The sequence below is a fragment of the Streptomyces sp. NPDC047853 genome (assembly GCF_043204535.1).
GTDB lineage: Bacteria > Actinomycetota > Actinomycetes > Streptomycetales > Streptomycetaceae > Streptomyces.
Genome location: NZ_JBIDCI010000007.1, coordinates 1 through 56,309, shown reverse-complemented (window position 1 = coordinate 56,309; position 56,309 = coordinate 1). Strand labels below are relative to the sequence as shown.

The 56,309-nt window shown below is 72.9% G+C and carries 52 protein-coding genes, 1 rRNA gene and 1 pseudogene (1 of these 54 running past the window's edge); 13 read left to right on the top strand and 41 right to left on the bottom strand.

What is annotated here, in order from left to right:
• The 4 genes from ACGF5T_RS15430 to ACGF5T_RS15415 all read right to left on the bottom strand — a co-directional run.
• Positions 1-686, bottom strand: partial view of a S1 family peptidase gene (locus tag ACGF5T_RS15430; protein WP_366768043.1) — the 5' portion only. It extends 397 nt beyond the left edge of the window; only the first 686 of its 1,083 coding nucleotides appear in the window; its start codon is at positions 684-686; its stop codon lies beyond the left edge, outside the window.
• A gap of 404 nt (positions 687-1,090) precedes the next feature.
• The gene (locus tag ACGF5T_RS15425) at positions 1,091-1,996 is read right to left on the bottom strand and encodes a S1 family peptidase (protein WP_356606108.1); all 906 of its coding nucleotides are present in this window, start codon (positions 1,994-1,996) and stop codon (positions 1,091-1,093) included.
• 213 nt (positions 1,997-2,209) lie between these two features.
• Complete coding sequence (locus ACGF5T_RS15420; protein ID WP_356606110.1) at positions 2,210-2,992, bottom strand: DUF1684 domain-containing protein; 783 nt, start codon at positions 2,990-2,992, stop codon at positions 2,210-2,212.
• A gap of 27 nt (positions 2,993-3,019) precedes the next feature.
• Positions 3,020-4,192, bottom strand: a complete 1,173-nt coding sequence (locus ACGF5T_RS15415) for a DUF5685 family protein (protein WP_366768045.1) — start codon at positions 4,190-4,192, stop codon at positions 3,020-3,022.
• A 289-nt stretch (positions 4,193-4,481) separates the two neighbouring features.
• Here ACGF5T_RS15415 and ACGF5T_RS15410 point away from each other — a divergent pair, with 289 nt between their 5' ends.
• Complete coding sequence (locus ACGF5T_RS15410; protein WP_356606114.1) at positions 4,482-4,919, top strand: cell division protein SepF; 438 nt, start codon at positions 4,482-4,484, stop codon at positions 4,917-4,919.
• 44 nt (positions 4,920-4,963) lie between these two features.
• Here the strand turns inward: ACGF5T_RS15410 and ACGF5T_RS15405 are convergent, their stop codons facing one another.
• Together ACGF5T_RS15405 and ACGF5T_RS15400 are read right to left on the bottom strand one after the other, a co-directional pair.
• Positions 4,964-6,154 carry an acyl-CoA dehydrogenase family protein gene (locus ACGF5T_RS15405; protein ID WP_366768046.1) on the bottom strand — a complete coding sequence of 397 codons (1,191 nt, stop codon included), beginning with the start codon at positions 6,152-6,154 and terminating at the stop codon, positions 4,964-4,966.
• 101 nt (positions 6,155-6,255) lie between these two features.
• Positions 6,256-7,860 (bottom strand): MFS transporter, encoded by a 1,605-nt coding sequence (locus tag ACGF5T_RS15400; RefSeq protein WP_356606118.1) that lies wholly within the window; start codon positions 7,858-7,860, stop codon positions 6,256-6,258.
• Between the two features lie 270 nt (positions 7,861-8,130).
• On the opposite strand from ACGF5T_RS15400, the gene ACGF5T_RS15395 reads away from it, so the two are divergent.
• Positions 8,131-9,297 (top strand): mannosyltransferase family protein, encoded by a 1,167-nt coding sequence (locus ACGF5T_RS15395; RefSeq protein WP_366768047.1) that lies wholly within the window; start codon positions 8,131-8,133, stop codon positions 9,295-9,297.
• A gap of 238 nt (positions 9,298-9,535) precedes the next feature.
• Positions 9,536-10,546: a phosphatase PAP2 family protein gene (locus ACGF5T_RS15390; RefSeq protein ID WP_356606122.1), complete on the top strand. Its 1,011-nt coding sequence runs from the start codon at positions 9,536-9,538 to the stop codon at positions 10,544-10,546.
• A gap of 13 nt (positions 10,547-10,559) precedes the next feature.
• Here ACGF5T_RS15390 and ACGF5T_RS15385 read toward each other — a convergent pair whose 3' ends face one another.
• From ACGF5T_RS15385 to ACGF5T_RS15375, 3 genes are all read right to left on the bottom strand, one after another.
• The gene (locus ACGF5T_RS15385) at positions 10,560-10,775 is read right to left on the bottom strand and encodes an I78 family peptidase inhibitor (RefSeq protein WP_356606124.1); all 216 of its coding nucleotides are present in this window, start codon (positions 10,773-10,775) and stop codon (positions 10,560-10,562) included.
• A 366-nt stretch (positions 10,776-11,141) separates the two neighbouring features.
• Positions 11,142-12,137, bottom strand: a complete 996-nt coding sequence (locus ACGF5T_RS15380; RefSeq protein WP_366768048.1) for a YafY family protein — start codon at positions 12,135-12,137, stop codon at positions 11,142-11,144.
• A gap of 46 nt (positions 12,138-12,183) precedes the next feature.
• Positions 12,184-13,011 carry a hypothetical protein gene (locus ACGF5T_RS15375; RefSeq protein ID WP_366768051.1) on the bottom strand — a complete coding sequence of 276 codons (828 nt, stop codon included), beginning with the start codon at positions 13,009-13,011 and terminating at the stop codon, positions 12,184-12,186.
• A gap of 389 nt (positions 13,012-13,400) precedes the next feature.
• Here ACGF5T_RS15375 and ACGF5T_RS15370 point away from each other — a divergent pair, with 389 nt between their 5' ends.
• Together ACGF5T_RS15370 and ACGF5T_RS15365 are read left to right on the top strand one after the other, a co-directional pair.
• Positions 13,401-14,198 (top strand): hypothetical protein, encoded by a 798-nt coding sequence (locus ACGF5T_RS15370; protein WP_356606128.1) that lies wholly within the window; start codon positions 13,401-13,403, stop codon positions 14,196-14,198.
• A gap of 73 nt (positions 14,199-14,271) precedes the next feature.
• Positions 14,272-14,562 (top strand): hypothetical protein, encoded by a 291-nt coding sequence (locus ACGF5T_RS15365; protein WP_053128507.1) that lies wholly within the window; start codon positions 14,272-14,274, stop codon positions 14,560-14,562.
• 70 nt (positions 14,563-14,632) lie between these two features.
• On the opposite strand, the gene der is transcribed toward ACGF5T_RS15365, so the two are convergent.
• The 5 genes from der to aroH form a co-directional block, all read right to left on the bottom strand.
• Complete coding sequence (der, locus tag ACGF5T_RS15360; protein ID WP_361019342.1) at positions 14,633-16,111, bottom strand: ribosome biogenesis GTPase Der; 1,479 nt, start codon at positions 16,109-16,111, stop codon at positions 14,633-14,635.
• Positions 16,112-16,171: 60 nt separating this feature from the next.
• On the bottom strand, positions 16,172-16,774 hold the full coding sequence (locus tag ACGF5T_RS15355) for a lysophospholipid acyltransferase family protein (RefSeq protein ID WP_392888222.1): 603 nt from the start codon (positions 16,772-16,774) through the stop codon (positions 16,172-16,174).
• A 62-nt stretch (positions 16,775-16,836) separates the two neighbouring features.
• Positions 16,837-17,532, bottom strand: a complete 696-nt coding sequence (gene cmk / locus ACGF5T_RS15350) for a (d)CMP kinase (RefSeq protein WP_356606135.1) — start codon at positions 17,530-17,532, stop codon at positions 16,837-16,839.
• 112 nt (positions 17,533-17,644) lie between these two features.
• Positions 17,645-18,730 carry a prephenate dehydrogenase gene (locus ACGF5T_RS15345; RefSeq protein ID WP_366768808.1) on the bottom strand — a complete coding sequence of 362 codons (1,086 nt, stop codon included), beginning with the start codon at positions 18,728-18,730 and terminating at the stop codon, positions 17,645-17,647.
• A complete protein-coding gene (gene aroH / locus ACGF5T_RS15340; RefSeq protein WP_356606139.1) occupies positions 18,727-19,089 on the bottom strand; it encodes a chorismate mutase in 363 nt (120 codons plus the stop codon). The genes ACGF5T_RS15345 and aroH overlap by 4 nt, the downstream gene beginning before the upstream one ends.
• 143 nt (positions 19,090-19,232) lie before the next feature.
• Here aroH and ACGF5T_RS15335 point away from each other — a divergent pair, with 143 nt between their 5' ends.
• Positions 19,233-19,631 carry a Rieske (2Fe-2S) protein gene (locus tag ACGF5T_RS15335; protein WP_356606141.1) on the top strand — a complete coding sequence of 133 codons (399 nt, stop codon included), beginning with the start codon at positions 19,233-19,235 and terminating at the stop codon, positions 19,629-19,631.
• A gap of 23 nt (positions 19,632-19,654) precedes the next feature.
• Positions 19,655-20,398 (top strand): DNA polymerase beta superfamily protein, encoded by a 744-nt coding sequence (locus tag ACGF5T_RS15330; RefSeq protein WP_366768809.1) that lies wholly within the window; start codon positions 19,655-19,657, stop codon positions 20,396-20,398.
• On the opposite strand, the pseudogene ACGF5T_RS15325 reads toward ACGF5T_RS15330, so the two are convergent.
• From ACGF5T_RS15325 to ACGF5T_RS15270, 12 genes and pseudogenes are all read right to left on the bottom strand, one after another.
• Positions 20,324-21,108 (bottom strand): annotated as a pseudogene (locus ACGF5T_RS15325) (DNA polymerase beta superfamily protein). The gene ACGF5T_RS15330 and the pseudogene ACGF5T_RS15325 overlap by 75 nt on opposite strands.
• Before the next feature lie 4 nt (positions 21,109-21,112).
• Positions 21,113-22,135 (bottom strand): ADP-ribosylglycohydrolase family protein, encoded by a 1,023-nt coding sequence (locus ACGF5T_RS15320; RefSeq protein WP_366768810.1) that lies wholly within the window; start codon positions 22,133-22,135, stop codon positions 21,113-21,115.
• Positions 22,132-22,851: an NUDIX domain-containing protein gene (locus ACGF5T_RS15315; RefSeq protein ID WP_356606146.1), complete on the bottom strand. Its 720-nt coding sequence runs from the start codon at positions 22,849-22,851 to the stop codon at positions 22,132-22,134. The genes ACGF5T_RS15320 and ACGF5T_RS15315 overlap by 4 nt, the downstream gene beginning before the upstream one ends.
• Positions 22,852-22,912: 61 nt before the next feature.
• Positions 22,913-24,028 carry a pseudouridine synthase gene (locus ACGF5T_RS15310; protein ID WP_356606148.1) on the bottom strand — a complete coding sequence of 372 codons (1,116 nt, stop codon included), beginning with the start codon at positions 24,026-24,028 and terminating at the stop codon, positions 22,913-22,915.
• Positions 24,028-24,681 (bottom strand): SMC-Scp complex subunit ScpB, encoded by a 654-nt coding sequence (gene scpB, locus ACGF5T_RS15305; protein WP_356606150.1) that lies wholly within the window; start codon positions 24,679-24,681, stop codon positions 24,028-24,030. Before scpB ends, ACGF5T_RS15310 begins: the two co-directional genes overlap by 1 nt.
• A complete protein-coding gene (locus ACGF5T_RS15300; RefSeq protein ID WP_366768811.1) occupies positions 24,678-25,946 on the bottom strand; it encodes a segregation/condensation protein A in 1,269 nt (422 codons plus the stop codon). Before ACGF5T_RS15300 ends, scpB begins: the two co-directional genes overlap by 4 nt.
• Before the next feature lie 18 nt (positions 25,947-25,964).
• Positions 25,965-26,516 (bottom strand): hypothetical protein, encoded by a 552-nt coding sequence (locus tag ACGF5T_RS15295; protein ID WP_356606152.1) that lies wholly within the window; start codon positions 26,514-26,516, stop codon positions 25,965-25,967.
• Positions 26,501-27,628 carry a ParA family protein gene (locus tag ACGF5T_RS15290; RefSeq protein ID WP_356606154.1) on the bottom strand — a complete coding sequence of 376 codons (1,128 nt, stop codon included), beginning with the start codon at positions 27,626-27,628 and terminating at the stop codon, positions 26,501-26,503. The genes ACGF5T_RS15295 and ACGF5T_RS15290 overlap by 16 nt, the downstream gene beginning before the upstream one ends.
• Positions 27,629-28,076: 448 nt before the next feature.
• Positions 28,077-29,201, bottom strand: coding sequence for an alanine dehydrogenase (gene ald / locus ACGF5T_RS15285; protein WP_053128540.1), 1,125 nt, complete (start codon positions 29,199-29,201; stop codon positions 28,077-28,079).
• A gap of 132 nt (positions 29,202-29,333) precedes the next feature.
• Entirely contained in the window at positions 29,334-31,361 is a 2,028-nt protein-coding gene (locus ACGF5T_RS15280) for a tetratricopeptide repeat protein (protein WP_356606157.1), read from the bottom strand.
• A 235-nt stretch (positions 31,362-31,596) separates the two neighbouring features.
• Positions 31,597-32,232, bottom strand: a complete 636-nt coding sequence (locus tag ACGF5T_RS15275) for an NUDIX hydrolase (protein WP_366768813.1) — start codon at positions 32,230-32,232, stop codon at positions 31,597-31,599.
• A gap of 86 nt (positions 32,233-32,318) precedes the next feature.
• Positions 32,319-33,968: a CTP synthase gene (locus tag ACGF5T_RS15270; protein ID WP_356606161.1), complete on the bottom strand. Its 1,650-nt coding sequence runs from the start codon at positions 33,966-33,968 to the stop codon at positions 32,319-32,321.
• Positions 33,969-34,514: 546 nt separating this feature from the next.
• On the opposite strand from ACGF5T_RS15270, the gene ACGF5T_RS15265 reads away from it, so the two are divergent.
• Together ACGF5T_RS15265 and ACGF5T_RS15260 are read left to right on the top strand one after the other, a co-directional pair.
• The gene (locus tag ACGF5T_RS15265; protein ID WP_356606227.1) at positions 34,515-36,317 is read left to right on the top strand and encodes a glycoside hydrolase family 15 protein; all 1,803 of its coding nucleotides are present in this window, start codon (positions 34,515-34,517) and stop codon (positions 36,315-36,317) included.
• Positions 36,318-36,504: 187 nt separating this feature from the next.
• Entirely contained in the window at positions 36,505-38,139 is a 1,635-nt protein-coding gene (locus ACGF5T_RS15260; RefSeq protein ID WP_356606163.1) for a PucR family transcriptional regulator, read from the top strand.
• A gap of 34 nt (positions 38,140-38,173) precedes the next feature.
• Here ACGF5T_RS15260 and ACGF5T_RS15255 read toward each other — a convergent pair whose 3' ends face one another.
• The 4 genes from ACGF5T_RS15255 to ACGF5T_RS15240 form a co-directional block, all read right to left on the bottom strand.
• Complete coding sequence (locus tag ACGF5T_RS15255) at positions 38,174-39,319, bottom strand: glycosyltransferase family 4 protein (RefSeq protein ID WP_361019306.1); 1,146 nt, start codon at positions 39,317-39,319, stop codon at positions 38,174-38,176.
• Positions 39,320-39,577: 258 nt separating this feature from the next.
• Positions 39,578-40,003, bottom strand: coding sequence for an STAS domain-containing protein (locus ACGF5T_RS15250; RefSeq protein ID WP_361019303.1), 426 nt, complete (start codon positions 40,001-40,003; stop codon positions 39,578-39,580).
• Positions 40,000-41,250 carry a cobalamin-dependent protein gene (locus tag ACGF5T_RS15245; RefSeq protein ID WP_361019300.1) on the bottom strand — a complete coding sequence of 417 codons (1,251 nt, stop codon included), beginning with the start codon at positions 41,248-41,250 and terminating at the stop codon, positions 40,000-40,002. The genes ACGF5T_RS15250 and ACGF5T_RS15245 overlap by 4 nt, the downstream gene beginning before the upstream one ends.
• Positions 41,247-42,908 carry a SpoIIE family protein phosphatase gene (locus ACGF5T_RS15240; protein WP_392888067.1) on the bottom strand — a complete coding sequence of 554 codons (1,662 nt, stop codon included), beginning with the start codon at positions 42,906-42,908 and terminating at the stop codon, positions 41,247-41,249. The genes ACGF5T_RS15245 and ACGF5T_RS15240 overlap by 4 nt, the downstream gene beginning before the upstream one ends.
• Positions 42,909-43,077: 169 nt before the next feature.
• Here ACGF5T_RS15240 and ACGF5T_RS15235 point away from each other — a divergent pair, with 169 nt between their 5' ends.
• Together ACGF5T_RS15235 and ACGF5T_RS15230 are read left to right on the top strand one after the other, a co-directional pair.
• A complete protein-coding gene (locus ACGF5T_RS15235) occupies positions 43,078-43,452 on the top strand; it encodes an STAS domain-containing protein (RefSeq protein WP_366768815.1) in 375 nt (124 codons plus the stop codon).
• Between the two features lie 55 nt (positions 43,453-43,507).
• Positions 43,508-43,936 (top strand): ATP-binding protein, encoded by a 429-nt coding sequence (locus ACGF5T_RS15230; RefSeq protein ID WP_361019291.1) that lies wholly within the window; start codon positions 43,508-43,510, stop codon positions 43,934-43,936.
• A gap of 135 nt (positions 43,937-44,071) precedes the next feature.
• On the opposite strand, the gene recN is transcribed toward ACGF5T_RS15230, so the two are convergent.
• The 4 genes from recN to ACGF5T_RS15210 all read right to left on the bottom strand — a co-directional run bounded on the left by recN (position 44,072) and on the right by ACGF5T_RS15210 (position 48,029).
• Positions 44,072-45,790, bottom strand: coding sequence for a DNA repair protein RecN (gene recN / locus ACGF5T_RS15225; RefSeq protein ID WP_366768819.1), 1,719 nt, complete (start codon positions 45,788-45,790; stop codon positions 44,072-44,074).
• Positions 45,791-45,953: 163 nt separating this feature from the next.
• Positions 45,954-46,859: an NAD kinase gene (locus ACGF5T_RS15220; protein WP_356606177.1), complete on the bottom strand. Its 906-nt coding sequence runs from the start codon at positions 46,857-46,859 to the stop codon at positions 45,954-45,956.
• Positions 46,856-47,671 (bottom strand): hemolysin, encoded by an 816-nt coding sequence (locus ACGF5T_RS15215; RefSeq protein WP_361019287.1) that lies wholly within the window; start codon positions 47,669-47,671, stop codon positions 46,856-46,858. Before ACGF5T_RS15215 ends, ACGF5T_RS15220 begins: the two co-directional genes overlap by 4 nt.
• Positions 47,672-47,678: 7 nt before the next feature.
• A complete protein-coding gene (locus tag ACGF5T_RS15210) occupies positions 47,679-48,029 on the bottom strand; it encodes a hypothetical protein (protein ID WP_356606181.1) in 351 nt (116 codons plus the stop codon).
• A gap of 42 nt (positions 48,030-48,071) precedes the next feature.
• Between ACGF5T_RS15210 and ACGF5T_RS15205 the strand changes: the two genes are divergently transcribed.
• Positions 48,072-48,419, top strand: a complete 348-nt coding sequence (locus ACGF5T_RS15205; protein ID WP_356606183.1) for a sterol-binding protein — start codon at positions 48,072-48,074, stop codon at positions 48,417-48,419.
• Between the two features lie 62 nt (positions 48,420-48,481).
• Here the strand turns inward: ACGF5T_RS15205 and ACGF5T_RS15200 are convergent, their stop codons facing one another.
• The 4 genes from ACGF5T_RS15200 to ACGF5T_RS15185 form a co-directional block, all read right to left on the bottom strand.
• On the bottom strand, positions 48,482-49,369 hold the full coding sequence (locus ACGF5T_RS15200) for an ABC transporter ATP-binding protein (protein ID WP_356606185.1): 888 nt from the start codon (positions 49,367-49,369) through the stop codon (positions 48,482-48,484).
• Positions 49,366-50,403: an iron chelate uptake ABC transporter family permease subunit gene (locus ACGF5T_RS15195; RefSeq protein ID WP_356606232.1), complete on the bottom strand. Its 1,038-nt coding sequence runs from the start codon at positions 50,401-50,403 to the stop codon at positions 49,366-49,368. Before ACGF5T_RS15195 ends, ACGF5T_RS15200 begins: the two co-directional genes overlap by 4 nt.
• Before the next feature lie 5 nt (positions 50,404-50,408).
• Positions 50,409-51,455, bottom strand: a complete 1,047-nt coding sequence (locus ACGF5T_RS15190; protein ID WP_366768816.1) for an iron chelate uptake ABC transporter family permease subunit — start codon at positions 51,453-51,455, stop codon at positions 50,409-50,411.
• A gap of 102 nt (positions 51,456-51,557) precedes the next feature.
• Entirely contained in the window at positions 51,558-52,595 is a 1,038-nt protein-coding gene (locus ACGF5T_RS15185) for an HAD-IIA family hydrolase (RefSeq protein ID WP_366768817.1), read from the bottom strand.
• 71 nt (positions 52,596-52,666) lie between these two features.
• Between ACGF5T_RS15185 and ACGF5T_RS15180 the strand changes: the two genes are divergently transcribed.
• Positions 52,667-53,959 carry a DUF1015 domain-containing protein gene (locus tag ACGF5T_RS15180; protein ID WP_366768818.1) on the top strand — a complete coding sequence of 431 codons (1,293 nt, stop codon included), beginning with the start codon at positions 52,667-52,669 and terminating at the stop codon, positions 53,957-53,959.
• Between the two features lie 64 nt (positions 53,960-54,023).
• Here ACGF5T_RS15180 and ACGF5T_RS15175 read toward each other — a convergent pair whose 3' ends face one another.
• The 3 genes from ACGF5T_RS15175 to rrf all read right to left on the bottom strand — a co-directional run.
• Positions 54,024-54,803 carry a hypothetical protein gene (locus ACGF5T_RS15175; protein WP_366768821.1) on the bottom strand — a complete coding sequence of 260 codons (780 nt, stop codon included), beginning with the start codon at positions 54,801-54,803 and terminating at the stop codon, positions 54,024-54,026.
• Positions 54,695-55,945: a hypothetical protein gene (locus ACGF5T_RS15170; protein ID WP_392888219.1), complete on the bottom strand. Its 1,251-nt coding sequence runs from the start codon at positions 55,943-55,945 to the stop codon at positions 54,695-54,697. The genes ACGF5T_RS15175 and ACGF5T_RS15170 overlap by 109 nt, the downstream gene beginning before the upstream one ends.
• 272 nt (positions 55,946-56,217) lie before the next feature.
• Positions 56,218-56,309: ribosomal RNA gene (rrf, locus tag ACGF5T_RS15165) — 5S ribosomal RNA — on the bottom strand; the annotation flags it as partial.

Genomic DNA, 56,309 nt, shown 5'->3' with positions numbered 1-56,309 from the left:
CTGGACGTCACGTTGTCGCCGAGCTGGTTGCCGGAGGAGTCCTGCCAGCTGGTGATGCCCTCGGTGCAGTGACCGGCGGTGAGGAAGTGCGGCTCCCCGCCCTTGGTCACGTTGAAGCCGAGCGAGCAGCGACCGCTGCCGTCGGTGATCGCGTCGCCGCCCGCGATGAAGGGCCGGTACTCACCCTTGGTCCGCTGGAGCTCCGCCTTGGCGCCGAGCCCCTCGACCACCTTGGTCAGCTTGGCCCACTCGGCCTCGGAGACCGTGCGGTCGGCGGTGACGACGACCTTGTTGGTGGTCGGGTCGGTCGCCCAGGCGGTACCCGGGACGGCCGCGTCCTCGGCGAGGGTGGTGCGCGCGCTCTTCAGTTCGGCGAGCGAGTTCTCGACGACTCTGGCCTTGGCGCCGGCCTCCTCGACGGTCCGTGCGGCGGTCTCGTCGAGCACGTTGACGACGAGGCTCTTCGCCTCCGCGTCGTAGTACGTGCCCGCCGCGTCGGTACCGAGGTCGCCCAGCAGCGTCGAGGCGAGCTTTCCGGCCGCCGTGACCGACAGGGTCTCGGGGGCGGAGGCCTTCGGGGCCTCGCTGGCGTTCGCACTCTGGAAGGTGACTCCCGCGGCGACCAGTGCGGTGATGCCCGCACCTACGACGGCGGCCCGTCGCCTGGGTATGCGTCGGTGCTTCAACTCATGTCCTCCTGTGGGGGGTCGGCCCGGGAGGTTGTGGGGACCTCGCGAACCGGAAGGCTGGTTGACGAGCGCTCACTCTTCCGAACACACAGGGGGCACACAAGGTCGACTTCAGGACGTGCGCACGACAACACCGGTGCGGTCACAGGACCTTCACCTTTCATGTCCCTTCCAGCAGGATTCGTGCGGCGAACGCACCAGCAAACGCTACGGGCGAGTAACAGAGGTCCGGCCGACCGGATCCCGCCCTGTCCGGAATTCGCCTCTTGCGCACCCGGCCACGCGTGTGCGTCTACACGCGGTGGCGACCCCCGGTGCCGGACACGGACAACGGAGAGCCCCCGCACACCTGTCGGTGTGCGGGGGCTCGGGTTCCGCCGGTCGCGATCCGGTGGAGCGGCCTAGTAGACGCTGACGCCGTAGGCGCTCAGGGCCTCCGTGACCGGCTGGAAGAACGTCGTACCGCCGGAGGAGCAGTTGCCGCTGCCGCCGGAGGTCAGACCGTACGCCGTGCCGTTGCTGCCGTAGAGCGCGCCGCCGGAGTCACCGGGCTCGGCGCAGACCGTGGTCTGGATCAGCCCGCCGACGACGTCGCCGCCGCCGTAGTTGACGGTGGCGTTCAGAGCGGTGACCCGGCCGCTGTGGGTGCCGGTGGTGGAACCGTCGCGGATGACCGTGGTGCCCACGCTCGGGGTGGCCGCACGGGTGATGTCCACGCCGTTCGCGGTGCCGGGCCGGCTGACGGACCCGGAGTACCGGACGAGACCGTAGTCGTTGCCCGGGAAGCTGGAGCCGGCCGTGGAGCCGATGACCGAGGTGCGGCCGGAGTTGGAGTACCAGGTGCCCGCGCCGTCGGTGCAGTGACCGGCGGTCAGGAAGTACTCGGTCCCGTTGCTGGCCCGGACGTTGAAGCCGAGGGAGCAGCGCCAGCTGCTCGCGTAGATGGCGTCACCGCCCTGGATCAGCTTGTTGAACGTGCCGGGGGTGCGCTTGATCGTGAGCGCGCCGGCCTTGTCGCCGGCCTGCTCCTTGATCTTCGCGATCTCGGCCTGGGAGACCGTGCTGTCGACCGTGAGAAGCACCTGGCCGCTCTTGCTGTCGACGGCCCAGGCGGTGCCGGGGACGTCGGCCTTGAGCACCGCGCTGCTGGCGCTGTTGAGCTCGGCGGCGCTGAAGGTGGCCGGGGTCGGTGCCGCGTTCGCGCTGGGGATCGCGATCGCGGCCGCGGCCACGAGGCCGGAGGAGACGGCGATCAGCCGAGTCCGTCTCGTGATGCCGCTGCGGGGGGTGGTGCGCTTGTTCCTCACTTTTCGTTCCTCCACGGGGGAAGTCGGGGGCCCCTCCTGTGGGGTTGGGGGCCCGTGAGGCGCAGCCAGGGGCCCCAGCGTCCGGGTTCCGGACGCGTCGTGCTCCTGACAAGCGCTGAGGTTGGAGTATTCGGCCGAACGACCGGTCGGCGCAAGAGTGCCTTTCGGCCGTCGCCCTTTGAACCACCCGCCTCCGCCCCCCGGGGGCGGCGTTCAGCGCGTTTCGCGCTCCCCCGCCTCGACGCGGACCTCCAGGGTGTTCCCCGGCGGGGGGAAGGGGCAGACGAAGTGGTCGGCGAAGGCACACGGCGGCAGCAGCGCGCGATTGAAGTCGACCGTGGTACGGCCTTCGTCGTCCGGCGCGGCCGGCCGCAGGAACCGGAAGCGGTAACTGGTGCTCCCGCTGGTGGCGTCGGCGAAGACGGCCCACAGCGAGCCGTCCTCCTCGACACTCACCTGGAGCGTGAGGTCCCGCCCCTCCAGTGCGAAGGCCAGCTCCCCGCCGAGGCCGAGCCCGCGCTCCCGTCCGTCCGCGTTCGGCACCCGCACGCTGCGCCGCCCGGTGTCGTACGGCGTGAAGCGCCCCGGTACCGACCAGCGCGGATCGTGGGGCGTGGCCGCGATGCCGCCGAAGGCCCGCCGCGCCCCGGCGGCCGGGTCGAAGTCACGCACACCCCAGGAGCCCTCGCGCACCAGGACGACCAGGTGCCGCTCACCGTGGGTCACGCGGGAGTTCGCCGGACCCGGGTCGGCCGTGAGCCGCACCTCCCCGTCGAAGGGTCTGCCGTCCACGGTGAGCCCGTCCGCCCCGGCGGCCCGCAGCAGCACCGCGTCGCCGTCCGCCGTCCACCTCCCGGGAACGCCCGGCAGTCGGCCCTCCGGATGGTCCTCCAGCCAGTACGTGCCGGTCAGCGCGAGCGGCCCGTAGGGCGCCGACACCGCCGCGACGCGCTGCGCGTGCCACTGCTTCCACTCGTCGGATGCGTCCGTCGTCATGCGGACAACCCTCCCATGCCGGGTACGTCAGCAGTTGCAGCCGCAGTCGCAGCCGTCGCACCCGCACCCGTCGTCGCCGCAGCAGTTGCCGCAGCAGTCGCAGCATTCACAGCAGTTGCCGCAGTCGCCGCTGGAACAGGACGACTGCTTCTCCTCCCCGCTCCACGGGTCGTGGTACGTGCCGCAGCACATCTGGCACGTACACGCCAGCCCCAGCCACACCGCGCACCCCGCGAGCAGCCCTCGGCGGTCCCGGCGCGGCGGCTCCGGAGGCGTCGGCACACCGGGGCCGCCGGGGGCGCCCGGAGGGGCGTACGGATGGCTGCCGTGGGCGCACGACACGGTGCCGAATGCGCGGTCGACCGAGTTGCCCAGCTCGTGCACGAGCAGCCGGTGCACCAGCCGCCCGTCGTCGAACTCCGCCTCGCGCAGCGCGAGCCGCACCCCGTGCACGGCGTCGTCCGCCAGCCGCCGGGCCTCCGTGAGCGGGGTCCCGGTGGCGGTGAGGGGGTTCCAGGCACCCGACGCGGCGTCGGCTTCCCTGTCCTCCACGGCGTCGAGCAGGTGGGCGAGCCGGCCGAAGAGCCGCCCGGCCTCGGCGAGCGGCCCGGCGTTGCGCGGCCGGCCGGCCAGGTGGGCGGTGTGCGCGAACGCGGCGGCGGTCGCGGTCTCGGTCGGCTCGGTGACGGTGAGCAGCGGTGTGCCGGGCCCGGCGAGCGCCTCGATGCCGCCCTGCCGGTCCACGGCGTCGACCAGGACGGCGGTGTCGAAACCGACGGCACCGCCCCCTCGGGCACCGGCGGCGTCCCAGCCCGCGGCGACCCGGCGGGCGGCCCGGGCCAGCGGACGGCGGGCCAGCATCCCGTCCCCGTCGGCGACATGGTCGCGCACCTTGGCCGAGGCCAGCACCAGGGAGACGGCCGCGGCGAGCCGGGCCCCCTCACCGTGGGCGACGGACGCGGTGCGCATCCCGCGCAACGGACAGGGCCCGGCGGTGCGCCGTCCGGCACCCGTTCCCTTTTCCCCGGACTGAGCCTCCGTCAAAACCGATATGAGCAATCCGTCATAGTTCGTCACGATGCGCGCGAGCTGCCCGTGGTCCTTGCGCAGAGCGAGACACAACCCGCACAAATGCGCCATCCACTGGCTCGTGAGGCTCTCCCCGAGCCGATGCCTGCAAGGCCTGACTATTCCGAACACGACGTTCCCCCGTGGTTCGTACGACGTTGAGCTGCGGCATCGTACCGACCGACGGGTTCACCCGTACGCACCCGCCCTCACCCGTCCGCCGGGAAGAATCATATTTCACTCACAGTCAGCATCCGTTTGGGAAACGGCCCTTGGGACACAAGGACTCTCGACGGATTCGCTGTGCACCAGTACCGTCACAAACCCCCCGCGCGGCGTCTATCCACTTGGCGCGACGTCCGCATCATGGATGACCATAGGGATGCGGAAGCACGAAAGACCGCTGTGAGAGGAGGCGTCCATGGGATCGGTACGCAAGGCGAGTGCGTGGCTCGGCCTCGTCGACGACAACGATGACGAGCGCTACTACGACGACGACTACACCGAGGGCACCGAGCCCGGGGACGCCTGGGTCACGGACCCGCGGGTGAAGGTGGCCTCGGACGTGGCCGAGGAGAAGGGCCGCCGCATCGCGACCGTCACCCCGGACAGCTTCCGGGACGCACGGTCCATCGGCGAACTGTTCCGGGACGGGGTCCCGGTCATCATGAACCTGACGGCCATGGAGGCCACCGACGCCAAGCGGGTGGTCGACTTCGCGGCCGGCCTGATCTTCGGCCTGCGCGGCTCCATCGAGCGGGTGTCCACCCGCGTCTTCCTGCTGAGCCCGGCCGACACGCAGGTCATCAGCGGCGAGCCCGCCGCGCACCGTTCCGACGGATTCTTCAACCAGAGCTGAGGCGGGGCCACGCACCACGGCCCCGCCCCCCCCCCGCCGGACGCCTACCGGAAGGCGTCGAGTCCGGTGAGCGCCTTGCCCAGCACCAGCTGGTGCATCTCGACGGTGCCCTCGTAGGTGAGCACCGATTCCAGGTTCGTCGCGTGCCGCATCACGGGGTATTCGAGGGAGATCCCGTTGGCACCGAGGATCGTGCGGGCCGTACGGCAGATGTCGATGGCCTCGCGGACGTTGTTGAGCTTGCCGAAGCTGACCTGCTCGGGACGCAGCCGGCCGGCGTCCATGCGCCGCCCCAGGTGGTGGGCGAGCACAATCCCCTTGTGCAGTTCGACCGCCATGTCGGCGAGTTTGGCCTGGGTCAGCTGGAAGCCGCCGATCGGCCGCCCGAACTGCTCCCGCGACTTCGCGTACTCCACCGCCGCCTCGAAGGAACTGCGGGCCGCGCCCATCGAACCCCAGACGATGCCGTAACGGGCGTGCGTGAGGCAGCTGAGCGGTCCGCGCAGACCGGTGACCTCGGGCAGCACGGCGTCGGCGGGCAGCCGTACGCCGTCCAGGACCAGCTCACTGGTGACGCTGGCCCGCAACGACCACTTGTGCTTGATCTCGGGCGCGGAGAAACCGGGGCTGTCGGTGGGGACCACGAACCCGCGGATGCCGTCCTCCGTCTGCGCCCAGACCACGGCGACGCCGGCCACCGAACCGTTGGTGATCCACATCTTGCGTCCGTCGAGCACCCAGTCGCCGCCGTCCCGCTTGGCGCGGGTGCGCATGTGGGCGGGGTCGGAGCCGTGGTCGGGCTCGGTCAGCCCGAAGCAGCCGATGACCTCGCCGGCGGCCATCCGCGGCAGCCACGTCTGCTTCTGCTCCTCGCTGCCGAAGCGGTGGATGGCGTACATGGCGAGGGAACCCTGCACGGAGACCAGGGAGCGGATGCCGGAGTCGGCTGCCTCCAGCTCCAGACAGGCCAGCCCGTACTGCACGGCGCTCGCGCCGGCGCAGCCGTACCCCTTCAGTGACATGCCCAGGGCGCCGATGCCGCCCAGCTCGCGGGCCAGCTCCCGGATGCCGGGCAGCTCGCCCTTCTCGTACCAGTCCGCGACGTACGGCAGCACCCGGTCCGCGGCCCACTCCCGCACGGTGTCGCGGATCGCCAGGTCCTCCGGCTCCAGGAGGTCGTCGACGCCGAGCGGATCGGCGGGGTCGAACGCGGGCGGCTTGGGGGACGCGGCCATGGAACACCCTCCGGGACAGGAAAACTAGCGCTGCTAGTCGCGGTTCTCCCGCCCGACGTTACGGTGCGGCGTCCCGCACGTCCACCATGCTCACCCGGGGTTCACACGGAGACCCGGGACTCCACCGCGTCCCGGGGTGCCGGCACGGAGACCGCCTCCTCCTCGCAGCTCATCACCCGCGGCAACCGCAACGCCATCGCGGCCCCCAGCAACAGCAGCCCCGCGCTCACCACCAGCGTCACGTGCAGTCCGTGCACGAACGCGTCGGCGGCGGCCCGCCGCAACGCGGCCCCCGCGGGCCCGCCGAGCTGCGCCGCGACCTCGTAGGCCTCCCCCAGCGAATGCCCCGCCGCCGCCGAGGCCGACGCCGGCACCCCGGACACGCCCCCCGTCAGTCCCGGGGCGTACGCCACGTTCATCACGGTGCCCAGCAGCGCGATCCCGATCCCGGCGCCCAGCTGGTACGACGTCTCCCCGATCGCCGCCGCCCCGCCGGCCTGCGCCTGCGGAGCCTCGCTCAGCATCGACTCGTACGCCCCGAACAGCGTCGTCTCCAGGCCGAAGCCGAGCAGCACGAAGCCCGTCAGCATCAGCGCGCAGTTGTCGGTCCGGCCCAGCGCCGTGAGCAGCACCACCGCGAAGGCCGTCAGGCAGAAGCCCGCGCACACCATCCGCCGCGGCCCGAACCGCCGCAGCATCCGGGCGCCCGCCAGCCCCGCCGCCATCGCCGCGAAGGTCAGGGGCACCAGGCGCAGCCCGGTCTGCAGCGGGGAGAGCCCGAGCACGAGCTGGAGGTACTGCGCGGCGATCAGCTCCAGACCCACCAGCGCCAGCATCGCCAGCACGATGCAGCCCACCGACGTGCTGAACGCCGGCCGGCGGAACAGGGTGAGGTCCACCAGCGGATGGGTGCGCCGCCGCTGCCGCCGGACGAACGCGATCAGCAGGGCCGCGCCCACCACCAGCGGCACGACGGTGAGCACGCTCGCCACCGGCTCGCCACCGCCGAGCCGCTTCACGCCCAGGACGGCCCCGAACAGGCCACCCGCCGCCATCAGCGCGCCGACGACGTCCCAGGGCCCGCGGCCGTCGCCCTTCGACTCGGGCAGCAGCAGCCGTCCCACCGGCAGGCTGACCAGCATCAGCGGGATGTTGACGAGGAAGACCGAGCCCCACCAGAAGTGCTCCAGCAGGAACCCGCCGAGCAGTGGCCCGACCGCCGCGCCGACCGCGGCCACGGCGCTCCAGACGCCGATGGCCAGCGCCCGTTCCCGCCGGTCGGGGAAGACCTGCCGCAGGATCGACAGCGTCGCCGGCATGATCATGGCCCCGCCGACGCCGAGCAGCGCCCGGGCGAGGATCAGGACCTGGGCGCTGTCGGCGAGCGCCGCGAGCGCGGAGGCCACGCCGAAGAGCGCGTACCCCAGAAGGAGGATGCGTCTGCGGCCCACCCGGTCGCCCAGCGTGCCGAAGAGGATCAGCAGCGAGGCGCAGACGAGGGGATAGACGTCGACGATCCAGAGCAGTTCGATCGCGCCGGGCCGCAGGTCCTCGGTGACGGCGGGGACCGCCACGTGCAGCACGGTCGCGTCCACCGCGACCAGCAGCAGGCTGACGCAGAGGACGACCAGGACGACCCAGCGGTTGGCACCGGCCCCGGCCGTCCGACGGCGCAGCGCGGTGGCAGCCGTGGTCGTCCCGGACATGCACGTACCTCCAAGATGTTCCCTCGCGTCCGGCGGGCATCGCGGGGGTGGGGACTCCCCTGCGGCTCGACCGGAGAGGAGCGGGGCCTCCGGGCCGTGCAACGGAACGCGAGTGACTGGCCAGAGTACGCGAGACCGTCCACCGCGCACGTGGCGGGCCTCACACCTGCCGCGTCGCACGTGTGGCATCCGCCACTGCGCCCGCCTCCCCGGCCGCCTCCGCCTCCCCGGCGGACGGACCGCCCCCGCCCCCGGCCGATAATCGGGTCCGTGACCGATCTTGAAACGCCTGCGACGGGCCGCGGGGCCCTGCGCCGGGCCGCCCCGGCGCTCCTCGGCTACGCGGCGGTACGCGCCCTGGGCCTGCTCGCCCTCGCCCTGTGGAGCGCCGCGCGCGACAAGAGCGCGTACACACTGCTGACGGCCCGCTGGGACTCCCTCTGGTACACCAGGGTCGCCGAACTGGGCTACGGCTACGAGGTGCGCCTCCCCAACGGCGACGTGCACTCCAACCTGGCCTTCTTCCCGCTGCTGCCCTGGCTGGAGCGGCTGGGGGCGGCGGTCTCGCCGCTGTCCTACGCGGACGCGGGCTTCGCCGTGAGCCTCCTCGCCTCGATCGCCGCGGCCTGGGGGATCTTCGCCGTGGCGGAGTGGGTGTACGGCCGCCGCGCGGGGGTGTGCGCGGTGCTGCTGTGGGCCGTGCTGCCGGTCGGCGTCGTGCAGTCGATGGCGTACAGCGAGTCCCTCTTCACCGCGCTGGCCGCCTGGTCGCTGTACGCGGTGCTGACCGGACGGTGGGTGACGGCGGGACTGCTGGCCTCGCTGGCCGGGCTGACCCGCCCGGTGGGGCTCGCGGTGGCGGCCGCGGTGTGGGTGGCCGCGATCGCGGCACACGTACGCGGCCGGGACGGCGCCGCCCCGGAGCGCGCCCGCGGTGACAGCGCGCGGCGCGTGCTGGGGATGCTGCTGGCACCCCTGGGCGCCGCCGGCTACGTGCTGTGGGTCGGCCACCGCACCGGTGGCGGCCCGCTCGGTTATCTCGACGTCCAGGCCGGCTGGCGCAACGGCTTCGACGGGGGCGCGGCGTTCGCCCGCTTCGTCGCCGGGAAGTTCACGTCGTTCCCGTCGGCCCTGGCGGGCGTCGGCCTCGTCGTCGGGGTCGCTCTGCTCGTCCGGCTGTACATCGCGTGCGTACGGCAGCGTCAGCCGCTCGCCCTGCTGGTGTACGCGGGGATCGTGATCGCCCTCGCCCTGTGCGCGTCGAGCTACTTCGGCTCGAAACCGCGGCTGCTGCTGCCCGCCTTCCCGCTGCTGCTGCCCCTCGCCCTGGCCCTGGCCCGGTGGCGAACCTCCAGGTCGGCACTGGTGCTGGGGGGCGTCGCCGTGGCGTCGGCGGTCTACGGGGCGTTCTGGCTGAACGGCTCCGGCCCGCCCTGACCGGTCCGGGGCACCCGATGGCCGCCGGGAGAATTCCGTACCAGCATTCGGTTAACGAATTCATAAGCACGATAAAACCGCCGACCGGACCGATCAAAGGAATTGAAGTCCTTCGTACGCCCGGATTGCGGATTCCTCGAGAATAAACCGCCCGCTGAGAGCAATCCCACATCACATCGTCATCACAAAGCCGTTGATTCGGCCGGGATCACTCCTCACTCGCTGTAACGTCGATTGGGTGCGTACCGAACGGAAGCTCACCCGTCTGGACCGGGTGTTCGCGAGACTGGACCGGGAGCCGGAACGACCGGCGCTCCTGGACGTGCCGGAGATGAGCCGGCACAGGTTCGCGCTGTTCGCCGGAACCCTCGCGTTCTACGTCGCGATCGTGTGGGCCGTACTGATCACCTCGTGGCTGGTCCGCCTCGACTGGCAGGTCATGTTCTTCCGGCCCTACCAGCAGTGGCCCGGCATCCACGCGTTCGTCGACTACTACGTGGTGCTGGGCCAGCGCGGCCCCACCGCGGTGATGGTCGCGGCCTGGCTGGGCTGGCGGTCCTGGCGGCAGCACACCCTGCGCCCGCTGATCGCGCTCGGCGTCTCCCTGCTCCTGCTGAACGTCACGGTCGGAGCCGCCAAGTACGGCATGGGACGGCTGGGGCCGCACTACGCGACCACGATCGGTTCGAACGAGATGTGGCTCGGCGGCGATATATTTCCGAGCGGTCACACCGCGAACGCCGTCGTGACCTGGGGCATCCTGGCCTACATGGCCTCGACGCCCAGGGCGCGGCGCTGGCTGTCGGCCCTGTCGGCGGTCACCTCGCTCGGGGTCGGCATGTCCACCGTCTACCTCGGTACGCACTGGCTCAGCGACGTCCTCCTCGGCTGGGCCGCGGGACTGCTGATCCTGCTGGCGCTGCCGTGGTTCGAGCCGCTGATCACCCGTACCGAGACCTGGATCCTCGGTCTGCGCGACCGCTGGTACGCCCGCCGTCCGGGAGGCGCGGGGCGGCCGGTCGGCCCGCCCGTGGTCGTCACCCCGCCCGCCTCCGTCCAGGAGAAGGCCCCGGCCCGCGAGCCGGTCGCCGCGCCCCGCACCCGGGCCCCGGCGTACCTGGCCCCGGGCCCGCACACGGCCCGCTCGGACCGCATGCCGGTGACCCCGGCGGGCAGTCGCCGGCCGCCGCACGCCGACCGGCATCCGCGCAACACGGCCCCCGCCGCACGCCCGGTCTCGGGCGGCTGACCCGCCCGCCCCGTCAGCCCTTCCAGGAGCGGGCCACGCGGCCGTCCTTCACCTCGAAGTTGAGGCGGCCCACGCGGTACTCCATGGTGATGATCGTCCCCGGTTCCAGTGACCGCACCGTCGACCAGCCCCGCTCCCGGGCGAGCCGCTCGGCCGCGTCGGACGCGAGGCCGACATAGGTGTCCGGACTGTCCTGGGGTTCGGCCGGTGGTGTCGGAATCGGTGCCATGCCGCCACGCTAAGCCCTGCCCCCCGGACGGGGAAGCCCAGACCGGTAAGAGGTTCGCGGATGCCTCTCCGGTCACACTTCTGTCACAGGATCACGGACCGCGTTTTGACGGGACCGCGCCACTCGGAAGGATGGTTCCGGGATGCTTCCGTACTCCTTGCGTACGCCTTCCGCGCTCCTTCCGGGCTCCTTCCGCAGCCGTGAAAGGTGAATTGCCGCGCGTCGCGCCACTCCGTCGAATAAACGCTCGGAAAAGAACTGCGGCGCACCCCGGCGCCCCGCCGCGGTCATGGCGCATTCCGGGTCCGAACGGCCCTGAACCCGCTTGCGGACAGCGGTCACCGGCACAGCGAACACATCCGCTTCTCACAGGTTCTCCACACCCGCTCCGGGCCGCTCGGCCCGGGACAGGGCACGGGTGAGCCGGTCGCGTGCCGCCACGATCGCCTCCGTCAGCCCGTCCGGCTCCAGCACCTCGAACTCGAAGCCCAGCAGCATGAGGTGCACCACCATGACGTCCAGGCTGCCGGCGCCGGTGCGCAGCAGACAGGCGGCGGGCCCCTCCGGCTCCAGGACCCCGGCGGTGGGCGAGATCCGCTCGGCGGCCTCCTCGAGCGGGACCAGCAGCCGTACGAGCGCGTGCGTGGCGTACGCGCGCGTGGAGACGCCCTCGGAGACATAGGCGGCCAGATCCTCGGCCGGCGGCTCGCGCGGGACGAAGCGGGGGCCGTGCGGCGGCCTGGGCCTGACGCGGTCCACCCGGAAGGTGCGCCAGTCGGCCCGGTCGAGGTCGAAGGCGACCAGGTACCAGCGGCGCTCGGAGCACACCAGCCGGTACGGCTCCACGGTGCGGCGGCTGTCGGTGCCGTCGTGGCCCCGGTAGGCGAAGCGCAGCCGCTCCCCGTCACGGCACAGGTGGGCCAGCTCGGTCAGGACCGCCGGGTCGACGGGGGACGGCCCGGGCTCGCGCAGCATCGGCACGGTGTAGGCGTTGAGGGCGCCCACCCTGCGCCGCAGCCGGCTCGGCAGTACCTGCTCCAGCTTGGCGAGGGCGCGTACGGAGGTCTCCCCGATGCCCTCGACGCCCTGCCCGGCCGCCGTGCGCAGTCCGACGGCCACGGCGACCGCCTCGTCGTCGTCCAGCAGGAGCGGGGGCAGCTCGGCTCCCGCGCCCAGCTGGTAGCCGCCCCCGGTACCGGGGCTGGCGTTGACCGGGTAGCCCAGCTCGCGCAGCCGGTCGACGTCCCGGCGCACCGTGCGCGCGGAGACGCCGAGCCGGTCGGCCAGGTCGGGGCCGGACCACTCGCGGTGGGCCTGGAGCAGGGAGAGCAGGCGCAGCAGCCGTGCCGAGGTCTCGAGCATGGCACCGAGTCTGCCGTCCGTCGCGGACAGGTGCGGTCCGCGATCCTCAGTGGGTCGGGTCGGTCAGGGCGGTGACGGACACCGACAGGTCGTTGTCCCGGGTGTAGAACGGCCCCGCCTGCACGGACCCGTGCGGCGTCCGCACGCGCGTGGGCGGACAGGCGGGGACCGGATGTTTGTCGGCGACGTCGTCCAGCAGCCTCGCGAGGCGCACGACCGGGCCGGACTCACCGGCGGGCCGCAGCCACAGGTCCCACACGCCGCGCCCCAGCGCCTCGTAGGACAGGGTGAGGCCGAAGTCCGCCCGGTCGGCCGCTACGTCCACCCGCAGTACGTCGCCCCCTCCGGTGCCGGGGCGGGGCCGCAGCTCGGCGTGAGCGCCGGGGGCGAGCCGCGTGCCGTACACCCGCCCCCGCACGTGCAGCCCGTCCTCCGTGGGGTGCAGCTCCCCCGCCTCCGCGTGCGGTGCGCGCAGCCAGGAGCGGACGGTGAGGTTGCCCTGCCGGTCGGCGTACGGGATGCGGACGGCGACGTGGCCGAGCAGTCCGCCGGGGGTGCGGTCGGCGAGCGGGCGCAGGTCGGTGACGCCGGGCACCAGGCGCCGCGGCGCACCGTCGGACACCCGCGCGTAGGCGTCCCAGCGCCCCTCGGGCAGGGAGACGCTGCTGGGCAGCGCGGCACGCAGCCGGCCCTCCGCGGCCGGGGCGAGCGGCAGCCCGACCTCGTCGCCGGCGGCGCCCGCGCCGCGGCGGCGCAGGACGAGGAGGGCCGCCCGGGGGTCCCCGTGCACGGCGACGTCGAAGGTGAGGCCGCCCGCGGAGTCACCGACGCAGTCGGCACGAAGCGGAGCGGCCGGCGGGGCCGGGGGCGTCATGCGATGCGGTTCCTCCCTGGGCTTCTCGTCGTCCGGTGAGACCCGGAACCCGGCCATCTGGTTGTCCGTGTCCGATTGCGATGTGGTCACGGCCACAGCACTTCCGGTCACCCGGTTCATTCACTGATTTCCTGATATGTCGACTGCCGGACGCCCTCGCAGTCCTCACCCTCACCAGCTCAACGCCCTTATAGAGAAAGGCACTTGTTCGTTCCACGGCGTTCGGGTCCGTGCGGTGGCCGCCCGCGTCCGGCGGCTCGATTCCCTTGGCCATGGGCGTGACTCCGGCCACGGATCGCCCGTTGTCTCTGCATGAGCCGGGGACCGCCCGGACCACGGCCCGGGAGCCACCCGGTCCGGCCATGCACCGCATCCCGAGGGAGCCACCCGTGCCGCGCATGCTCGACGTCAGCGACGACGTACGCGCCGAGATCGGCGACGAAGAAGCCGACCGCCTGCTCGCCGGGGAATCCGCCCCCGGCAGCTACGACTGCACGTCCTGTCGCACCCCGGGCGACTGCGAGCAGGAGCGCACCAGCACCGTCCTCTTCATCGGCGAGGAGACGGCCGTGCTCGCCTTCGCGCACGCCGGCTGCCTGCCCTCCCAGGTCGTCAAGGTGACCGAGGAGCAGCTCCAGGGGGCGGTGCGCTCCATCAACGCCGACCACGCCCGCCCCGAGCCCCAGCGGGCCGCACCCGAGCAGGCGGCGCCCGAGCAGGCCGTGCTCGGGGTCACCAGCGGACTGATCCTGATCGCCGGGGAGCTGCACCCGGCCCTGGTGGTGGAGCCGACCGCCCCCATCGCGCGGCCCGGCACCACGGGCCTCGGCGACGACTTCCTGCCGCTCCTCATCGAGCAGGGCTTCATGCCGGTCATCGAGCTGACCACCGCGCCGGGCGTGCTGCACGGCTGGTCGGTCCTGCTCGCGATGGGCCAGCTGCACGCGGTGCTCCAGCCGGGGACGAACGGCGGCCGGCCGGTGGCCTGGTGGCAGGCGCACCAGCCCCTCCAGGTCACCGAGGGCTGGCGCACCGCGGCCAACAAGCACCAGCAGGTGCTGATGTTCGCGGCGCCCGTGGGATCGATCGGACGGCAGCCGCGCGAGGACCTGCTGCGGGACGCGCTGGACAAGGCGGCGGCGAACGGGCAGCTGGTGGCGGCCGCGCTGCCGCTGGCGGGGACCTGACCCCGACCCTCCGGACGCCGGACGGGCAGCGTCCGGGCCGCATCCCTTCCCGCGCGGTGTCGTTTGGACATACGTGTACGCATACGACGCCTTCCACCGCCAGGGTGGCCCTTCGGCCACACCGATCTACGACGCGCTCTACGCCGAGTACGTCCGGTCCTTCCGATCGCTCCCGGGCGATCGCAGCGGCGAGGAGGAGCTGGGGTTCACGTCGTTCAGGAGCATCCCGCGCAGCAGGGGCACGTACAGCGCCTACAGCGCGGGGGCCCACAGCGCCCGTGTCGGCCAGCAGTCGGTGTGGCAGCGCGTCGGCACGCACCACGTACCGGCCGCGCTGCCGCCCGCGCCGCGCAGAGGCGCCTGACCACCCCCGAGTGACGAGAGAGGGCGACCCCCGGCCGGGGGTCGCCCTCTCTCGTACTCACCTCTGACCGCTACTTCTTCTTCGCGCCGCGCTTCTCGCGCACCCGCACCGAGATGTGGATCGGCGTGCCCTCGAAGCCGAACTCCTCACGCAGCCGGCGCTCGATGAAGCGGCGGTAGCCCGCCTCGATGAAGCCGGAGGCGAAGAGCACGAACCGCGGGGGCTTGGTGCCCGCCTGGGTGCCGAACAGGATGCGGGGCTGCTTGCCGCCCCGGACCGGGTGCGGGTGGGCGGCGACCAGCTCGCCGAGGAAGGCGTTCAGCCGGCCCGTCGGGACGCGGGTCTCCCAGCCGGCCAGGGCCGTCTCGATCGCGGGGACCAGCTTCTCCATGTGCCGGCCGGTCTGCGCCGAGACGTTGACCCGAGGCGCCCACGCCACCTGGCCGAGCTCCGTCTCGATCTCCCGCTCCAGGTAGTAGCGGCGCTCCTCGTCGAGGGTGTCCCACTTGTTGTAGGCGACGACGACCGCGCGCCCCGCCTCCACGGCCATGGTGACGATCCGCTGGTCCTGGATCGAGATCGACTCCGAGGCGTCGATGAGGATGACGGCGACCTCCGCCTTCTCCACGGCGGCGGCGGTGCGCAGCGAGGCGTAGTAGTCGGCGCCCTGCTGGAGGTGGACGCGCTTGCGGATGCCCGCCGTGTCGACGAACTTCCAGGTCACGCCGCCCAGCTCGATCAGCTCGTCGACGGGGTCGCGGGTGGTGCCGGCCAGCTCGTTGACGACGACGCGCTCCTCGCCGGCCACCTTGTTCAGCAGGGAGGACTTGCCGACGTTCGGGCGGCCGATCAGCGCGATGCGGCGCGGGCCGCCGACGGCGGTGCCGAAGGTCTGTGCCGGGGCCTCGGGGAGGGCCTCCAGGACCTTGTCCAGCATGTCGCCGGTGCCGCGGCCGTGCAGCGCGGAGACCGGGTGGGGCTCTCCGAGGCCCAGCGACCACAGGTAGGAGGCGTCGGCCTCGCCGCTCTGGCCGTCCACCTTGTTGGCGCACAGCACCACGGGCTTGCCGGCCTTGCGCAGCAGCCGGACGACCGCCTCGTCGGTGTCGGTGGCGCCGACCTTGGCGTCCACGACGAAGACGACCGCGTCGGCGGCCTCGATCGCGTACTCGGCCTGCGCGGCCACGGAGGCGTCGATGCCGAGGACGTCCTGCTCCCAGCCGCCGGTGTCGACGACCTTGAAACGGCGGCCGGCCCATTCGGCCTCGTAGGTGACACGGTCACGGGTGACGCCGGGCTTGTCCTCGACGACGGCCTCGCGGCGGCCGATGATCCGGTTCACCAGGGTCGACTTGCCGACATTGGGGCGGCCCACGACGGCGAGGACGGGGAGCGGGCCGTGCCCGGCCTCCTCGATCGCGCCCTCGACCTCGTCGACGTCGAAGCCCTCTACCGCGGCGAGCTCCATGAACTGCGCGTACTCGGCGTCGCCGAGCGCCCCGTGGTCGTGCTCCCCGCCCGAGCCCTCGGAGTGGATGTGGTCGTTCATGAAGTCCGTACCTCGTTCATCGTGGTGATCGGTGGAAAACCCCCAGTTCCGGGTGATCCACTACTCAAGTGTCGCCCAGCGCCCGGTGAGGCGCCTGGCGTTTTCCAGGTGCGCGGTGAGCTGCTTCTGGATGCGTTCGGTCGCCTCGTCCAGTGCCTTGCGGGTGCGCCGCCCGCTGCCGTCGCCCGCGTCGAAGGGGTCGCCGAAGACGACGTCGATGCGCGAGCGCAGCGGAGGCAGCGCCTTTATCAGCCGTCCGGGGCGGTCGGAGCTGCCCAGCACCGCGACCGGGACGATCGGCGCGCCGCTGCGGACCGCGAAGTACGCGAGCCCGGCACGCAGCGCGGCGAAGTCGCCCTCGCCGCGGGTGCCCTCCGGGAAGATGCCGAGCACACCGCCGTTCTCCAGGACGCCCAGCGCCTGGGTGATGGCGGTGCGGTCGGCGGTCGAGCGGTCCACCTTCAGCTGCCCGATGCCGAGCAGGAAGGGGTCCAGGGGACCGATGAACGCTTCCTTCTTGATCAGGAAGTGCGTCGGCCGGGGTGCCACGCCCATGACCATCGGGCCGTCGACGTTGTGCGAGTGGTTGACGGCGTAGATCACCGGGCCGGTGGCGGGCACCCGCCAGGCGCCGAGCACCCGCGGCCGGAAGAGCCCGTACATCAGTCCGACGCCGATGCGTCGCCCGACCTCGGCGCCCTTCTCGGACGGGACGGAGGCTGCGGTCACTTCCCCGCCCGCTTCTCCTCGACGAGGGTGACGACGCACTCGATGACCTGCGCGAGGGTGAGGTCGGTGGTGTCGACCTCGACCGCGTCGTCGGCCTTCGCCAGCGGCGAGGTCTTGCGGCTGGAGTCGGCCGCGTCCCGCTTGATCAGGGCCTCGCGGGTGACGTTGACGTCGGCGCCCTTGAGTTCGCCGCTGCGGCGGGCGGCGCGGGCCTCCGCGGAGGCGGTGAGGAAGATCTTCAGGTCGGCGTCCGGCAGCACGGTCGTGCCGATGTCGCGGCCCTCGACGACGATGCCGAGCGGGGCGGCGGCGGCGATGGTGCGCTGCAGTTCGGTGATCCGGGTCCGCACCTCGGGGACGGCGCTGACCGCGCTGACCCTGGAGGTGACCTCCTGGGTGCGGATCGGACCGGCCACGTCCGTACCGTCGACCGTGATGGTCGGGGCGGCGGGGTCGGTGCCGGAGAGGATCTCGGGCTTGCCGGCCGCGGCGGCGATCGCGTGCGGGTCGTCGGTGTCGATGCCGTTGGTCACCATCCACCACGTGATCGCCCGGTACTGGGCGCCGGTGTCCAGGTAGCTCAGGCCGAGCTGGGCGGCGACGGCCTTCGACGTGCTCGACTTGCCCGTGCCGGAGGGGCCGTCGATGGCGACAATCACGGCCGGAACGGTCGGGGCGGCGCCGTTTTCCACGAGGGGACACCTTCCTGGTGCGGTGCGGTGAGTGGTGTGCGGGACACGAATGCGCCCCGCACCAGGTTACTGGCTCCCCGGGACCCCTCCGACAGGCGCCCGATCCCCGGGATCACTGCCGGATCGCCCAGCCCCGCTCCCTCAGGGCCGCCGTCAGCACCGGGGCGGTCTTCGGCTCGACCATCAGCTGGACCAGACCGGCCTGCTGCCCGGTGGCGTGCTCGATGCGGACGTCCTCGATGTTGACCCCGGCCCGTCCCGCGTCCGCGAAGATGCGGGCCAGCTGGCCGGGCTGGTCGTCGATGAGGACGGCCACGGTCTCGTAGCGCCGGGGGGCGCTGCCGTGCTTGCCCGGGACCCGCACCTGCCCCGCGTTGCCGCGCCGCAGCACCTCGGCGATGCCGGTGCCGCCCTCGCGGCGCTTGTCGTCGTCGGAGGACTGCAGGGCGCGCAGGGCCCGCACCGTCTCCTCCAGGTCGGCGGCGACGTCGGTGAGCAGGTCCGCGACCGGCCCGGGGTTGGCGGAGAGGATGTCGATCCACATCCGCGGGTCGGAGGCGGCGATACGGGTCACGTCCCGGATGCCCTGCCCGCACAGCCGTACGGCGGCCTCCTCGGCGTGCTCCAGGCGGGCGGCGACCATGCTGGACACCAGGTGCGGCATGTGGGAGACGAGGGCCACGGCGCGGTCGTGGGCGTCCGCGTCCATCACCACGGGCACCGCACGGCAGTGCGAGACCAGCTCCAGGGCGAGGTTCAGCACCTCGGTGTCGGTGTCCCGGGTCGGGGTCAGCACCCAGGGGCGGCCCTCGAAGAGGTCGGCGGTGGCGGCCAGCGGGCCGGACTTCTCCCGGCCGGACATGGGGTGCGTGCCGATGTAGGCGGAGAGGTCCAGGCCGCGTTCCTCCAGCTCGCGCCGGGGGCCGCCCTTGACGCTGGCCACGTCGATGTAGCCGCGGGCGACGCCGCGGGCCATGGCGTCGGCGAGGACGTCGGCCACCAGGGCGGGCGGGGCGGCGACGATCGCCAGGTCCACGGGTCCGCTCGGCGCCGCGTCGGTGCCGGCGCCCAGGGAGGCGGCCGTCCGGGCCTGCTCGGGGTCGTGGTCGCTGAGGTGCACCGTGACGCCCCGCTGGGAGAGGGCGAGGGCGGCGGAGGTGCCGATGAGGCCGGTGCCGATGACGAGTGCGGTTCTCACTGGGCGATGTCCTTGCGCAGGGCCGCGGCGGCGCCGAGGTAGACGTGGGTGATCTCGGCACGGGGCCGGTCCGACTCGACGTGCGCGAGGATCCGGACGACCCGGGGCATGGCGCCCTCGATGTCCAGCTCCTGGGCGCAGATCAGCGGGACGTCGGTGATGCCGAGCTTGCGGGCGGCGGCGGCCGGGAAGTCGCTGTGCAGGTCGGGGGTGGCCGTGAACCAGATGCTGATCAGGTCGTCGCCGGTCAGGTCGTTGCGCTCCATGACCGCGGTCAGCAGGGCCGCGACCTGCTCGTCCATGTGTCCGGCTTCGTCCCGCTCCAGTTGGACGGCGCCCCGGACCGCTCGTACCGCCACGGCGATGCTCCTTGCTGACGTGCGTATCGGTTTGTGGTCCGTCCAGCGTAGTCAGCCCGCCGCGTACCGGCCCGGGGCGCCCGTCTCCTGAGACGCTGACCGCGGCCGGAACGTCCACACCGCATCCCCTTCGGAGTGACCCCGTGAACCACAACCCGACGCGTCGTACGGCACTCCTCTCGGCGGGCGCGGCGGCACTCGCGGTCGGCTGCGGCGAGGACGACGGCGGCTCCTCCGAGGCGGGGACCTCTCCAGGGCGGGAACTGGCGTCGACGCACGACATCCCGGTGGGCGGCGGCAAGGTCTTCGCGGCCGAGAAGGTCGTGGTGACCCAGCCGGAGCCGGGCGACTTCAAGGCCTTCTCGGCGGTCTGCACACACCAGGGCTGCATCGTGTCGGAGGTGCGCGACGGCACCATCGACTGCGCCTGCCACAACAGCCGGTTCAGCGTCACCGACGGGGCGGTGGAACAGGGCCCGGCGACCGAACCACTGCCCGCGAAGGAGATCACGGTGGAGGGAAATTCGGTCCGCCTGGCATGAGACCCCCGCGTACGCTCCCCCGCATGCGCCCCGAGACCCTGGTACGCGACCACACGATCTACGCCTGTGTCATGGGCTCGCGCGCCTTCGGCCTGGCGACGGAGGAGAGCGACACCGACCGCCGGGGCGTGTACCTCACGCCCACTCCCCTGTTCTGGCGCTTCGACAAACCGCCGACGCGCGTGGAGGGACCGGCCGAGGAGCAGTTCAGCTGGGAGCTGGAGCGCTTCTGCGAGCTGGCGCTGCGCGCGAACCCCAACGTCCTGGAGTGCCTGCACTCCCCGCTCGTGGAGCACGTCGACGACACCGGCCGCGAACTGCTCGCCCTGCGCGACGCCTTCCTCTCCCGCCGGGTCCACGAGACGTTCACCCGCTACGCCCACGGCCAGCGCCGCAAGCTGGACGCCGACGTGCGCGCCCACGGCGCCCCGCGCTGGAAGCACGCGATGCACCTGCTGCGGCTGCTGACGTCCGCCCGCGACCTGCTGCGCACCGGCACCCTGACGATCGACGTCGGCGACCACCGGGAGGCGCTGCTCGCGGTGAAGCGCGGCGAGGTGTCCTGGCCGGAGGTCGAGTCCCGGATGGGCCGGTTGGCGCGGGAGGGCGAGGAGGCGGCCCGGCGCAGCCCGCTGCCCGAGGATCCGGACCGGCGCCGCGTCGAGGACTTCCTCGTCCGCGTCCGCCGCGCCTCAGCCCTCCAGCCGGATCCGTACGACGAAGTCGTGCAGGGCGTCGTACGCGGTGGCGGCGTCCGGCAGGTCTGACGCCGCCTCGGCCTCGTCCAGGACCCCGTGCAGCCTCTCCACGTCGGCCCGCACGCGCGCGTGGGCGACACCGGCGTCCCCGTGCTCGCGTTCGGCCTTGGCGGCGATCAGCTCGGGCAGGTAGCCCGGGGCGTCGTCGACCTCCCCGAGGAGCGTGGGAAGGTGCGGCTGCACCTCGCCGGCGCGCATCAGGTGGATGCCCGTGAGCAGCACCCGGAAGGTGTAGAGCAGCGGCTTCAGCTCGCCGTTCTTCTCGAACAGCCGCCACTGGGTGCCCGCGAACCCCCGGTAGTGGTGGGCGTGGTGGCTGGTGAGGACGCCGGGCGCGAGCGCGGCCAGCTCCCGGTGGGCGTCGGTGGTGTGCACGACCAGCGGGGAGAGCAGCTGCTCCAGCACGTAGCCGTTGCGCCGCAGCATCAGCCGCACGAACTTGCGCAGGTCGTGCGTGACCAGGTCCATCTCGACGCCGTCCCGGTCCCATATCCGCATGGGGGTCCCCCCATGCCGTTCAGGCTATGGGGGAGGGTCTCCTCGGGCTCGCGCAGGCCGACCAGGTCGGCGGCGGGCAGCAGGTGGACACCTCGCAGGTCCACGTCCGAGTCGCGGGAGGGGAAGCCGTAGAGGTGGGCGCCGGAGACGGTGGCGAACAGCACCGGGAAGGGCTGTTCGGCCACCACCGGGGCCAGGTCGATGTCGAGAGCGTCGATCATGCGCTCAAGCATCCCAGAGCGCTCCGAGGGCCAGCAGGTCGGTCCGGTACTCGATGCGGTCGGCCCACTCGGCCGGCCAGGCGTCCGCGCCCAGGTACGCGCCCGCGAAGGCGCCCGCGAGACAGGCGACGGAGTCGGAGTCGCCCGAGGTGCAGGCGGCGCGGCGCAGGGCGGTCAGCGGCTCGTCGACGAAGAGCAGGAAGCAGAGCAGCCCGGCCGCCATGGCCTCCTCGGCGATCCAGCCCTCTCCGACGGCGAGGCACGGGTCGGTCTCCGGCGAGACGGTGCGCACCGCCCGCTGGAGCCGGTCGAGTATCGCCAGGCACTCGTCCCAGCCGCGGGCGATGAAGTGCTCCGGCGTGGGGTCCTGGGCGCGGGTCCACAGGTCGCCGAGCCAGCGCTCGTGGTAGCGGGTGCGGTTGTCGTAGGCGTACGACCGCAGCAGCCCGACCAGTCCGGTCGGCTCGGCTCCCTGGGCGAGCAGCCGTACGGCGTGCGCGGTGAGGTCGGAGGCGGCGAGCGCGGTGGGGTGCCCGTGGGTGAGCGCGGACTGCAACTGGGCGGCGCCCGCGCGCTGTTCGTCGCTGAGACCCGGGACGAGCCCGACCGGTGCGACGCGCATGTTGGCGCCGCAGCCCTTGGAGTGGATCTGGGAGGCGTCCTGCCAGGGGCGGTCCGGGGTCTTGAGGAGGCTGCAGGCCTTGAGGCAGGTGGTGCCCGGCGCCCGGTTGTTCTCGGGCGACTGGTACCAGTCGACGAACTCCTCGCGCACCGGCCGTTCCATGCGCTTCGGGCCGAGCAGCCCCCGGTCCATGGCCGTCCGCAACCCCTTCCCCAGCGCCAGCGTCATCTGGGTGTCGTCGGTGACGATCGCGGGCCGGGGCAGTGCCATCTCCCGCCAGGGGCCGCACTTGGCGAGGATCGACGGGACGTCGTTGAACTCGGTGGGGAAGCCCAGCGCGTCCCCGAGGGCGAGCCCGGTGAGCGCCCCGGTGGCGGCGCGCTTGGTGACGGTGGTCGTGGTCATGCGGGGCGTCCTTCCCGAGGGGTGCGGAGCAGCGGTGGGTGCAGGGCGGTGGCCGGACCGGCGCGGTAGACGGCGGCGGGCTTGCCGCGGCCTCCGGTCAGCCGGGCGGCGCCCGGGACGGGCTCGACGAAGCCCGGGGTGGCGAGGACCTTGCGGCGGAAGTTCGGCCGGTCCAGGGCGGTGCCCCACACCGTCTCGTAGACCTGCTGGAGCTCGCCGAGCGTGAACTCGGGCGGGCAGAAGGCGGTGGCCAGGCAGGTGTACTCCAGCTTGGCGCCGACCCGGTCCCGGGCGTCGGCGAGGATCCGGCCGTGGTCGAAGGCGAGCCCCACGGCCGCGTCGTACGGCACCCAGCGGGCCTCGGCCGCGTCACCCCCGCCGTGCGGTTCGGGAGGGTCCGGCAGCAGCGCGGCGAAGGCCACGGACACGACCCGCATGCGCGGGTCGCGGTCGGGCTCGCTGTAGGTGCGCAGCTGTTCCAGATGCAGTCCGGTGACGTCCGCCAGACCGGTCTCCTCGGCCAGCTCCCGCCGGGCCGCCGTCTCCGCCGACTCCTCGGGCAGCAGGAAGCCGCCGGGCAGGGCCCAGCGGCCGGCGTACGGCTCCTGGCCCCGCTCGACCAGCAGCACGTGCAGCGCGCCCGCGCGGAGCGTGAGGACGGCCAGATCGACGGTGACGGCGAAGGGCTCGAAGGCGTACTTGTCGTAGCCGTGCACGAACACCCACCCCCTTAATAGTCAGTACGACTATAAAGATGGTGGGTGCCCGGAACAACCCCTAGAGCTCGACCTCCTGCATCAGCATCCCGACCTCCGTGTTGGAGAGCCTGCGCAGCCAGCCCGACTTCTGGTCGCCCAGCGTGATCGGACCGAAGGAGGTGCGCACCAGCTTGTCGACGGGGAAGCCCGCCTCCGCGAGCATCCGGCGGACGATGTGCTTGCGGCCCTCGTGCAGGGTGACCTCGACCAGGTAGTTCTTGCCGGTCTGCTCCACGACCCGGAAGTGGTCGGCGCGCGCGTACCCGTCCTCCAGCTGGATGCCGTCCTTGAGACGCTTGCCGAGGTCGCGCGGGATCGGGCCCACGATGTGCGCGAGGTAGGTCTTCTTCACGCCGTACCGCGGGTGGGTCAGGCGGTGCGCCAGCTCCCCGTGGTTGGTGAGCAGGATGACGCCCTCGGTCTCGGTGTCGAGCCGACCGACGTGGAAGAGCCGGGTCTCGCGGTTGGTGACGTAGTCACCGAGGCACTGCCGGCCGTCCGGGTCCTCCATGGTGGAGACGACGCCGGCCGGCTTGTTGAGCGAGAAGAACTGGTACGACTGCGTGGCGACGGTCAGGCCGTCGACCTTGACCTCGTCCTTCTCCGGGTCGACCCGCTTGCCCTGCTCCAGGACGATCTCGCCGTTGACCTCGACGCGGGCCTGCTCGATCAGCTCCTCGCAGGAGCGCCGGGAGCCGAAGCCCGCGCGCGCGAGGACCTTCTGGAGCCGCTCGCCCTCCTGCTCGGCGCCGGGGAAGGTCTTGGGGAGCTTGACGTCCTTCTTTCCCGCGTACCGCTCCCGGTTGCGCTCCTCGGCCCGCGCCTCGTACTCGCGGGACGTGGCCGGGACCGAGCGTCCCCGCTGGAGGGGCTTCTTCGGACCGCCCTTGGCGCCACCGCGGGCCGCGGGACCGCGGCCCGACTTCGGACCGTCCTGGGTGGCGCCGGGACCCACGTCGTAGCGCCGCTCCTCGGGGCGCGGCCTCTTCGGACGGCCGCCCTGCTTGTCGTCGCGGTTGCCACCGGCGCCGCGGGGGTTACCGCGGCCACCGCTGCTCCCGCCGCGGCCGCCGCTGTTGCCACCACGGCTCCCGCCGTTGTTTCCGCTGCTGTTCCTGCCGCTGCTGCTTCGCATCAAAGTTCCGTCTTGTCGTCTGCGTCCTCGGAATCCGGAGCGTCCGGATCGAACGACGGGACCCCTTCCAGCGTCTCCGCCTCGATCGCCGCCGCCTCCGGGAGGAACGGCGCGAGCTCCGGGAGCTCGTCCAGGCCGCGCAGGCCCATCCGCTCCAGGAAGTAGTTCGTCGTCACGTACAGGATCGCACCTGTTTCGGGTTCCGTGCCCGCCTCCCCGACCAGACCCCGCTGGAGGAGGGTGCGCATCACACCGTCGCAGTTCACGCCGCGCACGGCGGAGACGCGGCTGCGGCTGACCGGCTGGCGGTAGGCGACCACGGCCAGGGTCTCCAGGGCGGCCTGGGTGAGGCGGGCGTGCTGGCCGTCCAGGACGAAGCCCTCGACGGCCGCGGCGTACTCGGGGCGGCTGTAGAAGCGCCAGCCGCCCGCGACGACCCTGAGCTCGAAGCCGCGGCCCTGGACGGTGTACTCGTCGGCCAGCTCGCGGAGCGCGTCCGCGATCTGCCGCCGCGGCCGCTGCAGTATCCGGGCGAGGTGCTCCTCGGTGGCGGGCTCGTCCACGACCATGAGGACGGCTTCCAGGGCGGGCTTGAGTGCGAGGCCGGCGACGGCCTCCGGCCCGCCCGGGGCCTTGGTGGTCTCGTCGCTCACGCCTTCCGCTCCTCCTCGGCCTCCGGCGGCCGGTCGAACTCGTCGGTCACCACCGGCTCGCCGTCCCCGTCCCCGCCGGTCCAGCGGACCAGCAGGTCGCCCAGCGCGGTCTCCTGGTCCAGGGCGACGGCCTTCTCCCGGTACAGCTCCAGCAGGGCGAGGAAGCGGGCCACGACCGTCAGGGTGTCGTCGGTGTCCTCGACCAGCACCCGGAAGCTGGTCTCGCCCAGCTCCCGCAGCCGGGCGACGACGATCCCGGCCTGTTCCTGGACGCTGACCAGGGGCGCGTGGATGTGCTCGACGTACACCTGCGGCCTGGGCCTGGGCTGCATCGCCTTCACGGCGAGCTTGGCGAAGCCCTCCGGCCCGATGCTGATGACGACCTCGGGCAGCAGCTCGGCGTGGTGGGGCTCCAGGCCGACGGTACGGGGGTAGCGGCGGGCCTCGGCCTCCAGCCGCTCGTTGAAGATCTCCGCGATCTGCTTGTACGCGCGGTACTGGAGCAGCCTCGCGAAGAGCAGGTCACGGGCTTCCAGCAGCGCCAGGTCGGCCTCGTCCTCGACCTCGGCGGCGGGCAGCAGCCGGGCCGCCTTGAGGTCGAGCAGGGTGGCCGCGACCACCAGGAACTCGGTCGTCTCGTCGAGGTCCCAGTCGGGTCCCCGTGCGCGGATGTGCGCCATGAACTCGTCGGTCACCTTGGAGAGCGCGACCTCGGTGACGTCCATCTTGTGCTTGGAGATCAACTGGAGGAGCAGGTCGAAGGGGCCCTCGAAGTTGGCGAGCCGCACGGTGAAGACGCCGTCGCCCTCGCCCGTCTCGTTCTCCGCGAGGGCGGTGGGCGCCTCGCCCGGCGCCGCTCCGGACGCGGTCCCGCTCCCGGGCGCCGCCTCGCTCGCGGGCGGCTCCTCGGCCGGTCCGGCGAGGCTCACGGGGCTCACGGGGCGGTACCCCGACCCGACGGCCTCCGACGCGACGCCCGGCGCCTGCGCAGCGCGGTGGGTGACGACCGGCGCCGAGGGGGCCACCGGTCCGCGGGCCTCCCGGGCGGGGTCCTCGGGAAGCGTGCTCGTCGGCCGGTCCTCCGCTGCCGGAACCGCTTCCTCCGCCCCGGCGGGGGCGGGCGTTCCGGAGCCCGGAGGCACCTCGTCGGGCGTCACGGGGGGCGGCGGGGCCGACCCGGCCGTCCGGGGCTCTCCCGGACCCGTCCCCAGCGCACGCCGACGGCCGGCGCGGGCACCGGGGCGGGGGGCGTCGTTCGAGGTCATGGCCCCCGCAGGCTACCGCTACCGCCCGCGCAGCCGTCGTACGAGGATGCTGGCGTCCCCGCGGGTCTCCAGGTCGGCGAGGACCACGGCGACCGCCTCGCGGACGATGCGGCCGCGGTCGACGGCCAGTCCGTGCTCGCCCCGGAGCACCAGCCGGGCGTGCTCCAGGTCCATCAGCTCCTCGGCGGAGACGTACACGGTGATCTTCTCGTCGTGGCGCTCACGGCCGCTGGGGCGGCGTGCGGCGGCCCGGCCGCGCTTGCGGGAGGCGGCAGAACCTTCCTGCGCGTCGGTACCCGGCCCGGAGCGCTCCGCGCCCCGGCTGCGGGACTCGCCCGCCGAGCCCGGTTCCGCGTCCGCCGCGGCGTGCTCGGCGCCCCCGCCGTCACCGCCCCGCGCGGGCACCGCGTGCGGCGCGTCCTCGGCGGCGGCCTGGTCGCTCTCCCCCGCCGGCGCCGGCACCCGGGCTTCCCCGTTGGCCGGTCGCCGCGGGGAGGACGCCTGGAGCGCCGTTCCCCCTGTCGTGCGGAAGAGTTCGTCGGCCCCCGGCAGACTCACTCGGCGTGACACCGGGCGAGCACCTCCCTGGCGAGCTGGCGGTAGGCGGCGGCACCGACGGAGTTGGAGGCGTACGTGGTGATCGGCTCACCGGCGACCGTGGTCTCCGGGAAGCGGACCGTGCGTCCGATGACCGTGTGGTAGACGTGGTCGTCGAAGGCCTCCACCACACGCGCGAGCACCTCACGGCTGTGCACCGTGCGCGAGTCGTACATCGTGGCGAGGATGCCGTCGAGCTCCAGGTCGGGGTTGAGCCGCTCCTGGACCTTCTCGATCGTCTCGGTCAGCAGTGCCACTCCACGCAGCGCGAAGAACTCGCACTCCAGGGGCACGATCACCTTGTGCGCGGCGGTCAGCGCGTTGACCGTGAGCAGGCCGAGCGAGGGCTGGCAGTCGATCACGATGTAGTCGTAGTCGTCCATCAGCGGCTTCAGCGCGCGCTGGAGCGTGGACTCGCGCGCGACCTCGCTCACCAGCTGCACCTCGGCAGCCGACAGGTCGATGTTGCTGGGCAGCAGGTCCATGTTGGGGACCGCCGTCTTCAGCAGCACCTCGTCGGCCGCCATGCCCCGCTCCATGAGCAGGTTGTAGACGGTGAGGTCGAGCTCCATCGGGTTGACGCCGAGACCGACCGACAGCGCGCCCTGCGGGTCGAAGTCGACGAGCAGCACCCGGCGCCCGTACTCGGCGAGCGCGGCACCCAGGTTGATGGTCGACGTGGTCTTGCCGACGCCGCCCTTCTGGTTGCACATCGCGATGATCTTCGCGGGGCCGTGATCGGTCAGCGGGCCCGGGATCGGGAAGTACGGCAGCGGGCGTCCGGTCGGACCGATGCGCTCACGGCGCTGGCGCGCCGCGTCGGGCGCGAGCGTGGCCGCGTACTCGGGATCGGGCTCGTACTCCGCGTCCGGATCGTAGAAGTGCCCCTCGGGCAGTTCGTCGTAGTCGGCGAAGTGGTTGCGGGGCGCGCCACTTCCGTCGCCGGCCATGGCGTTCACGTGTTGGCCATCCATACTCATGTGTGCTGTCTGAGTTGCCTGCGGACTCTGGTGGGCTGCGAAGGTGCGTACAGCGACGGAGCCGACAGCCTCGAGACGCCCGGGGCTCTCGGCCCGTGCAGGCATTCCTGGTTGACCACCCCCGGGAGTAAATGTCGACTCATTCACAAGTCGTCTTACCTCCTTGGTGACCAGGAAACTTCTAGACAGGTCAGCGTGGCACCATGCCGACGTTCGGCGACTCTATGGCGTGTCGGGCGTCCGCAGCAACACAATCCGCCGGACCCGGCCCGATGTGTCGGCAATGAAACAACCCTCTGTCAAGGGCGTACGGCCGTCGCACAGCAGGTTTCACCGGTGCGCGAATCGGTTGAAGCGTTACGTTCGAGGCGAGTTGGCCAGGAATCGCAAAGTGACCATACACACACCCGGCCGGACCTTGTCGGGCAAGGTCCAGCCGGGTGTGTGGGGTTGACGGCGACTGTTGACGTATCGCCTTTGCCGGTCGCCGACTTGGCCGATTTACCGGCCGGGCCGTCGGTTGCCGACAGTCGCCGGCCGCCGGCGGGCGGCCTCAGGCGAGGAGGGCGGCCAGCTCGACGTGCTCCAGCCCGTGCGCCTCGGCGACCTCCTTGTACACGACCTTGCCGTCATGGGTGTTGAGGCCCTTGGCCAGCGCGGGGTCGCGGCGCAGCGCCTCGGCCCAGCCGCGGTTCGCCAGCTCGACGATGTACGGCAGCGTGGCGTTGGTCAGCGCGTAGGTGGAGGTGTTCGGCACCGCGCCGGGCATGTTGGCGACGCAGTAGAAGACCGAGTTGTGGACCGGGAAGGTCGGCTCGGCGTGCGTGGTCGGGTGGGAGTCCTCGAAGCAGCCGCCCTGGTCGATCGCGATGTCGACAAGGACACTCCCGGGCTTCATCCGGGAGACCAGCTCGTTGGTGACCAGCTTCGGGGCCTTGGCGCCGGGGATCAGCACCGCGCCGATCACGAGGTCGGCCTCCAGGCAGGCCTTCTCCAGTTCGAAGGCGTTGGAGACGACGGTCTGGATCTTCGTACCGAAGATCTTGTCGGCTTCCTTGAGCTTGTTGATGTCCTTGTCGAGCAGGGTCACGTGGAAGCCCATGCCGATGGCGATCTGCGCCGCGTTCCAACCGGAGACACCTCCGCCGATGACGACGGCCTTGCCGGCCAGCACGCCGGGGACACCGCCGGGCAGCACACCGCGCCCGCCGTTGGCGGCCATCAGGTGGTAGGCGCCCACCTGGGGGGCCAGCCGGCCCGCGACCTCGGACATCGGGGCGAGCAGCGGCAGCGCGCGGTTCGGCGTCTCGACGGTCTCGTAGGCGATCGCGGTGGTGCCGGACTCGATGAGCGCGTCCGTGCACTCCTTGGAGGCGGCCAGGTGCAGGTAGGTGAAGAGCGTCTGGTCCTTGCGGAGGCGGTGGTACTCCTCCGCGATGGGCTCCTTGACCTTGAGCAGCAGGTCGGCGGTGGCCCAGACCTCGTCGGCGGTGTCGAGTATCCGCGCACCGGCGGCGACGTACTCCTCGTTGGGGATCGAGGAACCGACACCGGCGTCGCGCTCGACGACGACCTGGTGACCGTGGCGCACCAGCTCGTGGACGCCGGCGGGGGTGATGGCCACCCGGAACTCGTTGTTCTTGACCTCGCGGGGGATACCGACCTTCACGTCGATCACGGTCCTTGGCTCAGAGGATGGGTCTATTACTACACGTACCCGCGCACACGGGGGCACAACGGGAGAGACCGCAAGAACGTGCGGCAGAGCCAGTCTAATGAAGGTGTTCCCGCTGTCTAGCCTTTCAAAGCATCAATCTTCAGTCGAAGCGCTACGGATTTCGCAGGCCTCGGCGGGATCTTCCCTCAACATGCGATCGGCGGCGCTCCGCTGCAGGCCCGCCGCCGTGGGGTCGCCGAGCCGGTCGAGCGTGTCGGCCAGCCGCAGGTGCAGCGCGGCCTGCAGCCGGTCGTCCTCGGCCCGGCGGGCCCAGTCGACGGCCTCCTGGCACGTGCGCAGCGACTCCTCGGGGCGCCCCGCGTACTCCTGGACGCGGGCCAGTTCGCTCAACGCCCGCGCGTGTGCGGCCACATCACCGGTCCTGCGGTACCCGGCGGCCGCCGCGCGCCAGCCCCGCAGCGCCTCGCCGTAGCGGCCGGCGTAGGTGTGGGCGGTGGCGAGGCGGCCGTAGACGCGGGCGGCGTCGGCGCGCTCGTCCCGGGCGAGCCGCTGGGCCAGGGCCCGGCCGAACCAGTCGGCGGCCCGGTCGTAGTCGCCCAGCTCCAGGTGGGCACCGCCCACGGATTCCATCGCGCGGGCGGTCGCGTACGGGTCCTCCGCCTCCCGTCCGGCGTCCAGCGCGGCCCGGTAGCGCACCAGGGCCTCGGCGGTACGGCCGGTGCGGGCGTCCAGGTCGGCCAGGTTCAGCAGGGCCGCCGCCTTCTCGCGGGGCAGCTCGCGCCGCTCGGCCACGTCGAGGACGAGGCGGTGGATGCCGTACAGGTCGGGGGCGGCCGCCTGGGTGCCGAAGTGGGCCACCATGGCGCGCACCAGCTGGGACATCAGCCGCCGGGCGAGGGTGTCCAGCTCACCGTCGGCGACCGCGAGGCGGGCCGCGGCCAGCAGCGCGGGCCGCCGGACGCCCAACCACTCGGCGGCGGCCCTCGGGGTGGGGAAGCGCAGCGCGCGGGGCAGGGTCAGCAGCTTGTCGCGGGCCTGGGGGCTGTCGGTCTCGGTGACCGCCCGGCAGGACTGGAGCAGGCGTACCGTCCGCTCCAGCATGCGGGCGCGGGCGAGCTGGAGCTCGGCGGGCCGGTCGTGGGTGGTGGCGAGTCTGCGCAGGAAGGCGTGCAGACAGCCGGGGACCTCGTACTCGGGCAGCGGGGAGTCGACCGCGCGCAGCACGCCGAGGGCGACGAAGTCGTCCAGGGTGGTCCGGGCGCCCTGCACCGAGCAGCCGGCCAGCGCGGACGCGGTGTGCGGGTCGACCAGGCCGGCCGGGGCGAGGGAGAGCAGCCGCAGCATCCGGGCGGCGGTGCTGGGCAGGGACGCGTAGACGAGGCGGAAGACGCGGCTGAGCGGGGTCCCCTCGTCGCCCTCTGCGTGCACGTGCTTGGCGAGGTCGGCGACGGCCGCCTGGGGGCGGGCGGCGAGCCAGCCGCCGGCCAGGGTCAGGGCGGCGGGCTGTGCCTGGCAGACCTCGACCAGCTGCTCGGCGGCCCGGGGGTCGACGGTGATGCGCACCGAGCCGGTGTACCGGGACAGCAGCTCCATGGCCGACTTGGTGTCCAGCCCGCCCAGCGTGCACGGCCGGACGTCCGCGATGCCGGTCAGCGGCCCTTCGGCGACGGTGACGGCCAGGCAGTGCGGGCTGTCCGGCAGCAGGGCGTCGACCTGCTCCGCGTCGGCCGCGTCGTCGAGCAGGAGGAGCGCCTTGCGGTCGGCGAGGGCGGCGCGCAGGGCTTCGGTGAGATCGTCCTCGTCGGCGCCGGGCGGGGCCGGCCGGTCCAGCTCGGTGAGCAGTTCCCCGGCGAGCCGTGCGACGGGCACGCGCGTGCCGTCCGGCTCGCTCAGACGGGCGCGCAGCACACCGTCGGGGTAGGCGTCCGCGACCCGGGCGACCAGTTCCTCGGCGAGCGCGGTGCGGCCCGAGCCGGGACGGCCGGCGATGAGCAGCACGCGCGCGCGGGGGGCCTTGCGGCCGGAGAGGGTGTCCAGGCCCGCGCGCTCGATGTCGGCGCGCAGCGCCTTCAGCTCGCGGTCGCGGCCCAGGAACCGATTCTCCTCGGCCACGTCCTCCGACAGCCGTACGCCGTCCGTGTCCACCGCCTGATCCGTCACGGGCCACACTCCCGATCCCACCGCACGTCGGCGCCCGCCGGAACCCCGGTTCGGGCGTTTCCCGAGCCTAGTTCACGCTCTGCTACGTTCCCGGCGGAGCGCGGCGGGCACATCCCCCGATCGGATCAACCGATGGTCACACCACGGAGGGCACCTCGGGTGCGGTTCCAGGCCGCCGGCGGGTGGGTCCGGGACCCGGGGCCGGGGAGAACCAAACCCCGGGAGCGGCTGGGCGTCAGGCCTCGAACGGCCGCGCCGGCCACGGCGCCTCCGCCGGGCGCAGGGCGTCCAGCCCGTCCCCCCGCTCGGCCGCGACCAGCGACAGCACGCCCACGACCAGGCAGTTGTTGTGCAGCTCGCCCGCGAGCACACCGCGGACCAGGTCCGCGACGGGCACCCGCGCCAGCTCCATGTCGGCCTCTTCGTCCTCGACCTCGAAGCGCGCGCCCTCGGCCTCGGACAGGTTCCGGGCGAGGAAGATCCGCACGGCCTCGTCGCAGCCGCCGGGGGTGGTGTAGACGTCGGTCAGCACCCGCCAGTCCTCGGCCTTGACGTGCGCCTCCTCGTACAGCTCGCGCTGGGCGGCGTGCAGCGGGTTCTCGCCGGGGACGTCGAGCAGGCCCGCCGGGATCTCCCACAGCTTCTCGCGCACCGGGTGGCGGTACTGCCGCAGGACCAGCACCCGTCCCTCGTCGTCCAGGGCGAGGACGGCCACGGAGCCGGGGTGGACCTGGTAGTCGCGGGTCGCCACGGAGCCGTCGGGCATGACCACGTCGTCCTGGCGGACGGTGGTCTTGTTGCCCTGGAACGGGGTCCGTGTGCCCCGGACCTCCCACTCCTCGGGGATGTCCTTGATGCTGCTGCCCGTCATGCCTGACCTGCCCTTCCAGACGTACGCGAAAAGCCGGGGCACGCACCGCTGAATGCGCGTGCCCCGGCCACCGTACAACTGGTGTGTTACTTCGACGTCTTCCGCTCGACCGCGGCCTTGACCAGCCCGGCGAAGAGCGGGTGCGGGCGGGTCGGGCGCGAGCGCAGCTCCGGGTGCGCCTGCGTGGCGACCAGGTACGGGTGGACGTCGCGCGGGTACTCGACGTACTCGACGAGCTTGCCGTCCGGGGAGGTGCCGGAGAAGACGATGCCCGCCTTCTTCTCCAGCTCCGCGCGGTAGGCGTTGTTCACCTCGTAGCGGTGACGGTGCCGCTCCTCGACGTACTCCTTGCCGTCGTAGACCTCGCGGACGATGGAGCCCTCGGCCAGCTTGGCCGGGTACATGCCGAGCCGCATCGTGCCGCCCATGTCGCCCTCGCCGGCCACGATGTCCAGCTGCTCGGCCATGGTCGAGACGACCGGGTGGGCGGTGGCCGGGTCGAACTCGGTGGAGTTGGCGTCCGCGACACCGGCCAGGTTGCGCGCGGCCTCGACCACGATGCACTGCAGCCCGAGGCACAGGCCCAGCAGCGGGATCCCGTTCTCGCGGGCGTACCTGATCGCGCCGACCTTGCCCGTGACACCGCGCTCGCCGAAGCCGCCCGGGATGCAGATCGCGTCGACGTCCCCGAGCTGCGCCTGGGCGCCGGCCGGGGTCTTGCAGTCGTCGGAGGTGACCCACTTGATCTTCACGCGGGCCTTGTTGGCGAAGCCGCCCGCGCGCAGCGCCTCGGTGACCGACAGGTAGGCGTCGGGCAGGTCGATGTACTTGCCGACCAGCGCCATGACGATCTCGTGGTCGGGGTTGTGGACGCGGTCGAGCAGGTCGTCCCAGGTCGTCCAGTCCACGTCGCGGAACGGCAGGTCCAGCTTGCGGACGACGTAGGCGTCCAGGCCCTCGCCGTGCACGGTCTTGGGGATGTCGTAGATCGAACGGGCGTCGGGGCAGGCCACCACCGCGGCCTCGTCGACGTCGCACATCAGGGAGATCTTGCGCTTGATCGCGGTCGGCACCTCGCGGTCGCAGCGCAGCACGATGGCGTCCGGCTGGATACCGATGTTGCGCAGCGCCGCCACCGAGTGCTGGGTGGGCTTGGTCTTCAGCTCGCCCGAGGGGCCGATGTAGGGCAGGAGCGAGATGTGGACCACGAAGACGTTGTCGCGGCCGACCTCGTGGCGGACCTGGCGGACGGTCTCCAGGAACGGCAGCGACTCGATGTCGCCGACCGTGCCGCCGACCTCGGTGATCACGACGTCCACCTCGTCCGTCGCCATGCGGCGGATGCGGTGCTTGATCTCGTTGGTGATGTGCGGGATGACCTGGACCGTGTCGCCCAGGTACTCGCCGCGCCGCTCCTTGGCGATCACCGTGTTGTAGACCTGACCGGTGGTGACGTTGGCGGAGCCGTCGAGGTCGCGGTCGAGGAAACGCTCGTAGTGGCCGATGTCCAGATCGGTCTCGGCGCCGTCGTTGGTGACGAACACCTCACCGTGCTGGAAGGGGTTCATCGTGCCAGGGTCGACATTGAGGTACGGGTCGAGCTTCTGCATCACGACGCGCAGACCCCGTGCCTTGAGCAGCATGCCGAGGCTGGAGGCGGTCAGCCCCTTGCCGAGCGAGGAGGCGACACCCCCGGTGACGAAGATGTGCTTGGTCGTCGAGGATTTGGGCGGCATGGCCAAGAGGGGGCTCCCGTGGTCGCGGTCTGGGGTGCGGTGCGCGCGTCCTGCGAACCGGTCGTACCCGGTCGTCGTCGGCGGCGCCGTCGCTGCGGTTCCGGGGTTTTTCTCCCACCGGTCCACGGGCTACCAGCGTATCAGCGCCTCGGGGCGATGGCTTCCGGCCACGCTCCGCGCACGTGCGGACACGCAGGTGCGCCCGTCACCGTTTCCTCACCCGGTGGTCACCCGTTCGGCGGACCCGGGTTGCCCGGAGCGGCACACAGATCATCTACGTGCGACGTATCCTGCTCGGACGTTCGCTGCCGAGCGCGCCCCGGTGACCCGGCACCACCCCCCGCCCGTCAGCACCGGGAACAACGAGAGCTCGTCGGTCCGTTGAGAAACGGTTGACCTTTGCGGCACAGCGTTTGGCTTAGCGGCCGAACGGCTGCTTTGCTTCATGGCTCAACGACGCATGACACAGACACCTGACCCCACCCTTGACCGCACTAGCGACCGCCCCCCACGCGGGGTGACGTGGCCGTTCGACTGGAGTTGCACGTGGCCGGGCGCATCGAAGACTACGCACTCATCGGAGACATGCAGACCGCTGCCCTGGTCTGCCGGGACGGCACAGTCGACTGGCTGTGCCTGCCCCGCTTCGACTCGCATGCCATCTTCGCCGGTCTGCTGGGTACCGGAGAACACGGGTTCTGGCGGATGGGCCCCGCCTACGCCCCCGGCGCCGAGCCGCCCACCGCGGCCCGGCGGACCTACCGCGGCGACTCGCTGGTCCTGGAGTCCGAGTGGGACACGCCGCGCGGCACCGTCAGGGTGATCGATTTCATGCCGCCGCGCGACGGCGCGCCCCAGCTGATCCGGATCGTGGAGGGCGTCTCCGGCCGGGTGCCGATGCGCTCGGAGCTGCGGATGCGGTTCAGCTACGGCCGCGTGGTCCCGTGGGTGCACAAGCACGAGGGCCGCACGGTGGCCGTCGCGGGTCCCGACTCCGTGTGGTTCGACACGGAGGTCGAGACCTACGGCAAGGCGCTGACGACCTACGCGGACTTCACGGTCGCCCCGGGTGACCGGATCGCGTTCACGATCTCGTGGGAGCCCTCGCACAAGGAACCGCCGGCGCTGCCGGAGCCGGAGCAGTCGCTGGAGGCGACGGAGGAGTTCTGGCGCGACTGGGTCGAGCACTGTACGTACCACGGTCCCTACCGGGAGGCCGTGGTCCGCTCCCTGATCACGCTGAAGGCCCTGACGTACGCCCCCACGGGCGGCATCGTGGCCGCGCCCACCACCTCCCTGCCGGAGGACATCGGCGGCGTCCGCAACTGGGACTACCGCTACACCTGGCTGCGCGACGCGGCCATCACGCTGTCCTCGCTGCTGCGCACCGGCTACCGCGAGGAGGCCCGCGCCTGGCGCGAGTGGCTGCTGCGCGCGGTCGCCGGCGACCCGGAGAACCTGCAGATCATGTACGGCATCGCCGGCGAGCGCGAGCTCGGCGAGGCGGAGCTGGACTGGCTGCCCGGTTACGAGGGCTCCACCCCGGTGCGGGTCGGCAACGGAGCGGCCCACCAGCTCCAGCTGGACGTCTACGGCGAGGTCACCGAGGCGCTGCACCTGGCCCACATGACGGGCCTGTCCCGCAACGACTACGCCTCGGTGCTCCAGCTCAAGCTGATCCGCTACCTGGAGGACCACTGGCAGGAGCCGGACGAGGGCATCTGGGAGGTGCGCGGCCCGCGCCGCCACTTCGTGCACTCCAAGGTGATGGCCTGGGTCGCCGTCGACCGCACCATCAAGCTGATCGAGTCCGGGGACGCCGACGGCCCGCTGGAGCGCTGGAAGCAGCTGCGCGACGACATCCACCGGGACGTGTGCGAGAAGGGCTACGACAAGGAACGCAACACGTTCACGCAGTCCTACGGCTCCCAGGAGCTGGACGCCTCGCTGCTGCTGATCCCGCAGATGGGCTTCCTGCCGCCGGACGACAAGCGGGTCATCGGCACCATCGAGGCCATCCAGCGGGAGCTGTCCACCTCGGACGGCTTCATCCTGCGCTACCCGACGGAGGGGGGCGACGAGGGCGTGGACGGCCTGCCCGGCGACGAGGGCGCCTTCCTGGCCTGCTCGTTCTGGATGGCCGACGACCTGGCGATGATCGGCCGGGTGGACGAGGCGCGCAAGCTCTTCGAGAAGCTCCTGGCCCTGCGCAACGACCTCGGTCTGCTGGCCGAGGAGTGGGACCCCCGCCTCCAGCGCCAGGTGGGCAACTTCCCGCAGGCCTTCAGCCACGTCCCCCTGATCGACACCGCCCTGCGGCTCACGGCGAGCGGGGCGTACGGGGGCTGACGGACGCCGCCGCCGCGGACGGTCGTGCCCTCCCGCGGGCCTGAACGGCCCGTGGGTGCCCCCAGGGGCGGCACGGGCGGGCGCGGCGGCACCCCGCGCCCACGGGCTCCGGCGCCCGGCCCCGGTGCACCACCGCACCGGACGCCCGAGATGTATCCGCAGGCCACCCCCGGGTACCGTCCGCTGCATGAACAGCCCCAGCGCACCCCCGCCGTCGGGGATCACCGTGCAGCGCGCTTTGGAACTCCCCGGCCTGCGCAGCGGCCTGCCGGAGATCCTCGCCGGCGCCGACCGCCTGCACCGCACCGTGCGCTGGGTCCATGCCGGGGAGGTGCCCAACATCGCCTCCCTGCTCAAGGGCGGCGAACTCCTGCTGACCACGGGCTACGGCCTCGGCACCCGCCCGGCCGAGCAGCGCGCCTTCGTCCGTACGCTCGCCGAGCGCGGTATCGCGGCCCTCGTCGTGGAGCTGGGCCCGCGTTTCGCCCGGCTGCCCGCGACCCTCGTGGACACCGCCCGCGCTGCCGGGCTGCCCCTGGTCCAGCTCCACCGCGAGGTGCCCTTCGTGACGGTCACGGAGGAGGTCCACACCGAGATCGTCAACGGTCACTACGCGCTGCTCCAGCGTGCCGAGGAGGTGCACCGCCGCTGCACGGAGGCCCTGCTGGGCGGCGGCGGGGTGCCCCAGGTACTCGGCATCCTGGCCGACTTCGGGGACAACCCGGTCTTCCTGGAGACCACCGACGGCCGCCTGCTGTACGCCGCCGGCTCCGGCCCCGAGGGCGCCGACCCGCTCCAGGTGTGGGAGGGGCTGCGCGGCCCGCACAAGGACGCCCCTCCCCCGGCGGGCTCGGTCCTGGTGGACGTGCCCGGCGGCGGCCCGGGCGCCGGTTCGGTGCGCGCCCGGCTCGTCCTGCTGCCCGTACGGTCCCCGCTGGCGCCGGTGCACCGGATGGCGGCGGAGCGGGCGGCCGGCATCCTCGCCGTGGTGCTGATGCAGGCGCGGCAGGAGGAGGAGCTGGGGGCGCGCGGGCGCGGCGACTTCCTCACCGACCTCGCCGAGGGGCGGATCACCGCGACGGACGCCCCGGCGCAGGCACGCGTCCTGGGTTTCAAACCCGGCGTCGGTCCCCTGCTCCCGGTGGTGATGCGGCTCGGCGACGCGTTGTCCCCCTCCGGTGGCGGCTGGGCGGTGCTGGCGCGCGCGGTGGCCGAGGAGCTGGCGTCCGTCGGTGTACCGGTCCTGCTGGGCGTACGTCCGGTCGAGGGCCGGGTCCCGCTCCTGGTGGGCCTGCGCTCGGAGTCGGAGCGGACGTCGGTCGCGGACCGGGTCGCGGCGGCGCTGCGGGCGGGCGTGGAGCGGGCCGGGATGCGGCGGCCGGGGGCGCAGCCCCCCGTCGTGGTCGTCGGGGTGGCGGGCGGCTGGGCGGCGGCGTCGGCGGGCCTGCGGCACGCGGCGGAGACGGCGACCGCGGCCCAGGGGCTCACCGACCGGCCCTGGTACGACGCCCGGCGCCTCGACATCGACCTGCTGTTGTGGCGGCTGCGTGACCATCCGGACCTCGCGGCCTTCGTGGACCGGGCGATCGGCCCCCTCCGGGACCACGACGACCGGTCCAAGCCACCCCTGCTGCCCACGCTCCAGGCGTATCTGGCGCACGCCGGCCGCAAGGCGGAGACGGCACGCGAACTCCACCTCAACCGGCAGACGCTCTACAACCGGCTGGCGCGCATCGGGGAGTTGCTGGGCACGGACCTCGACGACCCGCAGACCGTACTGGCGTTGAGCCTGGCCCTGCGCGCCCGCCGGCACGTGCCGTGAACGGGTCCGGGTCCGGGTCCGGGTCCGGGTCCGTTCAGAGCATCGGCGTGGGTTGCGTCAACTCGTCGTAGACGCTAAGGACCTGCGCGACGGTCTCGTCCTCGGTCGGCCAGGTGGCAGCCTGCCGCACCCCCCTGTCCCTCAGCTCCTCGCACCGCCGGGGGTCGTCCAGCAGCCGGACCACGGCGCGGGCGAACGCGTCCGCGTCCCCGGCCGGGACGATCTCGGCGGCGTCGCCCACGAGTTCGGGGGTCCCGCCCGCGTCGCTCGCCACGAGCGGCAGCCGCGCGGGGAGCGCCTCCTGGGCGAGGACGGAGCGGGCCTCCCGGCGACTCGGCAGCAGCGCGAGGTCGGCCGCGGCCAGCAGGTCGCCGACGTCGTCACGGCTGCCGATGAGGACCACCGGCAGCCCCTCGTCCTCGATCCGCCGCTGCAACTGCGGGCGCATGGGACCCTCACCGGCGACGACGACCAGCGGCACCGGATCGAGACGGCGCCACGCACGCGCCGCGTCGAGCAGGACGTCGTACCCCCGGTGCTCCTCCAGGGAACCGACGGCGATGAGCAACGGGCGCCCGATCGCGCCGAGTTCGGCCCGGGTCTTGGCGCGCCGCCGGTCGGGGTCGTCGGGCTCGGCCGGCCCGCAGGGACGGGTGGGCAGCGCGACGGGCCCGAGCCGGGCGTCCCGCGCACCGGCCCCCCGTGCCCCGTCGACCAGCTCCGAGGTGGCGCCGAGCACCACGGCGGCGGCCTTCATCACCCGGCGTTCCAGGACGCGCAGCAGATGGGCGCGCGCGCCCTCGGCCTGGGCCCGGTCGTGCCAGGTGACGACCAGCGGGGTGCGGACACGACGCCCGCCGAGGGCCAGCGCGGCGCGGAAGGAGGCGTGCAGTCCGTGCGCGTGCACCAGGTCGGCGTCCGCGCAGACCGCCCGCAGCGCGGCCACGGAGACGGGATCACTGCTGCGCGGCACGTGCACGTGGTCCGCTCCGGCGCCCGTGAAGTCGTAGATGCGTTCCGCATCGGTGGGGGCGCACACCGTCACTTTCACGCCCCGTGCGACGAGCCCCGCGGCCAGGGAGCGCACATGCGCGCTGCTGCCGGCGTTGCCGCCGCCCAGCACCTGCACGGTGCGCAGCGGCGACTGGCCGTGCGGGGCGTGGCTGCTCACGGGGGTCACGTGGCCGGGACTCCTGGTTCGGCGGGGGACGGTCACGAAGAACGTACAGAACGATGGCGCGGGGAGGGCGTGCAGCGCGGTCTCTGTGCGGCACACCGTCAAGGATGCCAGGCCGTACGGGTGTTCCGGGAACGACGACCGTCGCGCGCGGGCGACCGGCGGGGCAACGAGACAGGACCAGTTCACTCACACGAGTGAACGAGCCGCCTCGCTCACCTGCTCCCCGTACACCGGGGCACTCACGAGCGGCCCGTCGGGTCACGATCCCTGGTCGGACCGCGCCTGGCCGTCGGGCTGCTGGGCGCGGCGGACGCCCTCCGCCTCCGTGGAGGCAGGGGACTCGGCGGACGGTGCGGGCACGAAGTACTCCATGGTGCCGGTGACTTCCAGCAGGCGGGCGAGGAAGTGGGGGCGGCCGTCCAACCGGAGCGCGGCTCCGATGTCCCCGGCGAGCCGCTCGATCATCAGGAGCGTGGCCAGGCCCATGGAGTCGCAGGTGGTGAGCCGTGCGCAGTCCAGCCGCACCACGCGGGGCACCGGTTCGAGCGCGAGCCGGTCTCGGGCGGCGGCCAGCAGCTCGTCGGCGCTGTCGTAGTCGAGGTCGCCACTGAGCCGCAGCAGTACCTCCCCGGATTCCAGGGGAGTGACGGTGACGTGGAAGTCGTTCTGGGGGCGCGTCGTCATGCGGTCATTCCGGGTCCGGGGACGGTGTGACGGGAGTGGCGTGCGTCGAGCACCGCTCGGCCTCGCTCCAGGAGGCGCAGCGCCCGTGGGAAGTCCTTCACCTCGTCCGCCAGGACGACGAGCGTGGGGCGCAGCACGGTGGCCGGGACACCGCGGGCCTCCAGGATGTCGGCGGTCCAGTCCAGGAACCCGGTGAACAGCCGGACGTCGTCGGTGTAGAGGGCGGCGGACAGGAAGTCGACGACGTGGGCGACGTCCTCGGCGGTGCGTTCGCGCTGGGCGTCGGTGTAGGCGCGCATCGCGGGCAGGCGTGCGTCGAGGCCGGCCAGGGTGTTCCTGACCAGCCGCGCCTTGCTCCGGACGACGAGGGTGTATTCCTGGTCGGTCAGGTGCGGCAGGTCGTCGACCGCCGGGTGGGCCGTGCCGGCCCGTGGCCGGGGGACGCCGCGGCCGAGGAGGTCGGCGGCGGCGCGCGCGTCGGGGGCCCAGGCGTCCGCTCCCAGCAGGCGGGCGTGGCGGCCGTCCTCGCCGAAGGCGGCGCCCCCGGCCAGTACGGGGATGCCGAGGGCCTGGACGGCGGTGATGGCCGTGTGCGCCGCGGGGAGCCGGGTGGGCAGCGACGAGGACAGGGCCAGGACGTCCGGGGCGGTGCGGTGCATGTGGGCCACCAGGTGCGGGGTGGGGACCTGGGCGCCGAGGAAGTCGACCTCGTGGCCACGGCCCCGCAGTACCTCCGCGAGGATCCGCGCCGGCAGCGAGTGCCACTCCCCGTCCACACAGGCGACGGTCACCGTGCCCGCCGTGCCCGGTGCGGCGTCGGCGCCGGCGCCGGCGGCGCTCCGGTGCGCCATGGCGGCGATGATCCGGTCGTGGATCGCGGTCGCCGCGTGTTCCTGCGCGACACCGATACGCCCCGCGGCCCACTCCGAGCCGACCCGCACCTGCACGGCGACGATGACGTCCAGGAGCACCTCCTCCGCGGAGAAGCCGCTGTCCAGCGCGCCGAAGACGACCTGCCCGGCCGCCCGCTCGTCGCGGTCCGTGACCGCCCGCCACAGCGCGGTGCGCAACTCCGGCACGGACCGGGGTCTGCCGCCTCTCGGCTCCGCCCCCGTCGTGTCGGGGCCGGAGTCGGTCCCGGTGCCGGTGCCGGAGTGGGTCTCGGGGCCGGAGTCGGTCCCGCTGCCGGAATCGGTCCCGGCCTCGGGGTCGGTCCTGGTCTCGGAGTCGGCCTCGGTGTGGATCATGCCGTGTACCTGCCCGGTGTGTGACCGTCCACCGCTGTCAGGTGCGCCAGCTGCGGCGCGGTGATCGCCACCAGGGCCATGTCGTCGTGCCGCTGGTCGACGATCCAGTCGGAGGCGAGCAGTTGGACGCGTTCGACCACGGCTTCCGCCGGCATCCCGGCGCAGTCGGCGACGGCCGCCCGCAGCCGCGCCTCCCCGAACATGGTGTCCCCCAGCGGGCCGCCCCTGGCTTCGGTGATGCCGTCGGTGTACATCAGGCACGTCTCCCCCGGAGCCAGGTCGACGTGCGCGGTGCGCGCACGGATGCGGGGCAGCGCACCGATGAGCGTGCCGGACGTCTCCGCTTCCTCCACGGCCCCGCTGTGGCGCACGATCAGGGGCGGTGGGTGACCCGCGCTGGTCAACCGCAGGCGGACCTGCCCGCCACGCCGGACGACCGAGGCCAGGACGAGCGTCGCGAACCGGGTGTGACTGCCGTTGAGGAGCGCGCCGTTGAGGAGGCGCAGCATGTTCTCGTGGTCGTCCGCCATGGGCAGCAGCGCCTGCAGCGTGTTGCGGATCTTGCCGGTGAGGACGGCGGCGTCCAGTCCCTTCCCGCACACGTCGCCGAGGACGGCGAGCGTCTCCTCTCCCGGCCCCGCTCCGGGATGCACGTCGTAGAAGTCGCCGCCGACCCGCTCGGTGTCCCGGGACGCGCGGTAGCCGCCCGCGAACTCGACACCGTGCACCTGCCGCAGCGCGGGCGGCAGCAGGTCCGCCATCAGGGTCGCGGTGATGCTCGTCTGCTCCGAGTACAGCCGGGCGGCCGAGAGGGCGGACCCGGCGCGCGCGGCGAACAGCCGGGCGACGGCCTCCTCGCTCTCGTCGAACGCCGCGTGCTCGCTGTGCCGCAGCAGGATCAGGGCCCCCGCCGGCACACCGTGCCCGGGCAGCGGGCAGACGACGACGGAACCCACCTCGCCCGCGAAGCCCTCCGGCAGTGCCCATTCCGGAAGGGCCGCGGGGTCGATCCACCGCGACGGCACCGGCGGGAACCCCTGGAGCGCCTCGCCGAGGCCGGGCACGGACGCCGGGTCGATCCGGGCGGTGGTGTGTCTGGCCGGGGCACCTCGCACGCTGCCGGCGAGCGGGTGCTGCCGCCCGTTGGCGGGGGCCACGAGGAGCGCGGCGTCGGCCAGGTTCTCGGCCGCCAGCTGGACCGTGACGTCCATGCAGCGCCGTACGTTCAGCGACGCGAGCAACTGGGTGGAGGTCTCGGCGAGGAAGGCGGTGCGCTGCTGCTCGCTGCGGAGCGCGCTCTCGGCCTGCAACCGGCCGGTGTCGTCGACCAGCCACCACACCACGTCACCGTCGGCCCCCGGAGTGGGGTGCGCCTCCAGTGTCAGGCTCCGGTGCCGTCCCCGGACCGACCGCGCCGGGAAGGGGAGGTCGCGTCCGGCGGTGCGCCGGTGGGCGTCGGCGAGCCAGGAGGGCGCCACGTCGTCCAGGGCCGCCCCGGGGGCGGCGCCGGGGAACAGGGCGGTGGCGGCGGAGTTCGTCCGCGCGATCCGGCCGTCCGCGTCCGCGACGACGACCGGGTAGGGCGCGCTCATCCACGCGGCCCCGATATTTGGAGGGGAACCGTGCGGCTGCGCCGGAGCGTCCTCAAAAATCGTCATCTTCGCGAGACCGCACGCTACGGGCCCCATCACCTTCCCTGAAAGACACGTTCCGTCCCACCATGTCCCAACGCCTCCGCGTCTTCAACCCGTCTTCCCCGTCCCGGGCTTCGTGTGCCTGCCCGGGCCGGTCCGTCACGGGCCGGTCCGGGGCTGCCACAATGCCGTGATGAGTGAAGGTCAGGAAGTGCGGACGACCCTGGAGGGCGGCATACGCGTCGTGAGTGTCAGCGGGGAGTTCGACCTAGAGACGATCGACACCCTCGCTCATGCTCTCGCCCGCGTCCCCGAGGGCAGCACCGGCACCGTCCTGGACCTCGCCGGGGTCGTCTTCGCCGACTCGGCGTTCCTGCACCTGCTCCTGCAGGCCAGGCGGGACCACGGTACGGTCGGCACCCCCCTCGTCCTCGCCCGGCCGAGCACGACCGTCTCCCGGCTGCTGCACGTCACGGACACCGCGGACGCCTTCACCGTCGCCCCCTCCGTACCGGCCGCCACCGCGGGCATCCGGGCCGCGGAGACCGGCGGGAACGTGATCCGGTGACCGGCCTCGAAGGCCTCATCGGCGAGGTTCCGGCGCCAGGACGGGGTGCGGACGGATGACCGGGGGAAGGACGACGGTCTCCGGCACGGCCGACGACCGGTCCTCGCTGCCGACGACGGCCGCTGAGGCACGCGCGCGGGTGCAGGACGTACTGGACACCCACCCGGAAGCACTGTCCCGGACGGTGGTCAACGACATCCTGCTGGTCACCTCCGAGCTGGTGACCAACGCACTGAGGCACGGCGGGGGCCTCACGGCCTTCCACGTCGCCCTCGAACCCCAGGGGCTGCGCATCGCGGTCACCGACCGGTCCGCCGACCCTCCCCGTACCGCGGCGTCGACTTCGTCACAGGACCCCGCCGGCCGGCTGGGCGGCTTCGGATGGCCGCTGATCCAGCGGCTGAGCCGGTCCGTCACCATCACCCCGGCTCCGCCCGGGAAGACGATCGCGGCCGTTCTGGCCTACGACGCCCCGGCCCTGTGAGCCCGGCGCGGGCCGAGCCCGCCCCCCCCCCGGCCGGGGAGCGGCCCCCGCCCGACGATCGCGAGGCCGGGGTCCGGGCCGCCCGCAGGACAGGGCGCGCGGGTCAGGGCGTCACCACGGGCACGGCGGCCCCGCCTACGCGTCTCCCCTGGCCGTCGCGAGCAGTTCCTCGGCGTGGGCCCGGGCCGTCTCCGAGTCCTCCTGGCCGGCCAGCATCCGGGACAGTTCCCGTACGCGCTCCTCGCCCTCCAGCACCTTGACGCCGGAGCGGGTCACCGAGCCGTCGTTCGTCTTCTCCACCAGCAGCTGCCGGTCGGCGAACGCGGCCACCTGCGGGAGATGCGTCACGACGACGACCTGCGCGCTCTTCGCCAGCCGCGCCAGGCGCCGCCCGATCTCGACGGCCGCCTTGCCGCCGACACCGGCGTCGACCTCGTCGAAGAGGTACGTCGGCACCGGGTCCGTACCCGCGAAGACGACCTCCACGGCCAGCATCACGCGCGACAGCTCACCACCGGAGGCGCCCTTGGCGATCGGCCGCGGCGGCGCTCCCGGGTGTGGGGCGAGCAGCAGCTCGACCTCGTCGGCGCCCGACGGCCCGTAGGCGACCGTGCGGCCGCCCACCTCCACGCCCTCGGGGTCCTCGGTCTGCCGGATCTCGAACGACACCCGCGCGTGGGGCATGGCCAGCGAGGCCAGCTCGGCGGTCACCGCGGCGGCGAACCGCTCGGCGGCCTCCGTCCGCGCGTCCGTGAGCGCCTGCGCCAGCCCGCCCAGTTCGGCGCGGAGCGCGTCCCGTTCGGCCGTCAGCTCGCCGATCCGCTCGTCGTCGCCGTCCAGCTCGGTCAGCCGCGCGGCGCCCTGCTCGGCCCAGGTCAGCACGGCGGCGACGTCCTCGCCGTACTTGCGGGTCAGCGTGGTGAGCGCGGCCCGCCGCTCCTCGACCGCCGCCAGCCGCAGCGGGTCGGCGTCCAGGTCGTCGGCGTACCCGGCGAGTTCGCCGGCCACGTCCCGCAGCAGGATGCCGACCTCACCGATCCGCTCGGCGAGCGCGGCCAGCGCCGGGTCGTGCGACCGTACGGCGTCCAGGGCCCGCTGCGCGCCCGCCACCAGCGTCGACGCGTCGACACCCTCGGGGTCCTCCGGGTTGCCCGCCAGCGCGGCGTGCGCGGCCGTGGCGGCCGACGCGAGGGCCTCGGCGTGACCCAGGCGCTCCGCCTCCTCGGCGAGCTCGGCGTCCTCACCGGCGCGCGGCTCCACGGCCGCGACCTCGTCGAGGCCGTAGCGGAGCAGATCGGCCTCCTGGGCGCGTTCGCGCGCGCGGGTGGTGATCTCCTCCAGCTCGCGGGCGACGGCCCGCAGCCGCCGGTAGGCCTCGGCGTACTTGGCGAGCGGCCCGGTGACCGCGTCCCCGGCGTACCGGTCCAGTGCCTGCCGCTGGCGGGTCAGTTTGAGCAGCCCCTGCTGGTCGGTCTGCCCGTGCACGGCCACCAGTTCGTCGGCCAGCTCGGCGAGCACGCCCACGGGCACGGACCGCCCGCCCAGGTGCGCCCGCGAGCGCCCCTCGGCCGACACGGTGCGGCTGATCAGCAGCGCCCCGTCGTCCAGCTCGGCCCCGGCCTCCTCGGCCCGGACGGCGACCGCCGCGCCGCCGGGTACGGCGATCCGCCCCTCGACCACGGCGTGCTTCGCGCCGATCCGTACGAGGGCCGCGTCCGCGCGCCCGCCCAGCAGCAGCCCCAGGCTGGTGACCACCATGGTCTTGCCGGCACCCGTCTCACCGGTGACAGCGGTGAACCCGGGCGACAACTCGACCACGGCGTCGTCGATGACCCCGAGCGACCGTATCCGCATCTCCTCAAGCACGGACACGACCTTACGAGGTCGGCGACGCAAAGTGCGACCGCCCCACCTCTGTCCCGCCGCGAGGGCATGCTGCTCAGGGGCGCGGGGAACCGCGCGACCAGCCACGACGCACCCGCACCCGCCGGTGTCGGGAACCACCCCTTCGAGACCGCTAGTGCGGCGCCCCGCGCCACCCGGACACCGGCAGCGCGAACTTCGCCACCAGCCGATCCGTGAACGACGCGTGGTGCAGCCGGGCCAGCCGCACCGGCACCGCCCCCCGCCGCACCTCCACCCGCGCGCCCGGCGGCAGCTCCACCGTCCGCCGCCCGTCGCACCACAGCACTCCCGGCGGGACGTGCGGCAGCACCTCCACCGCGAGCACCGAGTCCGGCGAGGTCACCAGCGGCTTCGCGAACAGCGCGTGCGCGCTGATCGGCACCATCAGCAGCGCCTCGACCTCGGGCCACACCACCGGCCCCCCGGCCGAGAAGGCGTACGCCGTCGATCCGGTCGGCGTGGACAGCACGATGCCGTCGCAGCCGAAGCCCGTCACCGGTCGCCCGTCGATCTCCAGCACGACTTCCAGCAGCTTCTCGGCGCCGGCCTTCTGCACGGCGGCCTCGTTCAGCGCCCAGTCGGTGTGCACGATGTCCCCGTTGCGGTGCACGACGACGTCGACGGTCATCCGCTCCTCGACCTCGTACGCCCGGCTCACCACCCGGTCGACGACCTTGTCCAGGTCGTCGCGCTCGGCCTCCGCGAGGAAGCCGACCCGGCCCAGGTTGACGCCGAGCATGGGCACCCCGGAGGCGCGGGCGAACTCGGCGCCGCGCAGCAGCGTCCCGTCACCGCCCAGCACGATCAGCAGCTCGCACCCGTCGAGGCACTGCGGTGTGGCCTCCCCGACCAGCTCCACCTCGCTGGGCAGCGGCAGGTCACAGGCCTCCGCCTCCAGGACGCGCACCCCGATGCCGGCGTGCAGCAGGCCCTTGACCACGAGCTCCGCGCTGCGGATGGCCGCCGGCCGCCCGGTGTGGGCGAGCAGGAAAACAGTACGAGCTCGGTTCTGTGTCAACGCGGCCCCTCCGCCACTGCACGGTCAACGTCGGCCGGGTCCAGTTCACCGGCCCCGGCCCGCAGCCACAGAAAGTACTCGACGTTGCCGGAGGGTCCGGGCAGCGGACTGGCCGTGACCCCCTTCACACCGAGCCCCAGCTCCCAGGCCCTGCGGGCGACACCCCGCACGGCCTCGGCCCGCAGCTGCGCACTGCGTACCACTCCCCCGCTGCCCAGCCGCTCCTTGCCCACCTCGAACTGCGGCTTCACCATCATCACCAGGTCGGCGTCCGGCCGCGTGCACCGCACCAGCGCGGGCAGGACCAGTCCGAGCGGGATGAAGGACAGGTCCCCCACCACCAGGTCCACCAGCTCCCCGTCGATCACTTCCGGCGTCAACTCCCGTACGTTCGTACGGTCCTTGACGGTGACGCGTTCATCCTGCCGCAGACTCCAGGCGAGTTGGCCGTATCCGACGTCCACGGCGACGACGTGCGCCGCGCCCGCCCGCAGCAGTACGTCGGTGAAGCCACCGGTGGATGCGCCGGCGTCCAGCGCCCGCCGCCCCTCGACGACGAGCCCCTGCGGCAGGAACGCCGACAGGGCGCCGGCCAGCTTGTGGCCGCCGCGCGAGACGTAGTCGGGGTCGCCGTCGTCGGCGGTCACCACGATCGCGGCGGCGGTCTCCACCTGCGTGGCGGGCTTGGTCGCGACGGTCTTGCCGACGGTGACCCGCCCGGCGGCGATCAGCTGGCTGGCATGCTCGCGCGAGCGCGCCAGCTTGCGGCGGACCAGCTCCGCGTCGAGACGGCGGCGTGCGACTCCTGCCACGTTCGGTTCAGCTCCTGTGTTCGTGCGGCCGGTCGGACCCGTGGTCCGAAGGGCCTCGTTGAGGGGTGGTGGTCGGGTGACGGGTGGGAGCCGGAGGTCCCGGGCGGGCGTCGAGCGCGGTGAGCGCGTCGCGCAGCCCCCGGTGTACATCCTCGTACACCTGGACGTGTCCGTCGGTGGCCAGGTGGTCGACGTCGGCCAGCCGGGCCAGCCCGGCGTCCACCTCGGCGTTTCCCGTGGGCGGGCGGGGCACGTCGAGGGGGGCGGGGGCCGCGGGATCGTGACCCGGCAGGTCCCGGGCCCCGGTCCCGTCCGCCTCGCTGTCGTCGGCCACGGGCACCGGCACTGCGTCGCTCATGCCCCGACGCTACCGCGTGCCGCTGCGGTAGCGTCGGTGCCGATGGCGACGATCGAGGAGTGCCGCGCCGCACTCGAGAAGCTTGCGGACAGCATGGGGAACGCCGAGGGGGACGTGCGCTCGGCCGCCGAGCTGGACCGCTCGGTGAGCTGCCACATCACCGACCTGGACGTCACGTTCGCGGGCCGCATGGCGGACGGGCGGATCGACGTGCGCGAGACCCTCGAGGGGCCGCCGCGCGAGAAGGCCGAGATCAGGCTGGCGATGACCGGGGACGACCTGGTGGCCCTGGTCGAGGGCGAGCTGCACTTCGCCAAGGCCTGGGGCTCGGGCCGGGTGAGGCTGGAGGCGGGGCTGCGGGACCTGTTCCGTCTCAGGAAGCTCCTGTAGCCGAGCCGCTGTCCACCGCCTCCACGAGCCCGTCGGCTGCCTGGAGAAACCCTGCGGCCGCCTCAGGAGGCCTTGGAGGCCACCGTCTTCTCGGGCCGCCCCGGCGCCGTCACCCGTGCCTTGCGCGCGGCCGGCACCACCAGGGGCGTGCCCGTCTCCGGGTCGTCGATGACCTGGCAGCGCAGTCCGAAGACCCGCTCGACGAGTTCCGCGGTGACGATGTCCTTCGGCGCGCCCTCCGCGATGATCTCCCCGCCGCGCAGGGCGATGAGGTGCGTGGCGTAGCGGGCGGCGTGGTTGAGGTCGTGCAGGACGGCCACGAGGGTGCGGCCCTGCTCCTCGTGGAGCTCGGCGCACAGGTCGAGCACGTCGATCTGGTGCTGGATGTCCAGGTACGTGGTCGGCTCGTCGAGGAGCAGCAGCGGGGTCTGCTGGGCGAGCGCCATGGCGATCCACACCCGCTGGCGCTGGCCGCCGGAGAGCTCGTCGACGTAGCGCTCGGCCAGCTCCGAGATCCCGGTCTGGGCCATCGACTCCTGGACGACCCGCTCGTCCTCCGTGGACCACTGGCGCAGGATGCCCTGGTGCGGGTAGCGGCCCCGGCCGACGAGGTCGCCGACGGTGATGCCGTCGGGCGCGATGGACGACTGCGGGAGCAGGCCGAGGGTCCGGGCGACCTGCTTGGCCGGCATCGACTGGATGACGTTCCCGTCCAGCAGCACCCGGCCCTCGCTGGGCTTGAGCATCCGCGACAGGGCCCGCAGCAGGGTGGACTTGCCGCACGCGTTCGGGCCGACGATCACGGTGAAGGAGTTGTCGGGTATCTCCACCGACAGCTTCTCCGCGATGACGCGCTGGTCGTAGGCGAGGGTGACGTTCTCGGCTGACAGGCGGTTCACGTTGCTCCTTTGGTTGTTCAGCCCGCTGCGGATACCGGCGCCGGTGCTCAAATCCGGCCCGCCTTGCGCTCGGTGACCAGCAGCCACAGCAGGTAGACGCCGCCGAGGACGCCGGTGATCACGCCGACGGGCAGCTGTTCGGCGCCGAAGGCCCGCTGCGACACCCAGTCGGCGCCGACCAGCAGCGCGGCGCCCATGCACAGCGACGCCACCAGGTTGGGGCCCGGCGCACGGGTCAGGCGCCGGGCCAGCTGCGGCGCGGTGAGCGCGACGAAGCTGACCGGTCCCGCGGCGGCGGTGGCGGCGGCGGTGAGCAGCACGGCGGCCACCATCAGCAGCGCCCGTACGCGCTCGACGCGCACCCCGAGGGCGTACGAGACGTCGTCGCCCATCTCCATCATCCGCAGCGCCCGCCCGTTGGTGAGGACGAGCGGCACGAGGACGGCGCACAGGGCGAGCAGGGGCCAGACCTGGTCCCAGTCACGTCCGTCGAGGGAGCCGGTCATCCAGACGACCGCGCGGGACGCGTCGACGATGTCGGCCCGGGTGAGCAGATAGCCGTTGACCGCGGTGACGATCGCGGACATGCCGATCCCGACCAGCACCAGCCGGTAACCGTGCACGCCCTGCTTCCAGGCGAGCAGGTAGATGGCGAGACCGGTCACCAGACCGCCCACCAGCGCCCCGCCGGTGACCTGGGCCGAGCCCCCGGAGAACAGGACGATCATCGTCAGGGCACCGGCCGTCGCGCCCTGCCCGAGGCCGAGCACGTCCGGGCTGCCGAGCGGGTTGCGGGAGATGGCCTGGAACAGCGCGCCGCCCAGGCCGAGCGAGGCGCCGACCAGCAGGCCGACCAGGACCCGGGGCAGTCGCAGTTCGTTGACGATGAACTCCTGGCCCGGGTCGCCCTGGCCCACCAGGGTCCGCAGCACGTCGACGGCCGGGATCTCGAAGTCACCGGTGCCGATCAGCAGGACGCTCGCGGCGAGGGCGACGACCAGCAGCAGGACGACGACGACGGCCGCCCGGACGTCCAGGCGGAACGACAGCCCGCCCGGGCTGCGCACCGCGCGGTTGGTCTTCACGGTCTTCACAGCTGGGCCGTCCTCCGCCGTCGTACGAGATAGATGAAGACCGGCCCGCCGAGCACGGCGGTGACGATCCCCACCTGGAGTTCCGAGGGCCGGGCCACGATCCGGCCGAGCACGTCCGCGCCCAGCAGCAGCACGGGCGACAGGATCGCGGCGTACGGCAGGATCCAGCGCATGTCGGGGCCGGTGAAGGAGCGCACGATGTGCGGGACCATCAGGCCGACGAAGACGATGGGTCCGCAGGCGGCGGTCGCGGCCCCGCAGAGCACGGTCGCGGCGAGCATGGACAGCGCCCGGGTGCGATTCAGGTTGGCCCCGAGGGCCTTGGCGGTGTCGTCGCCCATCTCCATGGCGTTGAGCGGCCGGGAGAGTGCCAGCGCCAGGACCGTGCCGACCAGGAAGAACGGCAGCACCTCCTTGATGGTGCCGTCGGTCGCCGAGGACAGCGAACCGACCGTCCAGAAGCGCATCCTGCCCAGCGCCGCGTCGTCCATGATCATGACGGCCTGGAGGTAGCCGAAGAGCGCCGCGCTGATGGCGGTGCCGGCCAGGACGAGCCGCACGGGCGTGGCCCCCCGGCTGCCGCCGAGGAACCAGACCAGCGCGCCGACCCCGGCCGCACCGGCGAAGGCGAACCACACGTACCCGGTCAGGGAGGTGACGCCGAAGAAGGAGATGGCCGTGACCACCGCGGCGGAGGCCCCCGCGTTGATGCCGAGCAGGCCGGGATCGGCCAGCGGATTGCGGGTGAGCGCCTGGAGCACGGCTCCGGCGAGGCCGAGCGCGGCTCCGGCGAGCAGGCCGATCACGGTCCGCGACAGCCGCTCGCCCACCACGACGTCACCGTAGGTTCCGGAGTCGTGGAACAGGCCGTGCCAGACCTGTGCCAGGGACAGGTCCTTGGCACCGATCGCGATACTCGTCAACGCGACGAGGACCAGCACGGCCGCCGAGACGGGCAGACCGACCGCGCGCAGGACACGGCGCTTCGGGGGCGGCGCGGGGGCGGCCTCCGCGCGCTGTTCGGGGGGACTGTCGACCAACACCCGGTTAGGTTAGCCTACCCTGCCAATCGATCACGATCCCGGCAACCGGCAACCGGCAACCGGCAACCGGCAACCACAGCCTGTCTGCTTCCCTACGCCGCATCACAACCCCAGTCGTGCCAACGCCTTCCCCGAGTCCAGTCCGCACCCCGCGTCGCCGCCCGCCGTCCAGGCCGCCGCGCACAGCGCGCGCAGTCCGTCCAGCGCCGCTCCGTCACCCTCCAGCTCCAGCCGTTCCGCGCCGGCCGTGGCCGTCCATCCGCCGCAGCGGAAGCGGGCGTTCCCGTCGCCCTCCTCCACCACCTCCGGTTGTCCGGTCAGCAGTCCGCGCAGATCGGCGTCGACGTACGTCGGCCGGTGCTGCGGCGGCGCCGCCAGCAGTTGCGCGCCGTCGGTGACGCCCGTCAGGACGAGCAGCGAGTCCACCTCCCCGTTGAACGCGCCCTCGATGTCCGTGTCCAGCCGGTCACCGATCACCAACGGCCGCTGCGCGCCGGTCCGCAGGATCGTCTCCCGGTGCATGGGGGGCAACGGCTTGCCCGCGACCTGCGGCTCGGCGCCGGTGGCGATCCGGACGACCTCCACCGCGGCGCCGTTGCCGGGTGCGATGCCCCGGGCGCCCGGAATCGTCAGGTCGGTGTTGGAGGCGTACCAGGGCACACCGCGCGCGACGGCGTAGCAGGCCTCCGCGAACCGCCCCCAGGGGAGGTCGGGGCCGCCGAAGCCCTGCACGACGGCCGCCGGATCGTCCTCCGCCGACTCCACGGGCTCCAGGCCACGCTCGCGCAGCGCCACCCGCAGCCCTTCACCCCCGATCACCAGCACCCGCGCGCCCGACGGCACCTGCTCGGCGATCAGCCGGGCCACCGCCTGCGCCGAGGTGATGACGTCGTCGGCTCCCGTCGGTATGCCCAGCTCGGTCAGGTGCTCGGCGACCGCGTCCGGGGTCCGGAGCGCGTTGTTCGTGACGTACGCGAGGTGCATGCCGCCCGACCGTGCGGAGGCGAGCGACTCGACGGCGTGCGCGATGGCGTTCCCCCCGGCGTAGACCACGCCGTCCAGGTCGAGCAGGGCCGTGTCGTACGCCTCGCTCAGGCCCCGCCCACTGCCGTCGGGCCTCGTCCTGACGCTCCGGCTCATGTACATCGCTCCTCGTTCGACGCCTTTCCCCCGATCATCCCCCATGCCACCGACACACGTACGATGCCGGGATGAACACAGCAGGTCACCCGGAAGCAACGGCGCCCCGGGGCCTGGAACTCGTCCCGTTCCGAGGCCTCCGCTACGACCCCGACCGGGTCGGCAGCCTGGCCGCCGTGACGTCCCCGCCCTACGACGTCGTGGTCCGCCCGGACGGCCTGCTCCACCTCGAGTCCGCCGACCCGCACAACATCGTGCGCCTGATCCTGCCCCAGGCCGCCACGCCCGAGGCGCGCAACGAACAGGCGGCCCGCACCCTGCGACGCTGGATCTCGGAGGGTGTCCTCACCGCCGACCCCGAACCGGGCCTGTACGTCTACGAGCAGCGCGACGGCGAGGGCCTGCTGCAACGCGGCATCATCGGCGCGGTGCGCGTGTCGGACCCCTCCGAGCGGATCGTCCTGCCCCACGAGGACGTGATGCCGCACGTCGTCGCCGACCGCGCGGCCCTCATGCGCGCGACCTGCGCGAACCTCGAACCCCTGCTCCTCACGTACCGCGGTGACGACGCCACCGCGGCCACCACCACCGTCGTGGAACGCACCGCCGAGCGGCCTCCGCTGCTCTCGACGACCACGGAGGACGGTTTCTGCCACCGCCTGTGGTCGGTCACCGCCCCGGACGACGTGGCCCGCGTACGCGCCGAGCTGGCCGGCCACCAGGCCCTGATCGCCGACGGCCACCACCGCTGGGCGACCTATCGCACGCTCCGCGCGGAGCACCCCTCCCCCAGCCCCTGGGACCACGGCCTCGTCCTGCTGGTCGACACCGTCCGCTACCCGCTCCGCGTCCGAGCGATCCACCGCCTGTTGCACGGCCTTCCGGTCGCGGACGCCGTGGCCGCCCTGGCCGGCCGTTTCCGCGTCCGCCGGGTGAACGCTCCCCTGCCGCAGGCCATGGACGCCCTGGCGAAGGCGGCCGAAGCGGGCAACGCCTTCCTGCTCGCCGGTGACGGCGCCTTCCACCTGGTCGACCGGCCGGACCCCGGTCTGCTCGCCGACACGGTCCCCGCCGATCGCCCCGAGGCCTGGCGCACCCTGGACGCCACCGTCCTGCACGCCACGCTCCTGGCCCATGTCTGGCACGTCCCCGACGACTCGGCGGCGCACGTCTCGTACATCCACGACACGGCGGCCACGGTCGAGAAGGCGGAACGCGACGGCGGTACGGCGGTGCTGATGCACCCGGTCCGCGAGGAGGTCGTCCGCGACCTGGCCCGCCAGGGTGTCACCATGCCCCGCAAGTCGACGTCCTTCGGCCCGAAGCCGGCCTCGGGCCTGGTCCTGCGTGCGCTTGATCTGTGACCCGGCATGACGAAGGGGCGGGACCGTGCACCGGTCCCGCCCCTTCGTCGTCACGTCGCGGACGTCAGTCCTCCTCGCCGTCCTCGGCGGAAGGCTTCACCACGTCGTTCTCACGCTCGTCCGCGCCTTCGCGCTCGTGCCCACCCTCGTGCTCGTGCTCGTCCTCGTCGAGGGCGTCCGTGAACTCCACGCCCTCCAGTTCGGCGAGCCGGTCGGAGGCGTCGGTGCTGCCGTCCCGGTCGGACTCCACGGCCTTCGCGAACCACTCCCGCGCCTCCTGCTCCCGGCCGGCGGCCAGCAGCGCGTCGGCGTAGGCGTACCGCAGGCGCGCGGTCCAGGGCTGTACGGAGTTGGAGGCCAGCTCGGGGCTCTGCAGCGTCACGATGGCCGCGTCCAACTGCCCCATGTCCCGGCGGGCCCCGGCCGCGACGAGCCGCATCTCGACCTGGCCGGCCTTGTCGAGCTTGTGCACCTCGGGCGCACCGGCCATGTCCAGCGCCTTCTCCGGGCGGCCGAGGCCGCGCTCGCAGTCAGCCATGACCGGCCACAGCTCGACGGACCCGGTCATCCGACGGGCCGCACGGAACTCGGCCAGGGCCTCGCTGTACTTCTGGTTGGCGTAGGCCGCGAAGCCACCGGCCTCGCGTACGGCGGCGACACGGGACGCCAGACGCAGGGCGACCTTGGAGTAGGCGTAGGCCGCCTCCGGGTCCTCGTCGAGGAGCCGGGCGACCATCACCAGGTTCCGCGCGACGTCCTCGGCGAGCGTCTTGGGAAGACTCTGCAGCTCCTGCCGCACGTCCTGGTCGATCTCGTAACCCGTGACCTCCTCGGGGATCGGCAGGCGCTTGATCGGCTCCCGGTCCCGGTCGCGTTCGTCGCGGAAGCGGCCACCGCCGCCTTCCCGGTCGTCGCGTCCGCGGAATCCACCGGGCCGCCCACCGCGGTCGTCCCGCCGGGGCCCGGGCCCACGTCCACCGCGGTCGTCCCGGCGGTCGTCCCGGCCGCGGAACCCACCACGGTCGCCACCCCGACCGAAGCCACCGCGGTCACCACGGTTGTCGTCACGCCGGAAGCCACCACGATCACCGCGGTCACCGCGGTCGTCCCGCCGGAAACCGCCCCGGTCCCCACGGTCGTCACCACGACGCTCACCCCGGTCGTCGCGCCGGAAGGGAGGACGGTCGCCACCCCGATCATCACGCCGGTCGTCACGACGGAACGAAGGACGCCCGCCCTGGTCGCCACGGTCGTCACGACGGTACGAGGGACGGTCGCCGCCGCGGTCGTCACGGCGGTCGTCCCGCCGGTCGTCACGACGGAAGGCGGGGCGGTCACCCCGGTCGTCACGGCGGAACGGGGGACGCTCGCCGCCGCGGTCGTCACGACGGAACGGGGGACGCTCGCCGCCACGGTCGTCACGACGGAACGGGGGACGCTCGCCGCCGCGGTCGTCACGCCGGTCGTCCCGCCGGTCATCGCGACGGAAGGGGGGACGGTCGCCGCCGCGGTCATCGCGACGCGGCCCACGGTCCCGATCGTCACGACGACCGTAGCCTCCACCACGGTTGTCGTCACGACGGTCGTCCCGGCGATCGTCGCGACGGAAACCGCCCCGCTGCCCGCCACGGTCGTCACCACGCCGCTCATCGCGCCGGCCGAAACCGCCCCGGTCGTCGCGGCGGTCGTCACGACGGAAGGGGGGGCGGTCGCCGCCACGGTCGCCGCCGCGGTCGTCACGACGGTCATCGCGACGGAAGGCGGGGCGGTCACCCCGGTCGTCACGGCGGTCATCACGACGGAACGGGGGACGCTCGCCACCGCGATCGTCACGGCGGTCATCACGACGGAAGGGGGGACGCTCGCCGCCACGGTCATCGCGACGCGGCCCACGGTCCCGATCGTCACGACGACCGTAGCCTCCACCACGGTTGTCGTCACGACGGTCGTCCCGGCGGAAGCCGTCACGCTGGCCGCCGCGGTCATCACGGCGGAACCCGCCACGGTCACGGTCGGTGTCGCGACGGAAACCGCCACGGTCTCCGCGCTGACCACTCCGGTCACCGCGGTCGCCACTGTCCCGTCGCCGCTGGTCGCGCTCCGGTCGGTCGTCGGGAGAGTTGGGGGACATCGGTGACTCCTGTCTTCGGTACTGCAAGTCATTCTCGCGCAGCCGGGTACCCGGTGCGCCCTGGAAAAACGAAAGGACCCTTGGTCCCCAGCTGAACGCTGGGGACCAAGGGTCCTTTCCAAAGATTGTTCGGCGGCGTCCTACTCTCCCACAGGGTCCCCCCTGCAGTACCATCGGCGCTGAAAGGCTTAGCTTCCGGGTTCGGAATGTAACCGGGCG

Excerpts from the sequence above, each read along its gene's own strand:
- ACGF5T_RS15420 (WP_356606110.1), bottom strand. The coding sequence starts at position 2,992 with ATGACGACGGACGCATCCGACGAGTGGAAGCAGTGGCACGCGCAGCGC.
- ACGF5T_RS15410 (WP_356606114.1), top strand. The coding sequence starts at position 4,482 with ATGGGATCGGTACGCAAGGCGAGTGCGTGGCTCGGCCTCGTCGACGAC.
- ACGF5T_RS15405 (WP_366768046.1), bottom strand. The coding sequence starts at position 6,154 with ATGGCCGCGTCCCCCAAGCCGCCCGCGTTCGACCCCGCCGATCCGCTC.
- ACGF5T_RS15400 (WP_356606118.1), bottom strand. The coding sequence starts at position 7,860 with ATGTCCGGGACGACCACGGCTGCCACCGCGCTGCGCCGTCGGACGGCC.
- ACGF5T_RS15385 (WP_356606124.1), bottom strand. The coding sequence starts at position 10,775 with ATGGCACCGATTCCGACACCACCGGCCGAACCCCAGGACAGTCCGGAC.
- ACGF5T_RS15380 (WP_366768048.1), bottom strand. The coding sequence starts at position 12,137 with ATGCTCGAGACCTCGGCACGGCTGCTGCGCCTGCTCTCCCTGCTCCAG.
- ACGF5T_RS15375 (WP_366768051.1), bottom strand. The coding sequence starts at position 13,011 with ATGACGCCCCCGGCCCCGCCGGCCGCTCCGCTTCGTGCCGACTGCGTC.
- der (WP_361019342.1), bottom strand. The coding sequence starts at position 16,111 with ATGAACGACCACATCCACTCCGAGGGCTCGGGCGGGGAGCACGACCAC.
- ACGF5T_RS15355 (WP_392888222.1), bottom strand. The coding sequence starts at position 16,774 with ATGTACGGGCTCTTCCGGCCGCGGGTGCTCGGCGCCTGGCGGGTGCCC.
- ACGF5T_RS15330 (WP_366768809.1), top strand. The coding sequence starts at position 19,655 with ATGCGCCCCGAGACCCTGGTACGCGACCACACGATCTACGCCTGTGTC.
- ACGF5T_RS15320 (WP_366768810.1), bottom strand. The coding sequence starts at position 22,135 with ATGACCACGACCACCGTCACCAAGCGCGCCGCCACCGGGGCGCTCACC.
- ACGF5T_RS15310 (WP_356606148.1), bottom strand. The coding sequence starts at position 24,028 with ATGCGAAGCAGCAGCGGCAGGAACAGCAGCGGAAACAACGGCGGGAGC.
- ACGF5T_RS15300 (WP_366768811.1), bottom strand. The coding sequence starts at position 25,946 with ATGACCTCGAACGACGCCCCCCGCCCCGGTGCCCGCGCCGGCCGTCGG.
- ACGF5T_RS15290 (WP_356606154.1), bottom strand. The coding sequence starts at position 27,628 with ATGCCTGCACGGGCCGAGAGCCCCGGGCGTCTCGAGGCTGTCGGCTCC.
- ACGF5T_RS15275 (WP_366768813.1), bottom strand. The coding sequence starts at position 32,232 with ATGACGGGCAGCAGCATCAAGGACATCCCCGAGGAGTGGGAGGTCCGG.
- ACGF5T_RS15270 (WP_356606161.1), bottom strand. The coding sequence starts at position 33,968 with ATGCCGCCCAAATCCTCGACGACCAAGCACATCTTCGTCACCGGGGGT.
- ACGF5T_RS15260 (WP_356606163.1), top strand. The coding sequence starts at position 36,505 with ATGAACAGCCCCAGCGCACCCCCGCCGTCGGGGATCACCGTGCAGCGC.
- ACGF5T_RS15250 (WP_361019303.1), bottom strand. The coding sequence starts at position 40,003 with ATGACGACGCGCCCCCAGAACGACTTCCACGTCACCGTCACTCCCCTG.
- ACGF5T_RS15245 (WP_361019300.1), bottom strand. The coding sequence starts at position 41,250 with ATGATCCACACCGAGGCCGACTCCGAGACCAGGACCGACCCCGAGGCC.
- ACGF5T_RS15240 (WP_392888067.1), bottom strand. The coding sequence starts at position 42,908 with ATGACGATTTTTGAGGACGCTCCGGCGCAGCCGCACGGTTCCCCTCCA.
- ACGF5T_RS15235 (WP_366768815.1), top strand. The coding sequence starts at position 43,078 with ATGAGTGAAGGTCAGGAAGTGCGGACGACCCTGGAGGGCGGCATACGC.
- ACGF5T_RS15230 (WP_361019291.1), top strand. The coding sequence starts at position 43,508 with ATGACCGGGGGAAGGACGACGGTCTCCGGCACGGCCGACGACCGGTCC.
- recN (WP_366768819.1), bottom strand. The coding sequence starts at position 45,790 with ATGCGGATACGGTCGCTCGGGGTCATCGACGACGCCGTGGTCGAGTTG.
- ACGF5T_RS15210 (WP_356606181.1), bottom strand. The coding sequence starts at position 48,029 with ATGAGCGACGCAGTGCCGGTGCCCGTGGCCGACGACAGCGAGGCGGAC.
- ACGF5T_RS15205 (WP_356606183.1), top strand. The coding sequence starts at position 48,072 with ATGGCGACGATCGAGGAGTGCCGCGCCGCACTCGAGAAGCTTGCGGAC.
- ACGF5T_RS15185 (WP_366768817.1), bottom strand. The coding sequence starts at position 52,595 with ATGAGCCGGAGCGTCAGGACGAGGCCCGACGGCAGTGGGCGGGGCCTG.
- ACGF5T_RS15180 (WP_366768818.1), top strand. The coding sequence starts at position 52,667 with ATGAACACAGCAGGTCACCCGGAAGCAACGGCGCCCCGGGGCCTGGAA.
- ACGF5T_RS15170 (WP_392888219.1), bottom strand. The coding sequence starts at position 55,945 with ATGACCGCGGCGGCCAGCGTGACGGCTTCCGCCGGGACGACCGTCGTG.